Origin of the sequence: Alkalimonas sp. NCh-2 (genome assembly GCF_039631345.1) — a bacterium.
Classification (GTDB): domain Bacteria; phylum Pseudomonadota; class Gammaproteobacteria; order Enterobacterales; family Alteromonadaceae; genus Alkalimonas; species Alkalimonas mucilaginosa.
In genome coordinates this window covers 1-53,675 of the sequence record NZ_JBDIUV010000006.1, presented here as the reverse complement: position 1 = coordinate 53,675, position 53,675 = coordinate 1, and the positions used below count along the sequence as shown (strand labels likewise).

Here is a 53,675-nt window from a genome sequence, read left to right as displayed (position 1 = left end):
AGAAAACGAACTGGACATCAATTTAGAAGATTTGATCACCGAAGAAGACGTGGTGGTTACCTTGTCGCACCTTGGCTACGCCAAGTATCAGCCGCTGACGGATTACGAAGCGCAGCGCCGTGGTGGTAAAGGCAAAGCAGCAACCAAAGTGAAAGACGAAGACTTCGTCGATCAACTGCTGGTGGCCAGCACCCACGATACTATTTTGTGCTTCTCAGACCGGGGTCGTCTGTACTGGTTAAAAGTATACCAGTTGCCACAAGCCAGCCGCATCTCGCGCGGCAAACCAATCGTCAATATACTGCCGTTGGAAGCGGAAGAGCGTATTACAGCCATTCTGCCGGTACGCGAGTACGAAGAAGGCAAGTTTGTCTTTATGGCCACCGCCAAAGGTACGGTGAAGAAAACCCCATTGACCGATTACTCACGGCCTCGCAGCAACGGCATCATTGCGGTGAACCTCAATGAAGGTGATCAGCTGATTGGTGTCGGCCTGACCGATGGCAACAGCGAGATTATGCTGTTCTCAGACGATGGCAAAGTGGTGCGCTTTGATGAAGGCCAGGTCCGTGCCATGGGTCGTACCGCCACCGGTGTTCGCGGTATCAAGCTGCGTGAAAATGGCTCTGTGGTCTCCTTGATCATCCCGCACGGTGAAGGGGCTGTACTGACGGTGACCGAGAACGGCTACGGAAAACGAACCGCGCTGGAAGAATACCCGGCGAAGAGTCGGGCAACCCAGGGCGTGGTCTCGATCAAAGTATCGGAGCGCAACGGTCTGGTGGTTGGTGCCGTACAGGTGAATGAGTCCGATGAGATTATGCTGATCTCCAACAAAGGCACCTTGGTGCGGACCCGGGTGCAGGAAGTGTCGGAGGTCGGTCGTAATACCCAGGGCGTGATTCTGATCCGCACCTCAGACGATGAGTCTGTGGTAGGGGTGCAGCGCATCGATGAAATTGAAGAGCAAGAGTTACCCACTGATGAAGCTGAGGTAGCCGAAGACAGTGCTGATACAGGCACAACGCCGGACCAAGCGGCGGATAACGAACAGGTATAACACTCAAATGAACGAGCGCAGCAGCGCTCGTTTCTGTTTACAGTGCAGAGTGTGGAGTAAGAACACAGCATGACCACCTATAATTTTTGTGCCGGTCCGGCTATGTTGCCGGTCGAGGTAATGCAACAAGCGCAAGCTGAATTAATTAACTGGCAGCAGCATGGCTGCTCTGTGATGGAAGTAAGCCATCGCAGTAAATCCTTTATGGCAATCGCAGCGAAAGCCGAGCAGGATTTACGTGATTTGTTGTCCATTCCGGATAGTTACAAAGTACTTTTCATGCATGGTGGTGGCCGTGGCCAGTTCTCTGCGGTGCCGTTAAATTTACTGAGCAAAGACGGCGAAGCAGACTATGTGGTGTCTGGCTCCTGGTCCAAAGCAGCCGTTGAAGAGGCGCAAAAATTTGGCAAGGTCCGCACGCTGGATATTCGCCGCAAGCAGGATGGGCAGCGCAGCCTGGTTGCTGCGAAGGACTGGGACATTGATCCAACCGCCGATTATGTGCACTTTTGCCCGAATGAAACGGTCGATGGCCTGGAGTTCACCGAACTGCCGCACACAGATGTACCGCTGGTGGCCGATTTGTCCTCCACCATCTTATCCCGGCCGATTGATGTCAGCCGCTTTGGTTTGATCTATGCCGGAGCGCAAAAGAACATAGGCCCGTCTGGCCTGACTCTGGTTATTGTGCGGGAGGACTTACTGGCGCGCGGGCAAGGCAAAGCCATTCCTTCCATTATGGATTATGCGCTGACAGCCGGTAACGACAGCATGTTCAATACCCCTCCCACCTTTGCCTGGTACCTGGCCGGCCTGGTGTTTCAGTGGTTAAAACAGCAGGGGGGTGTGGCAGCAATGGCCCGGCACAACCAGGCCAAAGCCGAGCGCTTGTATCAGTTTCTCGATCAGAGCGCCTTTTACCGCAACGATGTGGCCCCAGCCAATCGCTCCTGGATGAACGTGCCTTTTCTGCTGGCCGATGACAGCCTGAACGATCGCTTTGTGAAAGAAGCTGAAGCGAATGGCTTGTTGGCATTAAAAGGGCATCGCCTGGTCGGTGGTATGCGCGCCAGTATTTACAATGCTATGCCGATGGCAGGTGTGGAAGCCTTGATCGCCTTTATGCAAGCCTTTGAACGGAGCCATGGATGAACACCTTAACATTGCAACCCATTGGCCGGGTCGAAGGCACAGTGCATTTGCCTGGCTCGAAAAGTATTTCCAACCGGGTGTTATTGCTGGCGGCGCTGGCAAAAGGGCAAACCCGGATCACCAATTTGCTGGATAGTGACGACATACGTCATATGCTCAATGCACTGCAAGCCCTGGGGGTAAGCTACCAACTCAGCTCGGATCGCACCGAGTGTGTGGTTAATGGCTTGGGTGGTTTCTTTCAGGCGAGCACACCAGTAGAGCTTTTTTTAGGCAATGCAGGGACTGCCATGCGACCACTGACAGCAGCTCTTGCTGCCTCTAATGTCACAGCACACCTTAAAGGTGAGCCGCGCATGTACGAGCGGCCGATTGGGCATTTGGTAGACGCCTTGCAGCAATGGCAGGCGGATATTGACTACGAAAAAGAGCCAGGATTTCCGCCATTAACTATCCGGGGACAGGCACTACAAGGTGGATTGGCGCGCGTCAATGGCAGCATTTCCAGCCAGTTTTTAACCGCTTTATTGATGGTTGCCCCCATGCTTAGTGGCGACAGCAGCATCGAGATTGTTGGTGAACTGGTATCAAAACCCTACATCGATATTACGCTGGCACTGATGCAGCGTTTTGGTGTGAGCGTTCATAACGACAACTATCAGCGCTTTGTGGTGCGGGGTAATCAGCATTACCAAAGCCCGGGCAGTATTCTGGTGGAAGGCGATGCTTCTTCCGCGTCTTATTTTCTGGCTGCCGCCGCTATTCGTGGTGGTACTATTACCGTAACCGGTATTGGTAAAAATGCGGTACAAGGTGATATTCACTTTGCTGATGCGCTGGCTGAGATGGGCGCTGATGTGCAGTGGGGTGATGACTTTATTTCTGTCACGCGTAACCAGCTGCATGGCATCGATAAAGATTTTAATGCCATACCGGATGCCGCCATGACCATTGCCACCACTGCTTTGTTTGCCAAAGGACCGACCTGTATTCGCAATGTGTACAACTGGCGGGTGAAAGAAACAGACCGGTTGGCTGCTATGGCAACTGAGCTCAGAAAAGTCGGTGCCGAGGTGGAGGAAGGCCAGGATTATTTGAAAATCACGCCACCGGCCAGTCTGACGCATGCCAGCATCGCAACCTACGATGATCATCGTATGGCGATGTGTTTTTCATTGGTAGCACTTAGCGATACACCGGTTACCATTGAAGATCCTGAGTGCACCCGCAAAACCTTTCCAGACTATTTTAGTTTGTTTCAATCGCTTTCAAGCTAGTTATTTCATTATTTCAAACGCTTAGGCCTTGGTTTATGCCAGGGCCCAAGTGCTTTGTTTAAAAACTTCACAGGCTTTTTGCCATGAAAGCTTGTATACTACCGCGCTGAAATTCGAGATAAAACCTTGGAGGCTTGAATGCAACAGGACGCTGCTGTCATTACCATAGATGGTCCAAGCGGTTCCGGTAAAGGGACTCTCAGTCGTTTGCTGGCGCAAAAGCTGGGGTGGCATTTTCTGGATAGTGGGGCGATTTACCGGGTATTGGCGCTTGCTGCAATTCATCATCAAATTGACCCTGAAGATGAAGATGCCGTGCAGCCCTTAGCGGCTCATCTGGATGTGCAATTTAGCACCGACGATGACGGTGAAGTAAAAATTATTCTGGAAGGTGAGAATGTGAGCTCCACCATCCGCACCGAAGAAGTGGGTGCTGTTGCCTCCAAAGTCGCCGCTTTACCCAGAGTGCGTGAAGCTTTATTGCGTCGTCAGCGCGCCTTTCGCGAGGTGCCAGGTCTGGTAGCGGATGGTCGGGATATGGGTACTGTGGTGTTCCCGCAGGCCAAAGTAAAAATATTTTTAACAGCAAGTGCTGAAGTTCGAGCTCAGAGGCGCTTTTTGCAGTTGAAAAATAAGGGGTTCGATGTTAAAATCGGCGACCTTTTGCACGATATCCAGGCAAGGGATGAACGCGATACCAACAGAGCAACCGCTCCTTTGGTAGCTGCTGAAGATGCCTTGATGCTGGACTCGTCGGATAAAGACATTACCCAGGTGTTGGATGAAGTCTATCAGTATGCCAAGAGCAAGCTGCAACTTGTCTGATTCCTGAGTGAAAATCCCGCGCCACGGAACCGGCCGGGACAAACTGGTAACCCCACTGCACAGGATGTAATGTGGAGCAAAGCAAATAGTTGAAAACAAACCTATGACTGAAAATTTTGCACAATTATTTGAGGAAAGCCTCAAAGCCATCGAAACTCGCCCGGGCGCCATTGTTAAAGGCACCGTTGTTGCTGTACTGAAAGACGTCGTTATGGTTGACGCTGGTCTGAAGTCAGAAGCAGCAATCCCAGTCGAGCAATTCAAGAACAACAGTGGTGAGCTGGAAGTTAATGTCGGCGACATCATCGACGTTGCTCTGGACGCTATCGAAGACGGTTTTGGTGAAACTCTGCTGTCTCGTGAAAAAGCGAAGCGTCATGAATCTTGGCTGCGCCTGGAAAAAGCCTGTGAAGACAAAGAAACTGTACACGGTGTAATTACCGGTAAAGTGAAAGGTGGCTTCACGGTTGAAGTTGATGGTATTCGTGCATTCCTGCCTGGTTCTCTGGTTGATGTCCGTCCGGTACGTGACACGCTGCACCTAGAGAACAAAGAGCTAGAATTCAAAGTAATCAAGCTGGATCAGAAACGTAACAACGTGGTGGTTTCACGTCGTGCCGTGATCGAGTCTGAGAACAGCGCAGAGCGCGAGCAACTGCTGGAAAACCTGGAAGAGGGCATGGAAGTCAAAGGTATCGTTAAGAACCTGACTGACTACGGTGCTTTCGTTGATCTGGGCGGCGTTGACGGCCTGCTGCACATCACCGATATGGCCTGGAAGCGCGTGAAGCATCCAAGCGAAATCGTCAATGTCGGTGACGAAATTCCTGTGAAGGTTCTGAAGTTTGACCGTGATAAGCAACGTGTTTCTCTGGGACTGAAGCAAATGGGTGAAGATCCATGGGCTGCTATCGCTTCACGTTACCCAGAAGGTGCGAAAATCACTGGTCGTGTTACCAACCTGACTGATTACGGCTGCTTCGTAGAAATCGAAGAAGGCGTTGAAGGCCTGGTACACGTGTCTGAGATGGACTGGACCAATAAGAACATCCACCCATCCAAGGTTGTTAACCTGGGTGATTCTGTGGAAGTTATGGTACTGGAAATCGACGAAGAGCGTCGTCGTATTTCTCTGGGCCTGAAGCAGTGTAAACCTAACCCATGGGAAGAGTTTGCGAAAGGCTTCAACAAGAACGATCGTGTCAGCGGTAAAATCAAGTCCATCACCGATTTCGGTATCTTTATCGGTCTGGACGGTGGTATCGACGGCCTGGTTCACTTGTCTGACATCTCCTGGAACGCCACTGGCGAAGAAGCCGTTCGTGAGTTCAAAAAGGGTGACGAAGTACACGCCGTTGTACTGCAAGTTGACCCAGAGCGCGAGCGTATCTCTTTAGGTATCAAACAACTGGATGACGATCCATTCAATAACTACCTTGCTGACAACAAGAAAGGTGCTATTGTTAAAGGTGAAGTGACCGCAGTTGATGCCAAAGGCGCAACCGTTGCACTGGAAGGTGGCGTTGAAGGCTACGTCCGTGTCTCTGATATCGCTCGTGAGCGCATCGAAGATGCAACTTCTGCTCTGAAAGTGGGTGAAGAAGTTGAAGCTCGCCTGATGGGTGTTGATCGCAAAAACCGTGTGATCAGCCTTTCAATCCGTGCGAAAGACGAAGCGGAAGAGAAAGAAGCTCTGGATAGCATCAATAAGCAGGAAGAAACTGACTTTGGTGCCAATGCCATGGCTGAAGCCTTTAAAGCTGCTCAAAAAGATCAGTAATCTGGCTTGATGTGTGGGCTGGTGTTATGCCAGCCCACTCTATGACCGCTCAGGAGATAATATGACTAAATCTGAATTGATCGAAAAAATGGCAACGGATTTCCCTCATATCCAGGTTAAAGATATGGAGTCATCGGTCAAAGAAATCCTGGAACTTATGGTGCAATCACTCGCCTCTAACGAGCGCATTGAGATCCGTGGCTTTGGTAGTTTTTCATTGCATTACCGTGCACCACGCATTGGTCGCAATCCAAAAACCGGTGATAGGGTGGATCTGGATGGCAAGTATGTTCCGCACTTTAAGCCAGGTAAAGAGTTGCGTGACAGAGTGAAAGGTAACATCTAGTCTGATATGTGGCACCACATTGTCTGCCACTTTCCCTTGTTCCATGGAGTGAGCTTTGGTAAATCTTGTTTATGCGGTTGTCATTGCACTTGTCTTGCTACTAGGTTTTTTATTTGGTGCCGCCAACCAGCAACTGGTTGAACTTGATCTACTTTATAACCAATTTGAGCTGCGTCTGGTTGATGTTGCTATTCTGTTTTTACTGTTAGGCCTGTTTTCAGGTGTACTACTCAGTTTGTTATTTCGTTTACGCCGCCGGTTGAAGAAACGCCAGCAGCCATCCTCGACTAGCTAATCTATGTTAGAGCTTTTGTTTCTGCTATTACCTGTTGCTGCCGCTTATGGCTGGTTTATGGGGCGAAATAGCGTGAAGCATCAAGAGTTGAAAGACCGCGCCCACATTACCAAAAATTTATCTTCTGGCCTGAACTTTTTGCTGACGGATCAGGAAGATAAAGCCATAGAGCAGCTGCTGCACTTACTGGATATAGAAGCAGCTACCATTGATACTTATTTGGCATTGGCTAATTTATTCCGTCGCCGCGGTGATTGGGACAAAGCAATCCGCATCCATGAAAAGCTGCATCAGTTAAAGCTGCCTAAAGTGCAAGCCCAGCAAATTCAATTTGAGTTAGCGAAAGATTATCAATCGGCTGGTTTGTATGATCGGGCTGAGAAACTGTTGGTGCCGCTAATCCGCCAGGCTACATTGCAGGAGAGGGCACTGAAAAACCTGGTAGCGCTCTACATTAGTACCCATGAATGGGCAAAAGCACAACAGCTTGCTGAAGCGGTGGAACAAACCAATTCCAGTAGTCTACAGTTGGCTTTAGCCAATATTGGTTGCGAGGCTTTGCAGCACAGCTTACCGGCAGAGCGTGCCAAAGCCTATCAGCAGTTGGCTAGTCAGTATCCAAAGGCGATACGACCTCGATATGAATTGGCGACACTGGCGATGAGTCAACAACAATCCGCCGAGGCTTTTGCGTTATTTCGCGGTATTGTCATAGAGAAACCGCAGTGGAGTGCTGATATTCTCCCCTTGGCAAAAAATTGCAGCATGCCTGATGAAGACTGGTACCAACTTCTGTCTCAGCTTAGCCATAAGCACAACAACATCAGCGCACATATTGAGCTGGCGGACTGGCTGCTGCAGCACGGCTCCATCAAGGCCGCAGAGCAATTGCTGCTTGAAAAGTTGCAGCAACAGCCCAATATCCGTTTATTCAAGGCCTTGCTGGAGCAACGAAAGCAAGGCTCGGAAGTTGCCGCGGATATCCTTGAGTCAGTCACCGAACTGGTGGCGAATTATCTGGATAAAAAAGTGTTATACAGCTGCCGGAACTGTGGTTTCAAAACCCGGCAGCACTACTGGTTGTGCCCATCCTGTCAGCAATGGGAGACGGTGGAGCCAATCAGCGGTATCGATGGTCGTTAACAGGAGTTACCATGTCCACTATCAGCCCGGTTGTCGTTGCGCTGGACTTTGATCAGCAGCAAGCCGCTCTGAATTTTGTTCACCAACTGGATCCAACTCAATGCCGCTTAAAAGTCGGCAAGGAAATGTTCACTCACTTTGGACCGGCTTTTGTCAAACAATTGCACAGCCAGGGTTTTGAAGTATTTCTTGATTTAAAATTTCATGATATCCCTAATACAGTCGCTAAAGCAGTAGCTGCTGCGGCAGATCTTGGTGTCTGGATGGTGAATGTGCACGCCAGCGGTGGCCGTCGTATGATGGAAGCTGCAGCACAAAGCTTGCAAATCTTTGGTGCTAACAAGCCATTGCTGATCGGCGTGACGGTGCTTACCAGTATGGAGCAAAGTGATTTGCTTGAAATTGGGATTGAGCAATCACCCGAACAACAAGTGATGCGTTTAGCTACTCTGGCACAAAGCTCGGGTTTGGATGGCGTCGTTTGCTCAGCGCAAGAAGCCAGTTTACTTAAACAACAACTGGGACAGGGCTTTCGTCTTGTTACGCCAGGTATTCGCCCTGCAGGCAGCAGCCAGGACGATCAGCGCCGTATTATGACACCAGCTGAAGCCAAAGCCGTGGGTGTGGATTACATGGTGATTGGCCGGCCAATTACCAAAGCTGCTGATCCGGCTGCCGCCTTGCAGGCTATACTGAACGAATTGGCTTAGCCGCCAACTTGCATTTAGGGGAGGGGACTTTAGCGCGTGGAAGCCATTAATCTAACTATTCTGGTTATAGGGGCATTGTTTTTAATCAGCATTATTGCCACGCTGATTTCAGCCCGCATCGGTGCACCTATCCTGTTGGTGTTTTTGATTATTGGTATGCTGGCCGGTGAACAGGGATTGTTAGGTATCACATTTAATAACCCGCAAGTTGCATTTTTGATTGGCTCCATCGCGCTGGTGATTATTCTGTTTGATGGTGGTATGCGCACTCATCCAGAGCGCTTTCGGGTTGCGTTGGCACCTGCCGCCATGCTTGCCACCCTTGGGGTGGTGATTACCTGCACCGTGACAGGTCTTGCTGCAGCCTGGATCCTGGGTTTGCATTGGCTGCAGGGCTTGTTGCTAGGCGCTATTCTTAGCTCGACCGATGCCGCAGCAGTCTTCTCCATTTTCCAATCCCGCGGTATTCGCATCAAAGACCGGGTCGCATCGACCTTAGAAATTGAGTCTGGCAGTAACGATCCTATGGCGGTAATGCTGACGGTCACCCTGGTTGGGGTGCTGGCGGAATACACCGCGCTGGATTGGTCGGTGCTGATTGTATTTTTAAAACAAGCCATTATCGGTGGTGCTGTCGGTTATGGAGCAGGGCGCCTGTTCGTGTTTTTGTGCCGCAAACTGCCACTTAGTTTTGCATTCTTTCCATTAATGGCGGTGGCTTGCTGTATCTCGGTTTATGCCGTCACCACACAATTTGAAGGCAGTGGCTTTCTGGCCGTGTATTTAATGGGCTATTTTGTTGGTAACGCCCGTTTGCCACAGGTGCTGTATATTTTGCGGGTGCACGATGGGCTGGCCTGGCTGAGTCAAATCGTGATGTTTTTGATGCTCGGTTTATTGGTGGTGCCCAGCCAGTTGCTGGAGCATCTGCTACCGGCATTGGCCATCGCTGGCATACTGATTTTCATCGCCCGGCCTTTAGCGGTGATCCTAAGCTTGATCCCATTTCACTTCCCGGCGAAAGATCAGCTGTTTATCAGTTGGGTCGGTCTTCGCGGTGCGGTGCCGATTATTCTGGCACTCTTTCCCTGGTTGGCTGGTGTACCGGATGAGCACCTGTACTTTAACGTTGCTTTTGTAATTGTGATTGTCTCGCTGGTGTTCCAGGGTTGGAGTATTTCACCGGTCGCACGCTGGTTAAAACTGGAAGTACCAAAAGAGTCCGGGCCGGATCAAACCATGCCGCTGGATGCTATCGACAGCAATGATGTGATTGAAGTGATTTCATTCAATCTTAAAGCCGACTCGCCGATGCTGGATAAGCAATGGCAGGACTTTACCGTGCCACAAAATGCAGAGTTTTTAGGCGTGATCCGTAACGGCGAATGGCTGTTAAGCAGCGAGAAACCAGTATTCAAACTCAAAGACAGCGTGCTGGTCTTGTGCAAAATGGTCGATGTGCCTGCAATAAGTACCGTGTTGGCCAGTGCCGCCAGCAGCCGCAGTATGACAGCCAGTGATTTCTTTGGCGATTTTGTGCTAAATGGACAGATCACGCTGGATGAACTGGATGCCTTTTACAGCATTACCTTGCCAGAGCATGAAAGCCACGTCACTCTGGCTGATTACATCACCGAACGCTTTCACCGTCGGGTTGTGGTCGGCGATCAGGTAAAACTGGATGCTCTGGTGCTCACAGTGCGTCAGTTAGACGATCAGGGGAATGTTAAACAGGTGGGCATCAAGCCCGGTGACAGTTGAGTTTCTATGTGTTTTAAATGGACTGCAGCGCTGAGAACTCAATGTCATAGAGCAAAATGTCAAAGTTACCTGTGGTTTTATCCGCCAGCATAATGCTGACCTGATATACATCGGCAAAGTGAAGTACCGGCATATTCGCGACAGCACGGCCACGAAACTGCCCATTGAAATCTCTGGCCGTAAATTCATAACTGGCTTTGCCGGGTTGGCTATCAAAGTGCGCGACATAAGCAACACCGTCCGGGATAAATGGTGTTTTAAGCCGCAACTGATAGCGACGGCCATCGGCAGCTAACTGCAATCTGATCTGCTGGAAATTCAAAGCAGGCAATGGCTGCTTTAAATTAAATTGCGCTGAGGCAAAACCTCCGTGATTCGCTAATGACAGATGACCACTAAAACGCAGCGCTGTGGTTTCAACTGGCTGTAAAGTCCCATGTGAGCGACCACCCATAACCGTATCATGCACCAATCGCGTATTACTAAAGTCATTCGCGCTGGCAAATTGCAAACGCACAGTACCAGGCTGATTAGGATGTACGGACATCAAAATGTTTTCCGCCTGCAAAGCAAAACAAATCCACAATGCAGTAAGGCCAAACCATCGAAGCAAAAGTGTCATGGCAGTAGTGCTCCGGCATTGTTTAATCCTGTCATTAGGTATTGTCTTAATACGAAGCACATTAAGCTTTGGACCGATTTAGCGGAAAAAGCAGGCTTAATTGGCCTATTAGGTGATATCCCATAATGGCAAATATTGTTAAATTAGAACAATGACTTACAACACTTAAAACGCCTATCTGAACAATAGGCGTTTTTTTGTGTTTGTTCAACAAGCAAGTTTGTACCTAAAATCTGTTTTTTGTTTCAAATTGAAACAAGAGTGGACTATTACTGTAGTCCACCCTGGCGAGATCGGCTTTTTCGGCCAGTACGGGGAAAAAGTTTTCTTTTCGGGCCTTTGGTAGTCGAAAAAATCGCGGGGCGCGGAGACGCGCCAAGAGGGGCCACCTGCAGACAGGCGGCTGTGGCGGAGACGCCACGGGAGAAAACGCTTCGCGAGTCGCGGAGACGCGACGGGGAGAACGCGCCAATGGCGCGAGACGCTAAAGCGATTTAATGCGGCCCTACGGGCGCTTTGTGCGGCTAACGCCGCTGTCTGTTCGGCAAGCGCGGGAGGGGCCGGATTGAAATCGACCATTGTGGGCGCGGAATAAAGGAGTCATTTACCAGAGGGGAGCTGGGTTCCCGTTCGCTATCGCTCACTGCACCGGCTACGCCGGTATTGGATCGAGAACCTCAAAACCATTTGCTGAAGCCCAGGGATTCCAAGCAGCAACTTTTTTATTGTATGAAGAAATGCGGTTTAACTCAGCCTTGCGAACAAGAGCATCGACTTCTTTTTTGTGTTTACGAACCAAATCATCATAGATAAGCAAGTTAACACCTTGGCGAACCAAAGATTCATTCATGGTGTTGGATAAAGAGACATCGAGCTGGCCATCTTTGACAAAGAAAAATAAATTTTTGGGTTTAATGGGCTTATACCTTGGTTTTACAGGGGTTTCGGAAGGTTTAGAAGCCATTTGTATGGGTGGAAGACCGAATTCATTAAGAAGTTTTTCAAGTTCAGATTTTAGAAAAGCGTTTTCGTTACGTAACTTTTCAAGCTCTGATACCTCAGTTTTGCGTTTTTCGCGGTACCGCTTTTGTCTTTCAGCATTAGATAAAGCCATAAATCACCCCGTTACGTAACAATAGAATAGATTCGTTACGTAACATTATAGCTTGTTCGTTACGTAACGCAAGGGTTAATATGGATTATTTTGCGACCAAAGAGCCTCAAACTCTCGCCTTTGACGGGTTCTATCCTCAGCACAGGCAACAAAATCAGCCTGGGAGGGGTTTCTTCGTCTGCATTCATCAGATGCCTGGTAAAAATCCTGCCAGGCTTGAGCCTTTTCGCCGGTATAAACCCGGTTTCGGGCTGAATAATTGGTATTAATGGGTTGGTTGCTCACTGTGGTGCGTGAGCGTGTCACGGTTCTTTGATGTTGCGTATTGCTGCTGGCCTGTCCGGTACCTGGCTGAATAGGGTTGGTGCAATGCCTGGATAACTGCTGGAAAAGGTAATTATCTCGGCGGTTAAGGGAGTCTCTTTCGTGGGCGCGATAGCCGGTTCTAAAACGGGATTTTATGCGTTCGCGTTCTTCGGCTATAGCTTCACATTGGGCAACTGTGTATTGCTGATGAGCAAGAAGTGTAGAGCTGTATAGAGCTGTAATGCTGATCAGAAAAAATCGAAGCATAACAAATCCCTGTTATTGAAATTAACAGGATTCTATAAGCGATGTTCGCGAAAAGCAAACGGGGCCCTTCCCCTAAAGGGGGCCCCTTCCCGTTGCTTATTCGCTTGTACGTAGTGCTAAGCGGTCTGCTGGTGTGGAAACTGACTGAGTTGGGCTATCGCAGAGTATCCAAGTGTCAAATCGTTCACCGTAGCGTAAACGCACCATGCAATCATTCATTACCTGGACGTTGTAACCGGCCAATGCCAAATCAACGTTTGTGATCTCACTTAAAAACTGACCGTTGCGCGATACAGAAAAATAAACAGTTCTATGGCGCTGACCCCTTCGGTTGTAGTCTTCGTAATGGCCGACAATGTGCAACTGGATATTGCTAAAAGGGTGATGTGCCGGTTTTTCTTCTTCGGGTTCTGGTTGTCTGCTGCGCTGGAATCGGGCTTCTGTAGGCGCCTGTGAGGCGTTTTGCTGCTGTACCTGTGGCGGTGCATTGGTTATGGCCTGTGTTTCTTGTGATGGCTTGTTTTGCTGCTTCTTTTTCGATGATGAGCAGTTAGAGAGCAAAAGAAGGGCAGCAATAATAAACATGATGATAGCGCCCTTGAATGTCCAATGGTTGTACATACTGGGGATGTCAGCGGCGACTGCTTCGGTTACTGGGCCGTCAGCTTTGGTATGGCTTTTGTACGCTGGATAAAACTTATCTTCGTACTGGCGTTCATGCGTGACGACAATGTTACGCGATACGCCATCAGCGACTTTTACAATGTATTTTTCATCTTTGCCAAGGAAAGTGAGCTTGGTACAGAAATAGCAGTTTTGCACCATATCACGAACATCGTTGTCTACCTTTCGGAAATTCTGCGTTAAAAGCATGATGTCGTGGCCGTAGTGGCGGTGCATGGATAGGTATTCTTTGAGCTGGTTATCCGTTCCGCCTTTTGGCATGGCTAGGTGACATTCATCAACAAAGAAGTAAACACCCTGGCCTTGGTCGTTGCGCCAGTCCTGATACTGCAAAAAATGCTCTGCCTGGCTAAAGAAACGTTTGCCTCCGTAGTTATGAAAGCCGCCGTCTATCTGAACAATGAGTTCACGACAGGGTAGGCCAATAACGTTTACGAACCATTCCACGTTCAAGGGTATGTTAGTAACGATTTTCCGACCCTGTTTAAGGGCCGGTATGATGTGGCTTGTAACTGCTTCGTATGTTTTGCCGCTGCCTGGGCGACCTGATAAACCGTTAATCATTTAAGAACCCAATCTTGTAAATGGTATCAACTGGAGCATGATGCGAATAGTGATTGCAATTATGATCATGCTAATGGCCTGGCCTAAACCGATTTGCTGTAAAACCCACGCCATATCTGGTGGTATGCCAGCTATGTATTGCGTGATATCTAAAGCGCTGAATAAGTCGCCTAAAGCATCAAGCAGGAAGATGATTAAAAGCATCAGTTGCTCAAAAATGAACATCAAGGCATCTTTAATCATCGTTAGCAGTGTATAGGCAAGGGTTTTAAGCATGTCCAAAATCCAGTTGCCAAAATCGCGTAACCATTGCGGCATAAATTAACCTCCAAATATCAAGCGGCGACAGGTAAAAGCGGCCGTTATCTGTATGCAGATAAAAAGAAAGCCCCATAAAGCAGGGTGCAGTTCTAAGCTATGACAGCCGTAATCCCCTAGAGGGCCAAGGTTAAAGCATACGGACATATCAGGCGCTGAACCGCTGGGGTCGATTTGAAATTGATTAAGGAAGTTAAACATAGCGGTTTGCTCTAATGCTGCGCTATGGTCTTGCCAGATACCTACCAGGCCATCAGGATAAGCTGACTCATACCAAGAGCAGATGCCATCATCAGTACAATTGCCGTCAACGTCTCCTGAGCCTCCGCCATCATCACCGAAAGCATCACCCAATGTATCACCGATGCCTTTTAATTCTTTGCCCATGCCATCAAGCTGTCGACCTATGCCATCAAGCTTGCTGTTGGCTTGGTCTAAGCGGTTATTAGTACCATCAAGGCGGTTATTTTGGTTGCCAAGGGTTATATTGATATTGTCCAGGCGCTGCTCTGTACCGCGCTGGACGTCTTTAAAGTCGCCCTTAATCATGTCCTGTATGGGCTTGTTCGGGTCGCTGATGTTGTCATCAATGGGGTTTTGCTGGGTGTCATCAGGGTCTGGCGTGCCTGGGTCGTCAATATCGTAGCAAACAAAATCATCGTTAAAGTAGCCGCAACCAGGGCGGCATTGCTGCATGCCGTTTATTTCCTGACAATCCATATTTGGGTCACCAAGGCACCACTGTGTACCGTTCGCCAGGGTAAAGCAGGTTTCGCGTTCGCCAGGGCCTGTATCATCATCGCCACAGCTGCCACCTGTAAAAGTGCCGCCGAAGGGTGTCCAACGTAATGTTGATGTTGCGCCTATTGGGGTTGCATGCCACATATTTGAAACAACACCACAGGAGCATTGATTGCCGTTTGCGTCAGATACATTGATACAGGGTGGGGGATTTTCGTGCGAATATTGCCCCTCGGTGTCAACTAGCGAACCGTCAAAACTGCCGGCGTGACGGCCTTGTAGGTTGCTGCAGTCACAATCAGGGCGCTCAGGTCGCATGCCACAAGTTTTGTTATCTGGGTTATAGATAACAAAAAGACCACCTGAAGGAGCGTCATCTGGCGGACAGTAGTATTCAGGGGGAAGTTCTAAAATAGTAATAGGATAAGTATCTACACCGGTTTGAGTTGTGTTATCACAGGTGACATTTGAATTACCCGTAGATGTCCGCGTAGTGAGGCGCTGAAAAGGTAGACTTAGCAAATGTTCAGTGGCAGATCCACCAGTAACAGAAAAAGTAATGCTGGAATTACAATGAAAACCCTGCTCGTCTCTTGGTGGATTTGCATCAATTAATCGAGCAGCGCCTAGAGGTATTAGAGCCTCAGCAGCTTCTATGCGAGTAGACTTAGTAGCTTTGACGAGAAAGCCACCGACTGTGGCCCTTGCCTCGTACTTCGTGCCATATCCGGCAGCAATTTCGCAAAGGCCTGAATCTGGATTGTACGTACTCCCGGGGAGGCAGAACGGATCATCAGATGCTACAGATGGCAGTGAAAAAAAAGCCCCGATAAGGATCAGGGCGCAAAGTAGGTATTTCATCATCAAATCCTAAACATATTTTGGGATACGATAAAACCGCAAAGCGCCCCGATTACCGCTATCAGCGTGTAAATCAGGGCGACTATTAAGCCGCCCATCTTCTTTACGCCTTTTTGACAGCGCGCTTGCCAAGGTCAATGCCCTTGAAAGCCATTACGATGCCAATAATAATCACACCAGTTGCACCCACGAAAGTAGCAACTGAACCCAAATCAACAGCAGCAAAAATATCAGCCATTTTAAATCTTCCTTACGATTGAAGTGCCAATGCGCACTTGGTATGACAAAAAGGCAAGGAACACAACTGTCCCGAAGCCCCATAAAAACGCTGATGTGACATCAGCAACAGTTATTTCTACCGATGATAAGTAAGCTGCGTATTCGGATGCTGGGACAAGCCAGTAGCCGGTACAGTCAGCCGCTGTATCAGCGGTAAAAATTAAGATGCCGTCCTGCTGTGGAATGGTGCACTGGGCAGCAGTTCCAAAGCTCAGGAGTAACAGCAGGGCGGCAAAAAAATTAGTCAAGGCCATACTTTTTGCGCTCTCTAGCCATGTAGGCGTCATAATCTGCATCTCTACCTTCTGGCGTGGACATCGCTATTGCTCTTTTTGCAATGATGATGCCTCGATAAAGAAGGTTGATTGCTATGATTGTTGCGCCGACATTGACAACAAATAGAATTACGATTGTTAGATTTATTGCAGCAAAAATTTCTAACATGGTATGGCCCTTTAGGTTTAACTGGCAGCGCGTACAGGCTGCTCCAGCACGTCTTTAATGTTGTTGGCCAAGAAGCAGGTCATGCCTTTGCCGTTCGACCAAGGTGTATAGAAAACTGGAAATTCAACCTCTTTGCCTTCCAGAGCCTGCAGCTTAGATGGAACGCCTTCAGCGATAAGCCCCTTAGAAATGAGCATTTCCTTTGTGACTTCTTCAGGGCCATAGCGACCCTGCGTGATGTAAGAGACGCCACAATAAAGCGTTTCTTTGATAACGCCGTTCTGGTCTGGTTTAGAGCGGTTTATACGGGTACCGCGATACGTGCCGCGGACTAAGTCGCCTTGTAGTTTCTTCATTTTTAAATCCTTAGATTATGAAACCAGCCGTAAAGCCGGTTGTTGGTTACGTAACGGCATGGGTTCGACCCAATCCGCAGGGAGTTGACGTGCAAAATCAACGTTAATCATTCGGATGAATGGGATCACATTGGTATTGTCGCCGGTGAACTGCATAAGCTGGGCTTTACTGATGCCAGCTTCTTGCAAATCTTTTAAGTAACGGCCAAAAGTAGCACGGTCATGGCTTTGTTTGGTTGCCTGGTAGCCGTTGCTTCTAATGGACATGAAAAAGTTAAAAAGCCGGTCAGCTTTAGCCGTTGAAACATTGCCTTTGGGTGTAATGCGGTGGTGTGCCAGCTTTAAATTGTGATGTACTTCTGAAGTGTTGTAGGCGTCCATAGTGGCCCCCTCGAATGTATTAAATATGTCTTTGAAAGCTGTACGCCATAGCGTAGGAAGCTTGCTGGTATAGTCGTTTGCTGGGTTGGTAAAATGGGCTAGGGTACAAATAATGCCCTGGGCTTTTAGCCAACGGCTTTTTAAGCGGGCTTCAAAACGGATGGCAGTGGAAGCTGCCTTTTTGATGTCCGGTCTGGTAATGGTGTCTAGCTGGAACTTCAAATGGTCGTATTTCAGCTTGGCGTGTTTCATCGTTAGCTGCTGAATTTGCTTTTCAAGCTCGGGGCCTTTTAAGTAGGCTTTTAATTCACGGTGTTCGCTGCCTTTATTCCAATAAGTAGTGCTGGTGTAATCACAGGCGGTTACTTTGGTCTGGCCGTAGTTCAGATTCTTAAGAACGGTATGAAGCTGCTCAGCCTGAGACGGTGTTTCGGTGTGGGCTGAGTAGGTGACATCTATGTAATCAATAGTACTGTGGTAAAAGTCCAGGCACTCAGCAAGTTCAGGGAAGGCAAATACAAAAGCCTCAACAACGGCCATAACACAAAGTTCAACATCGTCTGAGCCGTAGACGTTATGGCCAGTTAAGAGCTTGGCAGGGTTGCCAACGATTTTCACATAAGGATGTTGTTTAAAATCGGTGCCATCAAAAACCTTGTAGGCCAGTGAAGCAAAGGAGCTTGGCAAAGATTCGAAATTGTGGCGTAGGCGCTGTATTTTCTTGTTGCCTTCCTCGTAGCAGACCTCGCCAACCATGACCATGCCAAGTTCGCGGAGAAGCATTTCAGGGTCTTTCAGATAGTGGCCCTGCGAGGTTTCCGCCACAAATTCAGGTTTGAAAAAAACGGCAAGGCCGACCATATCAATCACGATGCACCCCGTACAAGCTCACAAGGTGAAAAAAGGCGCCCTGAGCCCTGGGGAAGCTCGAAAATAATTCTGGACTGAGGAACGCCAAGCGAGCGGAAATAGTCGTATACCTCTGACCGGTCATAGAAAGGCCGGTCAGTGTGGAAATCAAACGGGATTGGCTCTTTTTGGTTCGGTAGCTGCATCAGTATCTGAGCAGTCAGAACACGTTCCCCGGCTTCCATGGTGGCAGTTAGATGGATGAAGCGAAGTAGGCCATGGGCCAGTAGCGGTTTAATGTCGCGGGTGTTCATTGGCTCACCTCGCTATCAATTTTGCGGTATGGACCAAGGTAACTACCAGCTGCCATAGATACTCCTGACTACTATCGAGCGCAGATGGATGCAACTATGCGCCATGGCCAGTACAGACACATCTGACTGTGCTGCAGCGCAGACAGGGCTGTCTATCCGTGCCGGTGGCAGCTGCTGGTAAAGATGTTTTCGTCTACAGTCGACCATTGATAAGTGCTCTATCATGGTTTTTGTTTTACTAACTGGTTTTCCGACTTTGATTGCATACATTGGCTCATATTCAGGGTTCATCGCTGTTGCGCACCAAGTAAAGAAGCCAAACAATACCTCCATGAAATCCAGTGCAAACTCACCAATCACTCCGAATTTTGCTTTAATGCCAGGCGCTTCATCATCAGTCATGTCAATCCAGCAAGGAATACCATGCAAGCTGCCGTGGTGCGTTGCTTTGAATTTGTATTTCATAATTTATCCATAGACCGAATAAGCTTGTTAACCAACTTTCTCATGTCGTTCTTTGTTGTTTTATCTTTAGTCAGGCTTCTTAAAGCTCTTATTCAAATAAAGATCACCACCACCCCGCGCGCTGGTTGCCCCTATTTGAAAATCCCACGTTCCAACCTTTTTAGCCCCTCGCTTAAGTACCAATCCATTTTTTTTAGCGGCTGTTTTTGTCATAACAGGTATTGGAACACAATCAATTTCTGAGTTTCTAACATGGAAAACAACGCCGTTCAGCAGCGCCTGGCAGATTTTAATTTTTAATTCTAAGTAATTTTTTGTTTTCTGATCCATAACCGATCCTCAGTACTCTATCAGGGTGAAATCAGGGTTTTTTGGGTCCCACGGCGTGGCGTACAGTTATTCCCACTAGTCCAAGATTGATACCAAGTTCAGATTCAATATATTTACGAAAGGAAGAGACACCTTCCTGGTAATGCATACATTTGGAAAAATCAGGGTTATGTAAACGCCAATACGCCTTGTAATAGGCTCGATAGATGGCGTCTTTAAGCTCTGAATCGTTACGTAACGGATTAGATGCTTGCTGTTTGAGTTTCTGGCGGTAACGCTTTTGGCGCTCAGCATTAGATAGAGACATATGAACCCCCGTTACGTAACGGAGAAAAGCAGACCCAATCACCGACAGCAGGAGAAAAAACACATGCTTTTTTGCAGACGGTAGACGTATCAAAGTTGGTTTTGCCGCAGATTGAACAGGAGTTATACACCGTTTCTGTGGATAAATCAGGTTGCCCCTCTGGCTGTTCTGGTGTCGGGCTACCACACTCTAAACCGTACTTAGCCAGAAGGGCTGGACTTAGCTTGTAGGCCCACATGCATTCAAATTCTGACAAATCAATATCAGCCAAAGAAGCATGGAATTTTAAATCCTCCAGGGTATCGAAAAGAGTTGCTGAGCCGCCGGTAACGAGAATTGCAAAACCGTAGCCATCTATTACCAGATTCAGGGAGTTAGTGTTCATGGTGGTAGCCCTCGTATATACTGTGATTAACAACAAAACCTTTTGTATCCAACGTTGGATACAAACTAAGTATGATCCTTTTTGCGCTTGTTTGCAAGAATGGAAACAATAAAAGGGTGAAAAAATGTTCAGCTATGAGTTGATTGAGGAATTCAAAAAAGCCAAAGGACTCGATAAGGACATCAGAGCAGCAGAAGAGATACCAGCAATGACAAGAGCTAACCTCAGCCAAATCAAAGCGGGAAAAAGGCACCTGACCGAAGAGCAAGCGCTATTCATTGCAGAGGAAGCTGGGTTGTGCAAAGACTGGGTTTTGGTTCACCTGGCCGAAGAAACAGCAAAGTCAGAAGAAGCTAAGCAGGTATGGCACGATTTCGGAAAAAAGCTGAATAAGTCAGTTACAGCCGCGATTCTGGCTTTATTCGTTGTTTTTGGCGGCTTCGGTTTGAATCAGGGATTAGAGCCTGATTTCACCTAGTTTTCATTTCTCATAATGTATATTATGTTAAATTGCAAGATATTGAATTAAATGCAGTTTATTCGTAGTTCAGCGGTAAAAGCTGCCAAGCAGTAAAAATTGGCATTAATTGCCCTTTTGATTGTTTGGCTGTTTTTGACGCTTGATAGGCACATTTTATGCAGTTACCGGAAAGCGGGACGAACCCGTTTTTAATAACAATATGGAATGTATAAAGCTATGATTATGAATAAACAATCTAAAAGTGATCGGGATTTATTGCATGCTGCAGGCTTCTTTGATACCTATTTGACGGCGACCGGTGATGTAAAACAGCGCGTTGACCATAAACGCCTGGCTGAATTTTGCTGTGTTTCGCTTCGCACGGTGCGAAGCTGGAGCCAGAACGGCCTGCCAAAACGTGTGCGGAAGCAACTGGAAAGCCTGCATAAAGGCAGTTATCTGCCAGATTCTTGGCGCAGGGCTGGCATTCGTGTGGTGCATGATGGTGTTGAGCTGAAAGATGGCGTTCATATCAACCTGGATACGCTGCAGTTTTGGACGTTTATTGTGTGCGGTGTGGACTGGGGCCGCGTTCTGGATATTCAGGAATCCCTGAACCGCTTCCGCGCAACTGGCCGGCTTCCTGTGGTGCTAGACCAAGGACAGCACACGGCCAGGCAGATGATCAGCAGCGTTTCAGAGTGTGCCCGGCTTGAATGATTCTTTCCTTTTCCGGCTCTGGCTCCCGATCTTTTCAGGAGCCAACCGATCCCCAAATCCCCTTTTCACCCGTTTTTTATTTCAGTTTTGTTTTACCCTATCCCACTGTTTTATATTACATTTTTAATGACGTAAAAATGACGCTTTTCTGGCAAACCCTCACGGAATCCACAGCAAAACCTATACATTCAATAACTTACAACTTTTGATTTCTGCTTTTAGCCCATTCAAAACTGTAATTTACTGAAAAAAATCTCGATCTTTTCAGATCCTCGATCCTTGCAAGCCTTTAGAATTGGCGCGGTCTGCAGCTATGAATTGCATGCTTAGAAAACTGAAAAAAAATTAACATACAAAGCGCGCAGGAGGGTGAGGAAGAGTGCGGATTTCGTGACGTGGTTTCTCTGTGGCTCTGGATTCCGTGCTGTGGGTTCGTGGGTGCGGTTGTGTGCTGAGTTCTTCGGCTGGCTAAGGTGGCGGGTTAACTTGCGTTCGTGCTGTTAGTGTCGTCTTTGTGTTGTTTAAGCGGCATACTGCCGCCATACAGGATGGCGACAGCAGTAGATATTAACTACAGACCGAGAAGTTTTGTTTTTTTAGCATTGAACTCTTCATTAGTAATTATTCCCTTATCCTTCAATGCGGCTAGCTTCTCAATCTGCTCGTATACATCTATTCCTTCATTATTGTTCATTTCTTCTGTATCAGATTTTTTGTATTCATCACGCTCCTCTATCAAGCGGCTGGTAGCCTCAACAAACCTTCTTGCATCATCCTTTTGAGCTCGTTCTATTTGGGCATTGTTACCTGATGCGAATATTCTAACCTTTGTCATCATAAGCCCGCTTTCTGTGCTTATTGATGAAACATACTTCAATGGGAACTCCTCTACATTTAGCTTTATCAGCCCTTTATTAATAAACAATATCCTTTTTGTTGTTGCACAAAGCAGGCCGACACCGTTTTTATAAAACCCTTTCGTTACCGCTATTATTTCTTCTTTTGGCGTTAATATGCTTGGCAATGCCTTTATTTCTTTTCCGATAAATAAAGTATCAACTAAATTCATCCCTTTAATTTTTGCTTTTACTGATTCAGTACTGTGCTTCATCTATTTTTCCCAATCGATTCCCCTATCAGTCACTTACGCTAACTCATTTTCTTTTTTTGGTCTAGATCGTAGTCATTTCTAACTGTATATACCGGCTTGTATAGTCGGGTGCAACTATGCTGCAGCTGGCCTGTGGCCAGCGCAGTTATGGTTGGCTATGGTCCATGGGGGTGTAGTTGGATTTATCTTTGCTCGATTCTTACTTGGTGATTGGGTCTAACCGCCCTTTCTGGGCGCTGGCCTCTGATGCCTGGCCGCTAAAGTCGCCGGCTTGGTTTGGTGCTGGGCCTGATCCGTGGTTGTGGGTGGCGCAGGTGGTGGCCAGGGCGTTGACTGTGGCCATGAGCTCGGACAGCAGCTTTAGCACGTTCTCGCTGTCGCTGCCCAGCCATGTTTTGGGGCTTCGGTGGTCTTGCTCTGTGCTGGCGATGACTTTTCTGGTTTGGCACTGCAGCTGGGCTAACTTTCCGATGATGTCGGTTAGGTTCTCTGGCGTTTTAGTTTCAAAGCTGCCGGTTTCGTCGATGTGCTGGTAGACGCCTTCTTTGGTTTGTACCCGGTGTTCTCCGGGCTTGATGGCTGGCAGTTCCCAGCCGAACGGTAACACAGTGCGGATGAATGGCTTGTCTGGCCGACCATAGGCGAATGCTATTTCTACGATGCTGCCAATTGCTGGCGGGTGCATGGTCCCTGCCCTGATGCCAGCGCCTGGCAATGGCAGCGGGATTGCTTGCAGTATTTTTCCGTTGGTGGCGGTGCCGTTTTCGTCCAGCAGTTCAATATCGACGGCCCAGCGTGGGTAGAATGGATCGCTGCCCCGCTCGCCTTCTTGCGCTGGCAGCTCTGGCAGTGCGATCACTTTCCCCCAGCGTGGCAGGTGCAGCTGGGCGCTTAGCTCGGGGAATATTCGTAAGACGATTTTTCGAATGATGCTTTCCATGGTTACCAGCTTATGGTCATGTTGGTTTCGCGGAATTCTACTTTGCTGATCCGCTGGCCGTTGGCGATGACGTTGGGCCGTATTTTGGGCACTGCTGGCAAGGTGGCGGTTTTGCCGGCCTTTTGCTCTGTCATCAGGTTGTTGGGGATGCTGATGGTTTTGCCGTGCCAGAACGAATCGGCATAGCTGCCCAGGTAGATTTTCCCATTGCCTTGTTGTTGCCAGATGTAGTCTGGAATTCTGTAGGCTCGGCCGATGTTGTCGAGCATGGCATAACCGCTGGTGTCGCTGTAAAAGCATGGGATGGCTGTTTCTGCGTAGGCATTTTGTGGTATGTCGAATTCAATGCCTGTTTGCTCGCTGATGTTGTCGCACACCTGGCGCAGTGTTGGATGCCTTAGCATGACGCTGATGTTGTTTGCCAGTGCGGCGGATAGTTCGCGGCAGAACAGGGTAAATTGGCCGTTGGCCGCTGGCATGATGCGTTCTATGTAGCCGATGAATACGCGGTCTATCATGCTGCCCCATCCCAGTTCTAAGGCTACGGCGCTGTAGCGCTCTGCTTTTTCGTCGACGGTGAGCTGGCAGGTTCCGGGGCTGTTTGCCTGGAGTACCAGCCAATGGTCACTGATATGGACCAGTTTTTTGCCAATGTAGGCGCGGGCGGTGAATTTTGCGTTTGGTTCGGCCATGTTATGCCAGCCTGTTGTCGATGGCTTTTAGGAACCCTAGCAGGCCGGTTAGCTGAACTTCGGTTTCTGGTGGTGATTCGGCATCTTCGGCGGCTTCCCCAGTGCCGCCTTGCTGGGCCGCGGTTACCAGAGTTTCCCGCTCTTCTTTTTTCTGCGGGACGCTTCGCACTTCTGCCAGGGTGAATGACACATTCCATTGCCTGGTTGCTTCTTGCTCTACGGCTTCGATTTTGCTGCTGAATTTTACTTGCTTGATGCCGAGTGTTTCCGCTGTTTTGTTAGCGATGCGGTAGGTTTCCCGTGCGCCGCCATCGGTGGCTTCGGCCATTTTGAACAGGTCGGTTAGCATTTGCTGATCAGCAAACGGCAGAAATCCGGTCACGGTCAGCATTTTTGCTTTGATGCCGGTTTCTGCTGTGTCGGTGCTGCTGCTTTGCCCGCTGGCATCTTCGGTGGCCAGATCTTGGCTGGCTGTGATCCGGATGCCTTTTAGGGCTATGGCTATGGCGTTTAGGGTTAGCATATTATAAGTTTGCAGTTATGTTGTTGACATATCCATCAGGACTGTTACCTGTTATAACTACATCTGTAGCTGATGTATCGCTAAACCGCACTACTGCATTATTTCCATGGCTCCCTATCAGCATTCCGTTAGTAATCGATACGCGCCCTTGTCCGTTTTGAAAGTGGTATGGATATAGCGACTTTGAATTCATCGCCCAACTAGCTGTTAGTCCGTTCAACATATAATCGCAGTTTGATAGCCTGATTGACCATTCGTTATCATAATCATGCTGATGCACTCTGTTCATGCTGATAAATTTGTTAACCTTCCGAATGCTGACCGGTAGGCTGAAAGACGTACTGCTGTTTTTGCATTTTACGTTATCTAAGAACAACATATCTATACTGCAACCCGCGGCCGTGTTCCAGTTATTGTCTGAATACATCGGGCGGTTTCCGATTATGTCAATATCCTGAATCGAAATTTTATCTATTACATGAGATTGATCTGTTGAATAAGCATCCAGTATGTATATACCGCGCTGAAATTCTCCTTTCACTCCCGAAACACTTACATATTTTGGTCCTTTCCCTGTCTCAACTAGCATTCTTAATGCTGATATTGATGTTATCCCTTGCTCTGCTTTCCCCGGTGTAACTCCTTCAATAATCAAATTCCCTACATAACCAGCTAACACACCGACATTGCAACTGACTTGATTTAAATTCCTAATAACCACTGTTTCCATTATTTGCTGTAAACTGTGCTGGCCGGCTGCCTTCACAACTTCCAAAAGATTCTTTCCTGTTATATTTGTTATGGATGCAAATGATTGCGGCCACTCTTCTTCATTATTCTCATTAGATATTTGAATGCCATTTGCACTTGTTGACGCTGTTGTATCTTTCATTAAATTTAGATCTTCTGCATGTATCTCTGTGCAGATTGCATTTATTCTAGATCCCTCCCCTCTTTGCATTATATTTACTTTTTTCATATCACAGTAATCTGCATATATAACGTTCAGAGTTGACCAATTTCTAGTGTCTGCATAAAAACCATCTATGTACACATTTTTACATAGATATGTTGTAACACCCTCGACAATGCAGTTTCTAACTTCTATATTATTTAACTCAACATTCTCACATTGGAAAACCCCAATATTTGAATAATTTATGCGCTCTGGATTAGCTGGGCTTTGCCAATTTGTGCTGACATTAATAATTTCAATATTTTCTAAAGTAACGTTTTCAACGTTGTTTATACGAACAACATTCCCATATTCATTTTGATCTGAAGTTGCTTTTCTATTCTGGTTCTCCCAATTACCATTTATTTTCAAATTCCTTAGAACAAACTTTCCTCCGCCGTTCTTAATAAACAATATTTCTGTAAAACCGGTTCCATCCATTAGCTCTTTAAAATCAACTGATATTTCAGTTTCTTCTGTTCCTTCAATTACAATATCTCCTTCCACCTGGATATTTTTTAGCCGCCATTTCCCTTCTTTCAGCTTTATTTTCTTTTCGGCTTGCGTATTTACAAGACTCTGCATTGCAGCAATGAAACTCAAACTGTCATCAGTCTGGCCATCTCTCATTGCACCGAAAATCAACGGATCAACCCCTTGTTCATTCAGCTGATTGACACGCACGAAGCATCCCTGTCCATATCCTGAGTAACTTAATACCGTTGCTATGTTTTCATGGCTTCCATCCCACATATTCAATGCTGCTGCAGCTATAAAATTCCCGCCATCATGCATAGATTCTGAAACTCCTGCAAAATAAACAAAGTTCCCACCGCCAACACCTGTACCATCTATATATGATTCAGCATGTTGCACTATTTGCGGAAACTCCTTCAGGTGTTTAATTCCTGCAACAACTCTTGACGCTATAACCTCTTTTTCGATGTTATCAATTTTGCTCCAGCTTCTTAAATCGACAACTGATTCATCTGATTCAATATTTGCAATTTTACATAGATAGTGCTTTTTTCCGCTTTCATCTGTGTAATCAACTAACTCCTGATCTGTTATCAAAAAATCCTTTTCACCCTTCCATTTGCTGCTGCTATCACCATCAAACCATGCATCAATATATACAAATTTCGGGTAGCTATTTAGCGTTAAAATATGATCTGATTCCAGTTCAATTCGCAGTCCTGAAACATAGCCTGTTCCTGCTGTTACTTTAAAGCTGTTGAGAGTTTCTCGCGGCACAACTTTAAAACCATCGCCTATAAACCAGTCTTTTCCATTCATGTCTGTCGCCAAATTACGGGTTAAATCATCCATCCCGTTTAACCGTGCAGTGAAATCCAACTGCCATGTTTCTGGCGCTACTGTGATACCAGTTAATTCAGCAATACCACTGTACTCAATACCAAAATTACGGTTTAAAGTGTTGCCCGCCTCTCCCTGATCTGTGACTGTTTTTGTGACTGTTGGAACGTGGTTCACCGCGACAAGCTTGTCGTTCACTGATGAATAAAGGCCAACCCAATTGAACTCAAACGGGCCTGTTACACTGTCTAAAACTGTCGAGTAAACAACCACGTTTTCATTGATTCGCCCTGTTTGCTGCACTATTTGCTGATGTACTATGTGTTCCGTTGGGATGCTTTCCGCCCGATCAATCGGTGCCGTTGGGTCTTGCCCTGGCACGTTGGCAAAGATGAATGTATCAATGTCCAGCTGCTCATTAGCCTGTGCTTTTGCTGCAAATAGTTGTTCACCTGCAATTGTAATTACTGAAGCCATGGTATTTCCTTAATCTTTTAACTAATGATGTTTTTCGCTATGACAAAATCTGATTCGTTGCTCATCAGTGCCAGGCCTATGCCTGGCATCATGTTGCCGCTGATTGAAGCGAACCCCGTTAAACTATCCATTGAGAAGTCATTCGGCGGGGCCACTAATGGCAAGCTGGCAATGGTGTCAAATTGGTATCGTCTGGTGGTTCTCCCGTACTGGCGGCAGATGTTATCTATCAATCCGGCCCTGTCAGCTAAATCACTGTCCAGCAATTGCAGGCTGACTACATCCCAATCGGTTTCGCTGATACGCTCATCAATGGTTATCCATGGCGTTCCCAGCTTTTTGAACATGTAATACCAGCCCGACTTACTGCCAGCCCCTTGCGCAAATCTGAGTGCATACTTAACCCGAGTTCTATACAGCTGCTCGGTTTCATTCGGGATCTGCACTATCTCGCGTTCCCACGCCAAAAGGTGCACAAGCTCCAGTTCTGCCGTCATTGGATCCAGCTGCTTTGCCGGGAACTGCAGCAAATCAACAAAACGCTGCCAAAATCGAACAGTTGCTTTACGCAGCTTGTCTAGCTCGCTTCCCTGCCTGGCCAACCAATGTGGCAGTCTGGTTATTGATGACCATTCGATGTTCATGGCTCATTCCCGTTTACGATACTCAGCGTTGTTAAACGGGGCACATTGTTGGCACTGGTGATATCAGCCTGGTGCCAATTCAATGATTCAATGCCTTCAAATTCCCGGTGTAGCTCTTTGCCTAACCGGCTAAAGCTAAACCTGGTGAATGGGGCAGTTTTTGTTGCTGTGTAATTGGTGTTTTCCCGAAATGCACACCGGATAAAGTTTTCTACAGCTGCCAATAGCTCTGTTACTTCTTCTTCCAGCATGTTGCTGTATGGGTACACTGTGACGCCAGCGGCAACATCAACCCCAGGCATTGCCATGACTAGCATGTCATCCCCATGGCCATGGTTTCCTTGCTCCATAAGGTATTGATTCAGATCGGCTAGTAATTCTGCGGAGGGCTCGCCGGTATCCAGCAAAATATACGCATTGGCTGTACCTGGGCCACGGGGCGCGTCATGCTCAAAATAAATATTGTTGGTATTCAGGCCGGCCCGTTGCGTCAAAATGGCGCGGTATACCGCATCAATGTGCCAGGCAGACACAGCGGTAAATGCATTACGGGTGCGCAGCTTCAGGTTGTCGTTGCTTTCCCGATCTGAACCGAGTACATCGAGCCAGTCAGCGCCATTGGTGACACTGCCAATGCCAGTAACTCCCTGTGCCAGCACATGGAAATAACCCGCGCCCAGGTTGTAGTCTGCACCGGCATTTTCTGCGATCACTGGCACATCAACCGTGGTTATGTTGGTTGGCATGATCACATCCGTGGTGCTGATAACTCGGTAAATCGTTCCGTTGATCGCATCCGTCTGTACTACGGTTCCAGCCGGTATTAACAGGCTTGGCCCCATGCTGGCCGCCCGGTGAAACTGTAGTTTGCCTTCTGCTTTGCTGGCTTCTTTTCTGGTTAAATCGTGTTCCCAGGCTTTGGCTTCAATAAACTGATCGTCATTCGCTGTTTGCAAAAATAGGTTTGGCAAAATAATGCCTACCAGTACTTTGTTGACTATCCAGTTGGCCGGCTTGGCTACAATGGCGCTGATTAACCGCCAGAATGGTGAGTAGGCCGAATCGTTGGCAATGATGCTGCCTTCTGCTTCTACATCCTGTTTAAACAGTTCTTTCCAGCCTTCTTCCGTGGTCGGTATGCCGGCATCTTCTACAATGCGTTTAAAGTCGATGGTTGGCACTTTTATTCTGTCAGCCATTACAGCAGCCCTTCTGTTATTCTTTGCGATAGCGGCCCAAAGTCGATCGTGTCGGCAAATACCCACCACTGGCCGTTGTCCTGTGATTCAACTCGGACAGTGCCCGGCAGGATCCGGGTGTCGTCTTCAACCAGCAATTTTATTCTTACCTTGGTGTCGGCGGTGACGCCCGTGCCTCTGTCGCTTACCAACAAATGTGCCAGGCCTGATTCGATGATTGCGTGGGCGATGTCTTGTGCTATCACCGCCCTATCGGTCAGGTACTCAGGATTAAAACCGGCATCCAGCACCAGATCGCCGTTATTGATATGCAGGTCACGGTATAGGCTCATGCATGCATCTCCACATAGTTGGCAAAGTCGGTGTCTACTTTTTGCGGGTAGATTTGAATGCTGCCGATGGTAGTGGATTTGCTGTTGTTGGCATTGGCTATCTGCTGACTAACGCCGCCGCGGGGAACGCTGCTGCGTATTGGGGCAATAGCGCCAATGGATGATGCATTATCAGGATTCCCAGCAAGGTCTGGTGCATCCAACCCATCCGGCAGCACGTTGGTTTTGATGTTGATGCCTGGCAGCTTATTCAGCTTTTCGACTATCCATGACCATGCAGCGCCGAATGCTTCTTTGATGCCATTCCACAGTGATGACATAAATTCGCCAACTGCACTAGCTGCTGATAGCAAATTGTTGAACCACTCGAAATTTCCGAACATATCCACCAGCGCTTGCCATGCTTCTCCCACAAATTCGAATGCAATGGAAAACCCATGATGGATCACAGAGGCCAGCCAGTTAATTGAATGCACAATAGCGCCAATGGTGTAGGCGATGGCCCCAAAAACAAAACCGGCTATGGCCCCGACGACTTTAAATGCAACCACCAGTACATCGAGCAAAAATGAAGCGATTGGCCGCAGTACTGACCAGACTACTTTCAGCACACTGAAGTACGCTGAGAACACACTAACCGCAATTTTTGCCAGCGTTTTTAACAGGTCCACGATGGCATCAATAGCGAACAGGATCGGCTGGCCCCAGGCGGTTTGTGCCATGTAGTTTCGCAGGTCGTCAAAGTAGTGCACCGCCGCCGCGATGATGGCGATCAGGGCCGCTATTGCGCCGATCACCAGCCCTATCGGGTTGGCGTACATGGCGATGTTTACCGCCAGCATGGCAGTACGCAGCACGGCCAGGCCACCATTTAACAGCCACACTACCCCCTGCATGGCCATGGTTGCCCCTGTCCAGGCCACCATTGCCATTTTGCTGGCCCCCATCATCAGGGTAAACAGTCCACCAGCGGCCACCGCCAACACAAAGCCAATGGCCACATAGCCCAGCCAGCGGGTAATGTTGGGGAACAGGCTGGTAAACCAAATGACTTTACGGCCCAGATCGGCTATCCAGCCCACAAAGCCGTTAAATGCTGGCAGTATCGCGTTACCAAATGCAGCACGGATCACAAACCAGCTTTCGGCCAGGCGCTGGCTTTGGTCGACCATGGCTGCTGCCATGATCTCCGCTTGCTCCATGCCTTTTACCTGGCCCAACATATCAATAGAACCTCGCAGGCCATCAATATCATTCATCAAAAACTGAATGGCTCCTAGTGCTTGGCCTCCTCCGAATGCTGTTCGTAATTCCAGCTTGTCCGCTTCGTCGGTAAGATCGCCGTACCTGCCTTGCAGGGTTTCTAAAATGTCCACTATCGGCAGCATTCTTCCTTGGGAGTCTGTGAATTTGAGTCCAAGCGCTTCCTGGGCTTTACCCACACCGTCTAAAAATGCCCGATACTGTGTTGCTGAAGTCCCACCGCTACCCGTTGCGGCTTGTAGTGTTCCCAGTACGGCCATCTGTTCTTCCAGTGGCGTAATACCCGCTGATGCACCAAGCTGATTAAATGCATCCGACATTTTTTTACCATCGGTTTTAAATGCCTGCACGGCGGTGGCCGTCATGCCGGTTAACCGGTCTACCCACTCCCCTTGCCCCATTGCCAGTGCATCGTTTTTAAAGATGCCATACATGGTGCCCATGTAACTGGTGATGGTGGCCGCGTCCGCTTTTGTGGCTTTTGCCAGTATGTTGCTGGACATGGTGAAGCGGGACAAATCGGCGTCATTTAAACCGCCGATGGCTGATTGGATGTCGTAGCTGGACCGCACAAAGGTGCTGGCGGATTCACCGTACTTGATGGCGTATTCATAGGCGTTATCGGTCAGCATTTTCAGGGCGCTGTCCTGCACCCCCAGCGAGCGCACTTCGCCCAAAGAGCGGTTCATTTCAATGGCTGGCATCAGGGCGCGTTGCAACGCATAACCACTGGCCACCACACCACCCACACCGGCCGCCATTTGCATGGTTCCTTGCTGGTAGTTGGCGGATAGTCCATTTAACTGCTGGCTGATTTTGGCAATCGGCTTGGTTATCTGGTCTATCAGGCCAATGGTAAACATCAGTGGCTTTGGTAAGCTCATACATGCCCCGTTGCTGCAGCGTAGTTGCTGCTGTCTTTACTCGATACCGGCACCGGTACCCATCAACCGCCGAAGGCCTTGGCAATGGCGTTGGTTACGATTGCCTGCAGGTCTTCGCGTTGCCTTTTTACCAACCAGGCGGCACGGGCCAGGCTTTGTTCGGTGTCCGGCTCATGCGGCAACAGGTGCCGCCGCATAATGAACAACTGTTCCAGCTGATTCGAATCAATCGACTCGATCAGCTGTTCGATTTTTTTACCGTAATTTCCAGTACCGGCGAGAACTCAGATTTCAGCGCTGCGGCGATTTGCAGTTCTGCACCTGGGCACTCATCCAACAGTTTTTTAAACTCATCTTTTTGGGCCGTGTCGATGGTTCGCATTGTGAAATTGTGCGATGCGGCTGTGATGGATGATCCCCGTGCTGCGGCGTCGATGTAGTCGCTGTGGTCTTGCACCGTGACATTGAATAAAAAGTCAGTTTTACCTACGGTCAGTGTGATTTTCTGTTTCATGCTGCGTCCTTCTCTCTTCTGTTGGTTAGAATTTCTTTCAGGTTGTCAAAGCCGTCCCGCATTTGCCGTTCAATCCGGTACGCGAGCTTTTCCACCTCGATTTTGGTGGAGTAATTTTCGGCAATGTGGGTCTGGTGGCGGCTTAGCTCGGCGGTGGTGTTGTGGACCACGTTGTACAGGTGCGCGATTAGCGGCACCATCACGGCCATTACCAGCCCCATAAAGGTCATGATCACCATCAGCCAGTTGGTTAACTCCACGGTCACTCCTCCGTTTTATGCTGGGTTGATCCCGCCTGCCCGCTGCCAGTCATGGACATTAATTTTTCACGCTGGGTGGCATCCTTGGTGGAGCTGACCCAGTAGTACACAGCTGCAGATACAAACGGCAGGAAGTTGCCCGACAGGTACACCAGCAGATCGCGGTTACCTTCGGGGATCTGGAACACAAACAGCACACCCATTTGCGCGGCCAGCATCACTAGCAAAAAAATGGTGATGGCCGATGGCATCCAGTGATCTGCGTGGGCAATCCTGGCTTGCTGTCTGTCCTGCAGCTCGGCCTGATACTCGGCCAGGGCTATTTTTTGCAGCTCTACATGACTTTGGCGGATTTGCTCGCGTTCCTGTGCTGCCCACTCTTTGAGTTTTAATGCAGCAGCCGGATCAGATTGCAGCGCTGCGGCAACTGCGTCCGGGTTGTTGTCAGTGCCAAGGGCTCCGGCAATCTGGCTGCCAATGCTGACAGCAAGGCCTGCTGGACCACCCAGCAGCGGAGCCAGCGAACCTGCAACATTGCCAACGGTGCCTGCTATCTTTTTCCAGCTCATACATCCCCCATCTGGCAATATTTCTGCAAGTAATTGGCTTCTCGGTTGCGCCGTGTCGGGTAGCGATCACCAAAGTTTTGCAGCTCGTTAATCATGGCGGTGCTGTCCGCGTTAACTGCGGTGCGCCAGAACTTCGGGCAGCGCCTTGCTAAATCGCCATACTGAAAGGCCACTGATGCGATCACGGTTTGCATGGCCGCTGGCAGATCGGTAAACACGTCCATGGATGCCGCGTTGTACCGTTGTTGTAACTGGCCTAAAAACTGGCTTTTGACACTGCTATCAATCACGCCGGCTTCTTCCCGGGTGATCAGCAATGGGCATTTCTGCAACGCGATCACGGCATCCATGCGCTTTAAGCCACAGTAAGGCACCAACTTATCTACCAGTTCGGGATGCTCTGGCAGCAGGTTGATGATGTCGCTTTCACTGCGCTGGCCAATGTCGAAACCGGTTGCGATGGTGACGCCGGAATTTGAATGGGCAGGATCCGGCACATAGCCTTTTAGCTGTGCCCTGCCTTCCAGCTCTGCGATAAAGTCGAAATCTACCTGGTGCATTGCATTCCCTCTTACCTGGTTGTTACCCATTCAGAGGCCTGCGCAGTCACGAATAACTGCACTGGCCATCTTGCTTTTACTGCTTGATATCGGCGATTTCTTCCGGCCGCAGGTACGGCACACCGTCGATGTGCACAAAGTCCGGGCTGGTGACATCAAACGGGATTTTGAACAAGCTGGCCTGGCCGCCTTTTTTGTCGATGTCCAGGATGTCGCTGAGCTTGATGCGGCAGCCGAACGCCTCGACTTTCATTTCATCCCGGGCGGTTTTGCCGTAAAACATGATGTCGAACGTCTGCATGGCTCGCCATGCGCCTGCCGACTTCGCTGCTTGGGAGATCAGGGCAAACTGGCTGGCATTGACATTCAGTTCGCCGCTGGCCGCTACATCGCCATCCACATAACCATCCGGCACACCGCTGGTTTGGCTAACCGCGCTGTTGTCGGTAATGGTCAGGGTGGCTGTGTCAACGTGGATCATGATGTCGCCCATGTTCACGTTAAAATTCATTCCTGATAAACGCATGTTTTGTGCTCCTACGCGCTGCTTAAAGTAAGCGGTTTAATTAGTCACTGCTTAAATCAAGCAGGATGTTGACGGTAATTTCTTTGGGCGAGTTGTAAGGGCGCACCACCATGTAAATAGTCACGGCCTTGTTGGTCGTCCAGACAATTTCAATATCACCATCCCGCGGCGGCTGTACTTCACCAGGGAACTGGGTGCCTAAGATCACGGTGCTTTTGCTCATGGCGCGAAGCGGCCGCATGAAATAGGCTTTGTTCAGCTCGATACTGGCTGGCGTGGAGTTCAGTGCACGGTTGGCAATGCGCCGGATAGCCAGGATTCGCACTTCGCGGCTGGCTTTGTGCACTGGCCGTAAGTGTTCGATGTACTGGAAATCGCCGCCTGCTGCATCCAGGGTGCTGCCATCGCTCCAATACACGCCTTCCAGATCCGGATACCACTGCGGCACACTGAACCGGGCATTGGCCAGCGTTTCCAGCGTGGCCAGTGTCAGCGGCTTGTCGTCACTGTCCAGCGGCTCGACGCCAAGGCCCATCACTGCACCGGTTGCCACCCGCATTGGGCTATCTGCAATGCTGACCGAGCGGTTGCACAAGCGCCCCGCCAGTACACCCGCGTTGTTGCCGTGCAGCTGTGGTACGGCAATGATCAGATGTGCAGCAATGCCTGCCTGCAATGCCACGGTGGCCGCTTCGTACTGGCTCCACGATTGGGTTTCATCGTCGATGCCAGGCACTGCAGCAATACCAAAGACAAACCGGCCATGGCTTGCTTGCAGGCTGGCAAGGTAGTCGTGCTTGGTGCTGAGTGCGGCCCCTGCTGTGCTAAGGTCGCAAAACACCACGGCTTCAAAGCTCTGCACTTCGTTGGCTGCGGTGATGGCTTCGTTTACGTCCTCACCTTCGGCCAGCGGGTACACTGCGGCTGTCCAGTTCTGTCCGGCATTCAGCTGAGCGGCCAGCACCTGATCACGCAGGGTGCTGGCGGCAAAGGTGTCGGTAATGTCGGTTTGAGCGCCAATGCTAAACAGCTGGCTTTCTTCACCTACGGCACCGGCTCGACCGACGAATAAAAAGTGACGCTCAATGGCCGCAATATCACCCTGGCCCTGATTTAAATTGTTAACTTGTACCTTACCTAGTGACATTGTTAGCCCCTTTGTGTTTTGTTGATTTGCTCGATGATGCCGGCCAGTTGCCGCTGCACGTTGGCGGCCTTGTCACCAAGGAACGGCCTTGCAGCAACCGGAATAGACCAGCTTTGTTTTTTCGGTTTTCCGCGCAGCTTGCTCAGGATCAAACCCGCCTTGCCGTGGGTTAGCGTTTCCATTACTTCGCGGATGGTGGTACGGCGCAAACCGCCTTTTGCTTTTCGCACCTGGTATCCATTGGCAACCAGTGCTTTGGCCTGGCTGCGGCTGGCCGGTGCCTTGTAATCGGGCTGGCCGTGAATTCTGTTCATGCGCGAAGCCGTCATTCTTTCAATGCCGCCTTTCTGATGCAGGGCCGCAATTCGTCCGGTCATGGGCGCTTTGTGCTTTAGCTCCAGCCTGTTGGCGTTTTTTACATAGGGCTCCAGTGTTCTGCCCAGGCGCTGCAATAGCCTGGACTTTTTGCCACTTTTGCTTTTGGCAAAGCGCCGGCCGTCAACGGTGGTTTGGCTGCTGATCCGCTTACGGGCTAAGGTGCGCTCGTACCGGCCCAGTGTTTTTAAAATTCGGGTTCGTTTATTGGCTGGCAGCCGCAGCAGGGCCAGCTGTTGGCTGGCACTTAACACCTGGCTTTTGTTGGGTTTGATGATCAGTGTCATTCGTCACCCCCGGCACCGGCCACCAGTTCGGCTTCCTCGGCCACGAACACTTCGGCCAAGGCAACCCGGTAGCGGTTGCCCAGGTACAGCACTGGCCCTTCTTCGTCCGGGATCAGCTCGATGTCGTCCATCAGCTCCAGTTCAATGATCACGGTGGCGTTGTCGTTGCTGATGATATCGAGGTCAATTTGCGGATCGGCCAGACCGTAGGTATCGCGGGGCCAGTCGCTGGCCAGTAAAAACGCTGCCAGCATTGCCAGCAGGTTGTAAGGGGCAACTTTCAGGTGTGGGAACTTTTCAATGGCGATAATGGCCGAGTGCTTCCACTTGGCTATTTGATAACTTCCAGCGCCTTTGTCTTCGCCATTCAACATTAAGGTGCCGTTTTCCTGCCAGGCGTCGATGCTGTTGGCAGTGACATAAGGGGTTAGCCCTGTCAGCAGGTGTTCGGTTACTTGTTGCAGTTGGGTTTTAGGCTGGCTCATAGGTCATGCACTCCGGCACGACCAAGGCCAAGCAGCAACCGGATCCCCCGGTTTGATTGGGCCAGCAAAATAGCTTGCTGGTCAGCATCGTTGGCTTTGTTGTTGCCTGCTTCTTTTTGATCTACAGCAGAAAAATAACCCAGCAAGTCGGCATGGGAACGGGCGTACACTGCACCCCGGTAAATGCTGATTTGCTGCTCGCTGAACTCAGGAGCCAGATTTTCATCCAGGGTTAATGCAACGTCCGTGTTAGCGCTTGCCTGCCTTACAAAACTGATGATCTGCAACTGCACTTCGGCCACGCTTCGGTTCAGCGAATCAGCCAGCGTGGCTTCTTCGAAGTACTCAGGGATGCGGCGTTTTTTACGGAATTCACCGGTCGATAGCTCCGGCCAGCCGCTGCCGGCATCAATGGTGATGCTGTCTTGTGCTGGTGATTGAAATCCAAAACCGCTCATACTGTTACCCTGGCGCTGCCGCCTGCTGTTACATCGTTAATAGGTTCAGGGCTGCTGGTTTCTTAGTGGGTTTAACAGTCGCCTGTTAAGCACTCCACCAGTGCCCTGGAGGGTTGGGAGCCGTTCCCGTGCGGCCGCCCCCGCTCTTATCGAACAATAGGTACCGCGTAGTTGTTGCTGTCTACCCTGCAGCGCCTTCTTCTAAGGCCCTTAGCCGCATGGCTATTTTGTTTCGTACCGTCTTTACCTGGGCATGCTTATGCAGGTTGGCGGCTTTTTCTAAAAGCTGATCGGCCTTTTTAAGTCGCTCAGCATCACCAATGTGGCTGGGTGTAACTTTGCCGTTCTCTGCTCGTAGCAAGGCCAGCCCGGCGAACTTGTAATACTTGGCTGTGACTGGCTCTGGCAGCTTCCACTTTCCTGTGACGCGCTCGAACACAGTGCCAAAATAGGGTTCGATGCTGTTCCCTTGTTCGGCTTGAGTTTCTGCCCAGTCAAAAACAGTGTCGGCGATAAATCCGGGCCACTTACGTTTGATTGCTCCGGCCATGGGCTGACCGATTTCAATGGCTGTAAATCCATAGTCAATGGCTCGACTGAGATCGCCAATGTCGAAAAGCCAGACAATGCAATAAGCGAAAATAGGATGGTCGATAACAGTTGCATCTTTGATTTTTTCATTGCCTTTTCCCTTACGGTTTTTTAGGTACTCTTCAACAATGGGCAGCCACTTTGGTAGCAGCACATCCCGCTTGTGGGCGATTTTGTCGGCCCTGCGGTCAAAGGCTTTTAACCGCTTTAAATCCGCTTCCAGCTCTATCAGCTGCAAGTGCAGGCTGGGCGCATGCTCAGCACTGCCCGTTCGCCTTACTTTTTCGAGCTGCTTTTCGGCGCGGCGGCTTTCTTTCCATGCGAGGATGGACGCGCCGCCGATGGCTTTTTTAGCTCTTCAGTCGCTACTTTCAGATCTTCGGTGGCCTGGCTGATGTCGTCGGCTTTGTCGGCCAGCTGGCTGGCAGTGCCTTCCAGATCAGCGGTGGCTGCGTTCACGTTATCCGCTGCGCTGCTTACCGTGTCGGCGGCATCCACTGCCTGGGCGGCTGCATCGTCGCTGGCTTGTTCGGTGGCCATGGTTTCGTTGGCCTTTTCATCGCCCTGCAATTTATCGTCATACATCACAAAACGTGCTTTGCGCTCGACTTCTTCCCGGGCCAATTCAATGGCTTTGTCTTCGTCGCAGCACAGCAACAGGGCCAGCAGGGTTAAGGCTTCGTTTTCAGGTGCAACGGTTTTCGCGTCTTCACTGTTGCGTTCTTCGCGCTGTGCCCGTTGGGCTTCGCGGCGTTTTTTAAAATTTGCAATGGCACTCATGGCAGTATCCTTGCTTGTGTTTACTTGATGCCGGGCTGATTCAGCCCGGCGCGGATGGTTTTACCAGGCGTTATTCCGGCGCTGGCCCGATGTTCATGGCGGCTTCGTCAATGGCACCGTAGGCGGTGTATTCTTCCACTGCGTAGCCTTCAAAGCGCCAGTACTTGTCTTCCCAGCGTTTGCGGTCTTCCACGTTTTCGGACTTGCGCTGGCGGGTGCCGCGCTGGGTGTACACATGCAGGTTTGAAAGCATGGTCACCACCAGGCGCTTACCCGGGAAGAACGGCGGCGTATAGGCCTTTAACCCACCAATGGATTTATCCATCATTTGGGCTGCTACGCGCTCGCTGGGCTTATCGGCCTGATTCATCAGCTTGGTTTGTGCCGCTGCAGTTAAATCACTGCCTACCAGCACCACCAGGCGCGGGTCGGTGCGAAACTGTTCCGGGATCAGGGTGTTTTTAATTTCGGTGACAATGGCGTCCAGCGTTTTGTATTCGCCTTCGGCCAGTTCGCCGGTCGCGTCCGGATTAAAATAGATAGCATCAGTCACCACCTGATCCGGCGCTTTTTCTTTTACCAACTGGTGCCAGCCTTTGTTGACGTCCTGCCCCAGTGGGTTGGTTGTTGGGTTGGTATTGGCCGCAATCGAAACACCATTAAAACCAACGCGCAGCACATCGAGTGCAAAGCGCTTGGTGGCATTCTGGCTCATCAACTGCATAAACTGCTTTTCGTTGCCGGCATTGGCCCAGGCGGCCATCGTTGCCCAGGTCACAAAAGCACAGCTGTCGGTTTCTACCAGCTCGTAGGTGTTTCCATCAACGTCTTGTTCAGAGGTAAATCGACCACTGGAGCTGCGGCCTGTGGCAATGACGTTGCTGCCAACATCCACCACCTGGCCTTTAATCTGATCCACATCCATGGCGGTGATCAGGCCAAGAAATTCGACCGAATCCAGCATGGCAGCACGCAACCGCGTTTCCATGGGGCTGGTTACCGCAAACTGCTGGCTTGGATCGGTGGTTTCGTAGGCTTTCGCCAGTGATGCGCTGTAGGCCAGCGCACACGATAGTGCTAATTTTGTCAGTTGCATTTTTCTACTCTCGCTGCTGCTAGTGATTGCTGATGTTGTGTTGCATTAAGCTGCTGCTGCAGCGCTACACCACGCTGAACGAATCGCCGGTTCCGGCTGCGTCTGGCTCTTGGCCTGGCACTTCCTTGCTGATGTCCTTGAACTGCTGCTCCAGGCCATCCACTTTTTTAACCAGGGCACCCAGGCTTTCATTCAGCTGGCTAAATTGCTCGGCGGTGATGGTTTCCGATTGCTTGTCGGCTGGCTTGTCGTCGTCTTTGACGGCCGTCTTATCGCTGGCCGGATCCGCTGGCTTATCGCCATCCGGCGATTTGCTGAATTTGGTTTCCAGATCGGCAACCTTGCTCTCAATGCCGCCAATTTTGCCCATCAGGGCATCGAATTGTTCTTTGTTCATGCTGTCGTCCTCGGGGGGTTCTGTTGCCGGTGCTGGCTGTTTGGATGTGAAAAAGTCTTGCAAAATGGCAAGCAGGCCCTTTTCCGTGGCCGTGGTTTGTTGGTCTTTGTCGTTGATGAAATCGGTAAATAGCAGCTGTTCTAACTGGCTTACTTCGTGGTCATGCACCTTCTCGCCAACGGAGAACTTTAGCCGGGTGGTTCCGGTGCTGGCCGGGCTGTCCGTTACGGCAATGCCGGTCAGGTAGGCTTTGCCAGTTCCCTTGTAGTCAATGTTTGGCTCGATGGACATAAACAGCTTTTGGCCGTCTTTGTTGGCCTGCAGCAGGTAATCATTGGCGGTTAACTTCACGTACAAGCGCAATTTGCCACCGGCTTTGGCGGCTTTCACTTCATCTACGGTGCCCCAGTTCTTACCGTCGAACGGTGCCCAGGATGAACGAAAGTGCTCTGGCCACACCATGGCGGTGTACTCTTCGGTTGAGTACTGTTCGGCCATGTCTTTAATCCACTGCTCGGTAATGACGCGCCCGTCAATCGTTGCGCCTGCGGTTGCTGCGATTACCCACCCAGTTTGTTTTGCCATTTGCCTGCTCTGCCAGTAGAAATTACACTTTTAGGCTTTCAGCTTACGGCTTTGTAAACGCCTGATCACTGGGCGTTGTTCTGTGGCATTCCGATTTTTACCATTTAGGAATTGGTAAGAATTTTAGTTAGTTAACGCATCAAGCCCAGGCAATACACTGGTGCCATTCTTTGGTTTTACCTGGCTCTGTTATTGCAAAATGGCTTACTCCCCCGAAATCCGCGAAGCTGCAAAACGCTTGTATTTGAAGCGCTGGACGCCAGACGAGATCCGCGATGATTTAGGGCTGCCGAATAACCGGATTATTTACTACTGGGCAGACAAGCACGGCTGGCGGGACTTGCTGCGCGAAGAGGAAGTAGATGACGCCATTGCCCGGCGTATTGTGTTGCTGACGGATATTGCCGACAAAACCAACGGTCAGATCAAAGAGCTGGATATGTTGATCCAGCAACACGTAAGGCTGAAAAAGCAGCGGATTGAAGCCGAGCGCAAAGCACAGGCGGTGGCCGATGGTACCGACAGCCATGGCGGTACCAAAACTAACAGTTCCGCCCCGGCTGATGCCAACAAGCGTAAAGGCCGGCGCAAAAAGAACGATGTTAGCCACCTGACGGCCGATGATTTTGCCACCTGGCACGATACGCTGTTCGGCTATCAGAAAACGATGCACAGCAACTTGCATCAGCGGATCCGCAACATTTTAAAAAGCCGCCAGATTGGTGCCACTTACTACTTTGCCGGGGAAGCCTTCGAGCAAGCCACGCTGACCGGTGATCCGCAGATTTTCCTTAGCGCCTCGCGCAGCCAGGCCGAAGTATTCCGCAGTTACATCATAGCCATTGCCCATGAATTTTTTGAAATCGAGCTGACCGGCAACCCCATTGTGCTGAATACGGCGCACGGTGCCGCAGAGCTGCGATTTCTAAGCACAAACAGCAAGACCGCCCAGAGTTACCACGGCCACGTTTACATTGATGAATACTTCTGGATCGGCAAATTCGATGTGCTGAACAAGCTGGCCAGTGCCATGGCCACGCACAAAAAGTGGCGAAAAACCTATTTTTCCACGCCATCTACCAAAGCACACCCTGCTTATACGTTCTGGACCGGCGATCACTGGCGTCAGGGCAAAGCCGAACGCGAAGACATCGAATTCCCTGCATTCGATGCGCTGCGCGATGGCGGCCGCCTGTGTCCGGATAGGCAATGGCGCTTTGTGGTGACCATTGAGGATGCGCTGGCTGGCGGCTGTGAGCTGTTCGACATTGAAGAACTGCGCGACGAGTACAACGCCGACGACTTTGCCAACCTGTTTATGTGTGTGTTTGTGGATGACGCGGCCAGCATCTTTAAATTTTCCGATCTGGAACGCTGCATGGTGGACGCGGCCCGCTGGCAGGATCACAAACCAGCAGCGCCCCGCCCCTTTGGCAACCGTGAGGTATGGCTTGGTTATGATCCGTCACGCACCCGCGACAATGCCACTCTTGTGGTAGTAGCTCCGCCAGAAAAAGACGGCGAGAAATTCCGCATACTGGAAAAGCACTACTGGCGCGGCATGAACTTTGCCCACCACGTTGCCGAAATTCAAAAGATTTATGCCAAGTACCGGGTTACCTATATTGGCGTGGATACCACCGGCATCGGTGCCGGTGTGTTCGACAGCATCAGCACCTTGTACCCACGCGAAGCTACGGCCATTCATTACAGCGTCAACAGCAAAACGCGGTTGGTGCTTAAAATGGTAGAGCTGATTGAAGCTGGCAACATCGAATGGGATGCCGGCCACAAAGACATTGCCATGAGCTGCCTTTCTATTCGTCGTACCACTACGGATTCTGGCGGGGCCATTACCTTTAAGGCCAGCCGCGACAATACCACCGGGCATGCTGATGTGTTCTTTGCCATTTCCCACGCAGTTATTAACCAACCCCTTAACCACCAACACCAAAGGAAATCATCATGGTCGATACAACACTAGCTGACAGCAAGGCCAGCGAACAGGCTGAAACCAGCGAAGCTGAAGCACCGAAAACGGTGGTATTTAGCCTACCTGAAACGGTGATGCCCTCCATGTGGCTGACCGACTATGATTCGCTGTTCTACAACGACATGCACGACTACTGGGAACCCCCGGTAGACAGGCAGCTACTGGCGAACCTGCCGCGCCGTAATGCCCAGCATGGCGGCATTTTGCAAAGCCGTGCCAACATGGCCACGGCCCGATTCGAATCCGGTGGCATGAGCGCCCAGCAGGTTGGTGCAGCATTTTTAAATCTGGTGCAGTTTGGTGATCTGGCATTGCTTAAAATCCGCAATGGCTTTGGTAAAGCGATCCGCTTGTTTCCTTTGCCCAGTTATCGCACCAGGGCATCAGCAGATGGCGGCGCTGTGGTACTGCAGCGTGAAGGCGAAGTAAAAAAATACAAAGCGCGGGATGTGATTTGGGTGCGGATTTATGATCCGGTGCAGCAGGTTTATGGCTGTCCCGATTACCTGGGCGGCTTGCAGGCCGCGTTGCTGAACGAGGATTCAACCCTGTTCCGTCGCAAGTATTACATCAACGGTGCCCACATGGGCTTTATTCTCTATGCCACGGATCCGAACCTGGACGCGGATGTAGAAAAAGACATCCGCGAGAAAATCCAAAGCTCCAAAGGCGTGGGAAACTTTAAATCTCTGTTTGTGAATATCCCCGGTGGTAAAGAAAAAGGCATTCAGCTGATCCCGGTTGGCAACTTTGAAAGCAAAGACGAGTTTTTCAATGTGAAAGCCGTCAGTGCCCAGGATGTGTTTAACGCTCACCGGTTCCCCGCTGGCCTGGGTGGCATGATCCCCACCAACACGGCAGGCCTTGGCGACCCGACCAAGTACGATGTGGTTTACTTTAAAAGTGAAACGCGGCCGCTGATTAAGATGCTGGTGGATGCCATCGATCGGGATCCGGAAGTGCCGCCCGGTGTGCGGCTGGTGTTTGATATGAGTACCGATAGCGCCGGGGGCTAAGCATTGCCCCCGGCATAGCGGCGGTTGTTTACTGCGGGTGTGTTGCCAGCCACTCTTTCAGGGCGTTGTTCATGCGGGTTTGCCAGCCTTTGCCGGTGGCTCTGAAGGCGTTGATCACCTCGGCATCAAACCTCACTGTGGTAGACACTTTGGGGTTATCGGACACCGGTCGCCCGCCCCGGTTCAGCTTTGCCATTAAATCAGCTGGCAGCACTTCGGCGGCTGGCTTGAATTGCGCCAAATCGTCTTCGGTCAATTCGCGCACTTCGCCTTCATCATCTATCAGTTGTTTCATACGCTCTTTGCTCCCGTTGGTTTGCCTTTCTGAAACTGATTACCCGGATCCCGTCTGCTGTCTCTGCAAAGCACAATACATGCAGGCGGGCAGCCAGATAGCCGACGGCAATGTACCGTACTTCCGGATACACTTTTCGGGTATCCTGCCATATTCTGGCGGTTGCCCAGTCCAAATGAACCGCATCGTCAAACGACAACTGGCGCTCTTGAATGTTGCGCTGGTTTTTGGCCGGGTCGTAACTAATGCGCACTGTTTGCGTCCTGCTTTTATGTTGTTATGCGGTTATTGTAGTAACAATAACCGCAGATTGCAAGCAAAAGATCAGTGGGCTTTATTGCCCTGGCGGATAAAGTAGCACATCGCCAGCATGGTGGTTTCTTTCAGGGTTTGGCCTACGGCTTCCAGCTGTTCGGGGGTTAAGGGTTCGGCGCGGCCTTGTAGCAGGGTGCCGATCACATCAATGGTTTGCAGGGTGTTTTCCAGTGCGCTACCGGCCAGTTGTGGGTTGGTGTCGGCAGCGTTATCCAGTAAAACGGCTTCGGCCAGGGTGGTATGATTCATAATGGTGTACCTTTCGTGGTTATTTAAGTTAACCGGCACCACACTGTCAAATATGGTGACGGACTAAACAGGGTTGACAGACCAGTGAACCACGAACCTGGCGCACCTTGCGGTGCCCCTGCCTAGCCCGTCTAAAAAACGGGTAGCAGATAACGCGCACAAAAAAACCGCTCTGAGCGGTCTGTGCTCGTGGTTCAACTTCAGGCTGTCAAACCTGGCTGGCAATCTGGCCAGCACCAAGAGCATAGACCGCTTGTTCAGCGTGTGTCAATAATTCTGTGTTGCGGGATCTCCTTACATGACTAAAAAGCCAGCTCCTGCTGCAATGCCCGGCGCTGCTCTGGCGACAGCGAACGGGCCAGCGCGGTGACTACCTCGCTGGCCGTCTTGGCCGAAGGGCTAAGCGTATGGCTAAAGGACACATTGGCAACAAAGGTATGGCCGCACTCTGGATCGGTGCAGGAGCAATACAGGTTCGCATAGCCAATGCTTACCCTGTCGGTTTTGCCGATCACGGCTTTGCTGCCGCACACTGTGCATAATACCCGCATCAGATCCCCCTTTTAGTCAGGCCTCTTAAAGCTCTTAGTCAAATAAAGATCACCACCGCCCCGTGCGCTGGTTGCTCCTATTTGAAAATCCCACGTTCCAACCTTTTTAGCCCCTCGCTTAAGTACCAATCCATTTTTTTTAGCGGCTGTTTTTGTCATAACAGGTACTGGAACACAATCAATTTCTGAGTTTCTAACATGGAAAACAACGCCGTTCAGCAGCGCCTGGCAGATTTTAATTTTTAATTCTAAGTAATTTTTTGTTTTCTGATCCATAACCGATCCTCAGTACTCTATCAGGGTGAAATCAGGGTTTTTTGGGTCCCACGGCGTGGCGTATTTCATCGTTGGGGCGGGCTCAATCTGGCCGTATCGGCCAACCCGCCATTTCTCGATGCCTATCGTTACCGTACAGCCGCGCTCCATTAGCGCCATTGCTTCTGCATCGATACCCAAAGCGTCGAATTTGTGCCCCAAAGACCGGGGCGTACAGTTATTCCCACTAGTCCAAGATAGGTCGGCTTCGCCGACTGAACTGCACGCCTTACGGCGCAACTGCCATTTCTCCGAACGGGTCCAGGCGGTAACATTGCCCACTGTCACCCCCTTCACCCGCTTTGCCGCTTCCCCGTATTGATTCGCCATTGGCTCCACTTCGTAAGCCAGGCCGCAATCGACCTCCTTCATGGCGCGGATAAAATCAATAAACAGCTCGGATTCTGCCCCTTGGCGGATCAGCTCCAGTTTTTCAGCGTCGATGCTTTGGCGCACCCGCCTAAGTTCGCGGTAAACGGTGATTGGGTCGCAGCCCTGAAACTGGAATTGGCGGATCCCCCAGCGGCTTTTCCATGCCTGAACATGGTTGATGATGTCGGCAACCACCTTGCCGGTTTCCTCGCACACCAGACTTTCCACGCCCTTTGCATTGATGTTTTTGGCGATGTACTTTGCGATATAAGCAGCTGCGCCCCCTTGGCGCTTTCCGCTTTCGTCGCGTGGCGTGGTTTCAATGGTTTCCACGGTAAAACGCGGAGCGCTGGGCCAGTAGCTTTTTGCGGGGGCTTTTACTTTCTGGCCTAAGCTTTTGAAGTAGCCATACAGCTGGCGGCGTTTGCGGTATTGCTTGCGCAGGGCCTTCCTGTGTTTGAACCGGGCGATCAGTTCGTGCTTGTCTTCCTGGCAAAAATACCTTTTCACAATGCGGCACAGCTGCTTTGCTTTGGATGGCTCGCACCATATCAGCAGGTGCCAGTGTGGGCAGCCGTCTTTGTGGGGTTCCGCTACCCGTACACCAAAATAGCTGATATTACGCCGTCCAAGCGCAGCCCTTACCAGCCCCCACACATCAACCAGATACGACTGGGCTTGTTTCGGTGTGGCACCATTCCAGTTCTTTGACTTCGGGTGGTATTTGCTCGGGGCCGTCAGGGTAAAGAACAGGCCTTGCAGCTGCATTTCTTCGGCGTAGTCCTCAAGCCCTGATATGCGTTTCATCAGCTCGCAACGCATGTTCTCAGGGTCACCCATCCCTGCAGCCAGCGCTTGTTCCAGGCTGATCACCTGACCGCTCTGGTTTACCAGCTCGCCCGATTCTGCCCACTGCTGGGTTGCCTGCTGATCACGCGCCCACTCGGTAACCGCTTGCTTGCTGGCATAGGGTGACTGCTGGCCCACGTTACCGGCCACAATCTCCAGCGTTTCAAGGTAGCGCTTACGCACCACCAGCAGCTTGCGGCACCACCAGCGATCACACTTGATTTTCAGCAAAGCTACTTCCATGAACTCCGGTTCCGGCAACTCCTGCTCGTTGCTCCAAAACGGCGGCTGCACTTCCGGATGATGATCAAGGCTGTACTGGCATATCCACGAATAGCAATCAGCCAGGCAGTCGTTGTAGTCCTGATACTGGGTTTGGGCATACTCTGCCCGCTCTGCCAGTGCGCGGTAAATATCCGATGCAATGGCAGCGGCGGTTTTGCGGGTGGCCTCTTTGGTGGCAATGGATTTGTAGCCAAAACTGAACCGTTTCAGCGCCATGTACAGCGGCTTTATCTTTCGGCGGATTGGGTCGGCAGCGTGGCGCAGGTTGGTATTACGCTCACGCGCTGGCAGTGTCAGCGCATCGGTGTAAAACACCTTTTGCAGCTTGTTTCGTATACGGGATGGCAGGCCAGCAATACGGCCTTTCATCCAGTTCACATCATAGTGATCGGGGTGATTCACTCGGTTGTAAATCTGAAATAAGTCCTGCTGTTGCCACATCATGCAGCCACCTGCTTTTTGCTGCACAACACTGCTAAATCCACAAGCCACTTTGCAAGCTCTGGTGGTGTTGCTTCCCTATGTGATTTTGGCAGTTCTTTATAATGACCTCTTTTGCATGTTCCTAACATGTACTCAGGTTCGCCCATCACAAAGGGTAGCTCTGGCACTTTCCCCGGGTCGATGCCGCAAATATACAAATTTGTGCGTTTCCGAGCTAAATGCCCAAACCAGTATTGATCAATGGTTAAGGTAAACCCGCCGAACTCGTCCCTTTGCCGGCCGACAGGCAAACCATGTTCACGCCACAACTTACTTGTTACTGGGTGCTCCAAAACTCCACCGCAGCGGCGCACCTGGTCAACAGCAAAAAATGCCAGCTCCCTTTCCCCGGGTCTTGGCTTTGCGAAATGGCTTAGGTTTCCCCAGCTCCTGCAAGGCGGATGCGCTACCACTGGTACCCCCCCCTAAAGCTGGTTGCATCCCTGTCAATGTCGTATACATCGCATCCTGGGATGTTTTTATAGATGCTGTCTCTTCGGGCAAACAGAACTGCGCAAATCATGGCAACCGGCCCCCACGCAAAGCGCGTTCCAGGCGCTGACAACGTGCATGGTTTAAGCGGTGAATAGCCACCGCCTTTGGTATCGAGTTGTCATGAAATGCCAGGCGCTGTGCTTGGGCATACAGCTTTCTGAGGGCTTGAAAGCCGTACAAAGCATCTTCCCTGGCAAAGTCCTGATGACAGCGAATGCTTGCGATGTCCTGAAACACAAACCGCTGCTGCAGCATCAAATCGCAGATTAAGAACTGATAGCCCGAGCTGTAACCGTACATTCTGGCAAAGCAGTGTGATTGAACTTTCCTGTTCATGCTGCCTCCTGCTTATCGGCAAACAGGGCCAGCACTTCTTTTGCTTTTTCGCGCTTTTCCCCGTTGGTGGAAATGCTGCGCTGCACATCAAAGAACTGCATCTCTGCCCCTTTGTACAGCTGACGGGTGAATTGGGTATCGTGGTTTGAAATAACCACCGGCACTTGCCAGTTACTCGCCAAACGAGCAAGGTAGCGCTGGTGTGCAGCGCCAAAGCCATCGGCTGAATAACTGGTAAAGTTGGCGGTTTCACTCAGCGGCACATAGGGCGGATCGCAGTAAATCACGCAGTCGTCTGGCATTTGATAAAACGCCTTCTCAAAGCTGCGGCAATGCAACTCTGCCCGGCTTAACTTATTGGCAAAAAATGCCAGTTCGTCGGCTGGGAAATACGGTGCTTTGTACTTACCAAAGGAAACATTAAACTGGCCGTTTTTGTTGTAGCGGCACAGGCCGTTAAAGCAAAACCGGTTCAGGTAGATAAACAGCAGGGCTTTTTCGTACTGATCACCGGTCGTGTTAAAGATTTCCTTTAACTCCCTGAACCGTGAATCCGTGTTATTTTCCGGCACAAAGAAAGCCGCGGCATCGGCAATAAATGCCTTTGGCTGGTCTTTCAGCTGCTGGTACGTGTTAATTAGATCGCGGTTGATATCGCTTAAAATGTAGTGCTCATAGTCCGTATTCAGGAAGATGGAACCAGCACCCACAAACGGCTCTACCAGGCACCTGGCCTTTGGCAGAACCTGGGCGATACGGTGAGCCAGTTTCGCCTTGCCACCTGCCCATTTTAGGAAAGGGCGATTGATCACTGTGCTCATAATGCACCATCCTTGTCCTGTCGCTTAATCTCAATGTTTACGAGTGCCTGCATGGCAACAGCTACCACCTGGATCAACTCACTTTCAACAGAGTTTCTTCCGGATAAGTTTTTCATCCAACCGTCTTCTGCATCCTGCAGCTTTTTACGCAAAACCAACAAATGGCCTTCAACGGTTTGGTTTCTTACGTGGTCAACTCCCCACTTTGCATTCTGATAGGAAATTTCCTTGTTAACGCTGTTTGCCACTTTCTGCCAAATTAAAGCGTTAGCAAAAATCTTTTTTAATTCTTCACTCTTCATGCTGCACCACCCTGTACTTCCTCAACATCCCTCGACCAAAAACCAACCTCCATCACCTTTGGTTTTTTCTTTCGCTTCTCCAGCTCTGCCAGTGCCTTATCGCGTTTTTTGTCTTGGTCGATAAATCGGTTGTATCTGGTTGCACCGCCGATATAGCAGGCCGTTAATACCCTGCCGTTATAGATTTCGACAAAGTAGCGGCTGCCAACCTGGATCACTGTTCCAGATGTTTGCAAATTGCCACTGCCCCACGTTTCTAAAGTGGCATCGCCACGATTGATCACACGGTCTGATTCACTGACGTTCTGAGCAATAAACTGATCTCGGGGCCAGTGCACGGCAATATCTGGCCATTGAATAATTTCAATGAAATCACCGGCAGAAACTTCCGCTTTCTTCTTGCGGGCAAATTCAATTTTCCCTTTCTCAGTCCATAGCACATTCAATTCTTCATATAGATCGATGGTATCTGTTGGCTTTATCTCGTAGGCCATGCGGGATTTGTCTTTAGCTTTAAATGACTGGAACGTGCCTAAAAATTGATTAACCTGGGCGCAGCTGCTCATGATGCACCCCCATCAACAAAGCAAATTGCTTTGCCAGGGCAGTCAGGACATCCCTTGCATGCAGGCCCTAGCGTTGGGCAGTCTGCTAGCTTACTCAGCAGCAGTATTTCATCATCCCGATTAACCACGCCGTAGTTGCCTTCAGCGCAGTATGCCAAACACGGCTGGTCTTCACTGATCAGCACGGCTTTAATGACGCAAGTTCCAGTGGGTTGGGTATCAGATGGATCAGTGAATACAAATTTACGTTCAAGCAAATCAAAGCCGTTGTACTTCCTGCGTATCTGATCACCGGTTAGCAGTTCTTGTTTCATACCCCACCCCCGATCAAATCCGAGAGATATGCCCATTCCTGGGGAACTCCGGCGATTTCACCGAGCGGCGTCGACATGTAGATTTGTGCCTGGGTGTAAGATTGCACAAACCGGCCATTGTAAAAGGTCACAATGGCCAGGCCACCACGACTAAATAGACCAAGGATGACCCGGCTTTCTTCGGGCAACTCTTCCGCAGTTTGATGCCATGCACCTACTTTCATGCCGCACCCCCACACAGCGCATTGGCTGCTTCGGTGGTTTTTTGGGTGTAGCTGATGCGGTTATCAACAATGCGCGGGTTTAGTTTTTTTCGTAGGTCGTTCAGACGCTCGCAGCGGGACCGGATCACATCATCTGGCAGAGTGGTTCGGTACAGTTGGCGGAGTATTTTAAGATCACGCTCAAAGCCTTCACTGGCGATCAGGTCGTTGATGCAATTGCGTTTCATGCGGCGTATGAACCTGATCTGTTCGATCAGCTTCAGTTTACGTTCATCTGGGGTGTTTACTTTATGTGCTGTGACAATGGACGCAGCAGGCATGGAATTAGTAAAAGCCATTCGATTTGCTCCTGTTTTTTCTCTCTCCGCGCCGTTAGTGGCTCTCTCCTCCGACAGAGAGAGGGTGACCGGCCCGGAACCTTTGGAGAAACAAACCGGCCACCCATCGGAGTACGCTGCCTTCGCTTTCTGTTCTTGGGGGAACCGGCGAAGTTGGCGTGAGAGAAGCATATTCAAGTGCACTTAATGCATCAAGTGCGCTTGAATTGTTGAGTGCACTTGAATAGTCGCCTACACTTCACATGGAAACTTGTTCTTGGGGGAACGAAAAGTGAAAACCGTCGAATACATGGACGCGGTCAAAACCGCGTATTCATTGACCTCTGATTATCAGCTCGCAAAGAAACTTGCTGAAAGTCCATCTAGGATCAGCCTTTACCGCACTAACGGTACGGTGATGAATGATGAAATGGCAATTAAGATTGCTTACCTTCTTGAGTTAAACCCTTTGAAAGTGCTGTCTGACGCGCATATTGAGTATGAAACCAAGCGTGGTAATGATTCACTGGTAATGTTCTGGCAGGAAGTCAGAAAAAGTGGAAAAATGGACACAGAAGTGCTTGGAAAAATGGTTGCTTAGCGTTTACTGAAGGTGATGATAAAAGCGGCAAATACTGCCTTTCACATGCTTTTATTATCACCCTACCCCCCTGTTTTAGTTTAAGTTTTCAAAATACCCCGCTCCTAGTCTGTATATTATGTTAAATCGGGTATTTAAGTATAGATAATACTAACAGCCCAAGCTACCCACCGCTCGTTAATTAAACCTTTCAATCAGAGCCATGTGCAGCTTCAATCAACAGTGACTCTGTGAATACCTGCGCCTGAACCAATTCATCATAATTCATGCGTTGAGAAAGCCACTGTTTAAACCAAACCGCTTTGCGGTAAAAATCGTTATTCTGAGTAGTAAGTAACGCAAAGTCTGCATAGCCAAGCGCTTTCATGTAGTTCTGACCGCCTGTGGCCGGATCCAACTGCTGGTATCCTTTAATCAGCCGCTCTAACGATTGTTCACCACCCACTAAAGCAGCTTTATGTGCCAGCTGATATTTTTTAGCCGTAAACTCTGCTCTAGCGGCAATCATCTCATCCCGGTTTAATTGCTCAAGCCCTTGGCTTTCAAAGTATTCTGCATCAGCAAGAGCCCATAATTCATCAACAGCATCATCATAGCCTTGCTCTGCGGCCTGCAATAAAAGCATGACGTAATCGTGCTCAATTGAGTTTTTGGTAGAACAATGCTCATACCGGGCTAAGACATCATCAATATACTCGCCTGGCTCTCCAACCTGGTTTGCGTTATCCAGCCATAGAGATAATTCAGTGTCACTTTTAGGGATAGTGATCCGTACCAACACTTTTGGACACCGCGCTAAGTGAGTAAAATCACTTAACGAGGTGAACGATGACAACAAAGAAAACACGCAAAGTCCATACCCCAGAGTTTAAAGCTGAAGCTCTGAAGCTGGCCGAGAAAATTGGTGTTACCGCGGCAGCGAAAGAACTCAAGCTCTATGAATCTCAGTTATACAACTGGCGTACGGCAGCCGAGAAAAAGTCCAGCACCAGTGCCCGTGAAGCAGCCCAAGCCGCTGAGATTGCCCGCCTAAAGCGCCAATTGGCAGAACAAGCAGAGGATTTAGCCATCTTAAAAAAGGCGGCCACCTACTTCGCGAAGCATCAAAAGTAGCCAGATTTGGGTTTATCCTTGAGCATCAGCACCGGTTTACGCTGAAGCGAATGGTTCGTGTGCTCAAGGTATCGCGTAGTGGGTATTATGCCTGGCGAAAGAGCGGGCAAACGCTTAGCCCGCGAGCGCTTAAGCGTGCTGAGCGGGATGATAAAATTAAACAGGCTTTTGAAGCATCAAAGGAGCGCAATGGCGCCAGGCGCATTCAGGCTGATTTAGTTGAAACTGGTGACAAGCCGGATATCAAGACCATCCGGAAAAGCATGGCTCAGCAAGGCTTGGTTGCCAAAGCAGCACGCAAATTCAAGGTGACAACCAACAGCAAGCATTCCTTGCCGGTAGCACCGAACTTGCTGAAGCAGGACTTTACAGCCACAGGCCCGAACCAGAAGTGGGTCGGTGACATTACCTACCTGATGACCAGCGAAGGCTGGCTGTATTTGGCAGTCATCATTGACCTGCACTCCCGTACAGTCATTGGTTGGTCGATGAATAGCCGTATGACGGCAGAGCTTGTTTGTGATGCCCTGAAGATGGCCTTGTTCCGCCGCAGCCGCCCAAAATCGGTGATCGTACATAGTGACAGAGGTAGCCAGTATTGTTCACATGATTACCGTGACTTGATTAAAAAGCACAAGCTAGTGCAAAGCATGAACCGCAAAGGAAATTGCTGGGACAACGCCTGTGCGGAAAGCTTCTTCCACTCGTTGAAGGTAGAAGCGATTCAGGATGAACCGATCATGGATCGTGAAACCATGCGTCAGCATGTGTTTGAGTACATAGAAGTTGATTACAACAAAACCAGAAGGCATAGTGCTCTTGGCTATCTTAGCCCTGAAAACTACGAATTGAAAAACAGTGCTTAGCAAAGTGTCCACTGTTGCTGGTACAGATCAGCTCTGCTTATTACTGCAATAAGCAACCTACGAATACCAGCATGTAAACGGTCGAAATCACCTGCTTCATCTAGTGCATTAGCTCGAATCAAACAGCAAACAACAAGGTTCTTGAGCAAGCAGAAATATGCTCAATCTTCTTGACGCGTGGAGTCATACCAACGCCTCAAACACCGGAGCAGCTTTGCTGCGTCCGGGTGATTTGACTTGTTCTGTTATTTAAGCTTTATTTTTGGAACCGTATTTATATTAAGAGCACTTAGATTATTAACGTCAATGAAATCAGAGTGAATTGCATACTTACCATCTTTAGTTATATAAAAAGTAGCAAGATCCGAATTTTTAATGACTTTCGCTAGCTGTTCTTTAGTGTGACTTGCACCTGATTTTGTGATGTCACCGTGACAAACCATTGGACCATTACACATAATTATTCCTCTTTGTTTACTGCTGCTACGTTAAAAGCGATACCTAATCGGTCGCCTTCACCCCGAAATGGGTGAATTCCATGCATATACTCGGCGGGCCATAAAGCAATACATCCTTTGATTGGTGGGATGTAAACCACCCTTTCGCCTGTAACAAGGTGAAGACATCCATCAGGAAAAGTATTAGCTGTTAATGAAACCGGCAATTCAAGATACAGCATGCCAGAATATAAATCTTTTTGTTGAGTTTGCGGGGAAGTGTGATTATGCATTGCACCGTAATCCCCTTCTCTTTGGCATACACCCCAGCAAGAATCCAAACGGGCCTCGGTAATCATCCCAGAAAATAACTGACGTCAAAAGTAGAATTTTCTCGTAACATAAACGCAGGAGATTCTGCATGAAAACATCAAAATTTAGCGACAGCCAGATCCTGGCAATTTTAAAACAAGCCGA

General features: G+C 49.7%; 71 protein-coding genes (1 of these 71 running past the window's edge). 16 read left to right on the top strand and 55 right to left on the bottom strand.

Features of this window, described 5'->3' with window-relative positions; genetic code table 11:
- From gyrA to ABC502_RS14640, 10 genes are all read left to right on the top strand, one after another.
- Positions 1–1,060, top strand: the final stretch of a protein-coding gene (gene gyrA, locus ABC502_RS14685) for a DNA topoisomerase (ATP-hydrolyzing) subunit A (RefSeq protein ID WP_330086978.1). 1,565 nt of this gene lie to the left of the window's left edge; 1,060 of the gene's 2,625 nt are visible here — the last part of the coding sequence; the start codon falls outside the window, past its left edge; its stop codon occupies positions 1,058–1,060.
- Positions 1,061–1,129: 69 nt separating this feature from the next.
- On the top strand, positions 1,130–2,212 hold the full coding sequence (serC, locus tag ABC502_RS14680) for a 3-phosphoserine/phosphohydroxythreonine transaminase (RefSeq protein WP_345916425.1): 1,083 nt from the start codon (positions 1,130–1,132) through the stop codon (positions 2,210–2,212).
- Entirely contained in the window at positions 2,209–3,489 is a 1,281-nt protein-coding gene (gene aroA, locus ABC502_RS14675) for a 3-phosphoshikimate 1-carboxyvinyltransferase (protein WP_345916424.1), read from the top strand. Before serC ends, aroA begins: the two co-directional genes overlap by 4 nt.
- Positions 3,490–3,627: 138 nt before the next feature.
- On the top strand, positions 3,628–4,314 hold the full coding sequence (cmk, locus tag ABC502_RS14670; RefSeq protein WP_330086975.1) for a (d)CMP kinase: 687 nt from the start codon (positions 3,628–3,630) through the stop codon (positions 4,312–4,314).
- 103 nt (positions 4,315–4,417) lie between these two features.
- Positions 4,418–6,094: a 30S ribosomal protein S1 gene (gene rpsA, locus ABC502_RS14665; RefSeq protein WP_345916423.1), complete on the top strand. Its 1,677-nt coding sequence runs from the start codon at positions 4,418–4,420 to the stop codon at positions 6,092–6,094.
- Between the two features lie 61 nt (positions 6,095–6,155).
- Positions 6,156–6,440 carry an integration host factor subunit beta gene (gene ihfB / locus ABC502_RS14660; RefSeq protein ID WP_330086973.1) on the top strand — a complete coding sequence of 95 codons (285 nt, stop codon included), beginning with the start codon at positions 6,156–6,158 and terminating at the stop codon, positions 6,438–6,440.
- 55 nt (positions 6,441–6,495) lie between these two features.
- Positions 6,496–6,735 (top strand): lipopolysaccharide assembly protein LapA domain-containing protein, encoded by a 240-nt coding sequence (locus ABC502_RS14655; RefSeq protein ID WP_330086972.1) that lies wholly within the window; start codon positions 6,496–6,498, stop codon positions 6,733–6,735.
- Positions 6,736–6,738: 3 nt separating this feature from the next.
- Positions 6,739–7,878 (top strand): N-acetylglucosaminyl transferase, encoded by a 1,140-nt coding sequence (locus tag ABC502_RS14650; RefSeq protein WP_345916422.1) that lies wholly within the window; start codon positions 6,739–6,741, stop codon positions 7,876–7,878.
- 11 nt (positions 7,879–7,889) lie between these two features.
- A complete protein-coding gene (gene pyrF / locus ABC502_RS14645) occupies positions 7,890–8,588 on the top strand; it encodes an orotidine-5'-phosphate decarboxylase (RefSeq protein WP_345916421.1) in 699 nt (232 codons plus the stop codon).
- A gap of 36 nt (positions 8,589–8,624) precedes the next feature.
- Complete coding sequence (locus ABC502_RS14640; RefSeq protein ID WP_345916420.1) at positions 8,625–10,349, top strand: potassium/proton antiporter; 1,725 nt, start codon at positions 8,625–8,627, stop codon at positions 10,347–10,349.
- A 13-nt stretch (positions 10,350–10,362) separates the two neighbouring features.
- On the opposite strand, the gene ABC502_RS14635 is transcribed toward ABC502_RS14640, so the two are convergent.
- From ABC502_RS14635 to ABC502_RS14565, 15 genes are all read right to left on the bottom strand, one after another.
- Positions 10,363–10,896 (bottom strand): CIA30 family protein, encoded by a 534-nt coding sequence (locus ABC502_RS14635; protein ID WP_345916419.1) that lies wholly within the window; start codon positions 10,894–10,896, stop codon positions 10,363–10,365.
- A gap of 727 nt (positions 10,897–11,623) precedes the next feature.
- Complete coding sequence (locus ABC502_RS14630) at positions 11,624–12,085, bottom strand: bZIP transcription factor (RefSeq protein WP_345916418.1); 462 nt, start codon at positions 12,083–12,085, stop codon at positions 11,624–11,626.
- A gap of 75 nt (positions 12,086–12,160) precedes the next feature.
- Entirely contained in the window at positions 12,161–12,658 is a 498-nt protein-coding gene (locus ABC502_RS14625) for a hypothetical protein (protein WP_345916417.1), read from the bottom strand.
- A gap of 96 nt (positions 12,659–12,754) precedes the next feature.
- Entirely contained in the window at positions 12,755–13,906 is a 1,152-nt protein-coding gene (locus tag ABC502_RS14620; RefSeq protein ID WP_345916415.1) for a zonular occludens toxin domain-containing protein, read from the bottom strand.
- Positions 13,907–14,224: a DUF2523 family protein gene (locus tag ABC502_RS14615; protein ID WP_345916414.1), complete on the bottom strand. Its 318-nt coding sequence runs from the start codon at positions 14,222–14,224 to the stop codon at positions 13,907–13,909.
- A gap of 3 nt (positions 14,225–14,227) precedes the next feature.
- On the bottom strand, positions 14,228–15,826 hold the full coding sequence (locus ABC502_RS14610; protein WP_345916413.1) for a hypothetical protein: 1,599 nt from the start codon (positions 15,824–15,826) through the stop codon (positions 14,228–14,230).
- 103 nt (positions 15,827–15,929) lie between these two features.
- A complete protein-coding gene (locus tag ABC502_RS14605; RefSeq protein WP_345916412.1) occupies positions 15,930–16,064 on the bottom strand; it encodes a hypothetical protein in 135 nt (44 codons plus the stop codon).
- Position 16,065: 1 nt separating this feature from the next.
- Positions 16,066–16,401, bottom strand: a complete 336-nt coding sequence (locus ABC502_RS14600) for a hypothetical protein (protein ID WP_345916411.1) — start codon at positions 16,399–16,401, stop codon at positions 16,066–16,068.
- Positions 16,346–16,549: a hypothetical protein gene (locus tag ABC502_RS14595; protein WP_345916410.1), complete on the bottom strand. Its 204-nt coding sequence runs from the start codon at positions 16,547–16,549 to the stop codon at positions 16,346–16,348. Before ABC502_RS14595 ends, ABC502_RS14600 begins: the two co-directional genes overlap by 56 nt.
- Positions 16,550–16,566: 17 nt before the next feature.
- Positions 16,567–16,905 (bottom strand): hypothetical protein, encoded by a 339-nt coding sequence (locus ABC502_RS14590; RefSeq protein ID WP_345916409.1) that lies wholly within the window; start codon positions 16,903–16,905, stop codon positions 16,567–16,569.
- Positions 16,906–16,920: 15 nt separating this feature from the next.
- A complete protein-coding gene (locus ABC502_RS14585; protein WP_345916596.1) occupies positions 16,921–18,147 on the bottom strand; it encodes a phage/plasmid replication protein, II/X family in 1,227 nt (408 codons plus the stop codon).
- A gap of 344 nt (positions 18,148–18,491) precedes the next feature.
- Positions 18,492–18,914 (bottom strand): hypothetical protein, encoded by a 423-nt coding sequence (locus ABC502_RS14580; protein WP_345916408.1) that lies wholly within the window; start codon positions 18,912–18,914, stop codon positions 18,492–18,494.
- 66 nt (positions 18,915–18,980) lie between these two features.
- Positions 18,981–19,244, bottom strand: coding sequence for a hypothetical protein (locus ABC502_RS14575; protein ID WP_345916407.1), 264 nt, complete (start codon positions 19,242–19,244; stop codon positions 18,981–18,983).
- A gap of 31 nt (positions 19,245–19,275) precedes the next feature.
- Entirely contained in the window at positions 19,276–19,551 is a 276-nt protein-coding gene (locus ABC502_RS14570; RefSeq protein ID WP_345916406.1) for a hypothetical protein, read from the bottom strand.
- On the bottom strand, positions 19,538–19,936 hold the full coding sequence (locus ABC502_RS14565; protein ID WP_345916405.1) for a hypothetical protein: 399 nt from the start codon (positions 19,934–19,936) through the stop codon (positions 19,538–19,540). Before ABC502_RS14565 ends, ABC502_RS14570 begins: the two co-directional genes overlap by 14 nt.
- A gap of 124 nt (positions 19,937–20,060) precedes the next feature.
- On the opposite strand from ABC502_RS14565, the gene ABC502_RS14560 reads away from it, so the two are divergent.
- Positions 20,061–20,414, top strand: a complete 354-nt coding sequence (locus tag ABC502_RS14560; protein WP_345916404.1) for a DUF3693 domain-containing protein — start codon at positions 20,061–20,063, stop codon at positions 20,412–20,414.
- Between the two features lie 225 nt (positions 20,415–20,639).
- The gene (locus ABC502_RS14555) at positions 20,640–21,116 is read left to right on the top strand and encodes a hypothetical protein (RefSeq protein ID WP_345916403.1); all 477 of its coding nucleotides are present in this window, start codon (positions 20,640–20,642) and stop codon (positions 21,114–21,116) included.
- 571 nt (positions 21,117–21,687) lie between these two features.
- Here ABC502_RS14555 and ABC502_RS14550 read toward each other — a convergent pair.
- The 23 genes from ABC502_RS14550 to ABC502_RS14440 all read right to left on the bottom strand — a co-directional run bounded on the left by ABC502_RS14550 (position 21,688) and on the right by ABC502_RS14440 (position 40,083).
- On the bottom strand, positions 21,688–22,227 hold the full coding sequence (locus ABC502_RS14550; protein ID WP_345916402.1) for a PH domain-containing protein: 540 nt from the start codon (positions 22,225–22,227) through the stop codon (positions 21,688–21,690).
- 199 nt (positions 22,228–22,426) lie between these two features.
- Positions 22,427–23,167, bottom strand: coding sequence for a hypothetical protein (locus ABC502_RS14545; protein WP_345916401.1), 741 nt, complete (start codon positions 23,165–23,167; stop codon positions 22,427–22,429).
- Positions 23,168–23,169: 2 nt separating this feature from the next.
- Positions 23,170–23,859: a hypothetical protein gene (locus ABC502_RS14540; RefSeq protein ID WP_345916400.1), complete on the bottom strand. Its 690-nt coding sequence runs from the start codon at positions 23,857–23,859 to the stop codon at positions 23,170–23,172.
- 1 nt (position 23,860) lies between these two features.
- Entirely contained in the window at positions 23,861–24,382 is a 522-nt protein-coding gene (locus tag ABC502_RS14535; RefSeq protein ID WP_345916399.1) for an adenine glycosylase, read from the bottom strand.
- Position 24,383: 1 nt separating this feature from the next.
- Positions 24,384–27,131: a phage tail protein gene (locus ABC502_RS14530; RefSeq protein WP_345916398.1), complete on the bottom strand. Its 2,748-nt coding sequence runs from the start codon at positions 27,129–27,131 to the stop codon at positions 24,384–24,386.
- 17 nt (positions 27,132–27,148) lie between these two features.
- Complete coding sequence (locus ABC502_RS14525; protein WP_345916397.1) at positions 27,149–27,775, bottom strand: hypothetical protein; 627 nt, start codon at positions 27,773–27,775, stop codon at positions 27,149–27,151.
- Positions 27,772–28,974 carry a baseplate J/gp47 family protein gene (locus tag ABC502_RS14520; protein WP_345916396.1) on the bottom strand — a complete coding sequence of 401 codons (1,203 nt, stop codon included), beginning with the start codon at positions 28,972–28,974 and terminating at the stop codon, positions 27,772–27,774. The genes ABC502_RS14525 and ABC502_RS14520 overlap by 4 nt, the downstream gene beginning before the upstream one ends.
- Positions 28,974–29,306 carry a DUF2590 family protein gene (locus ABC502_RS14515; protein WP_345916395.1) on the bottom strand — a complete coding sequence of 111 codons (333 nt, stop codon included), beginning with the start codon at positions 29,304–29,306 and terminating at the stop codon, positions 28,974–28,976. Before ABC502_RS14515 ends, ABC502_RS14520 begins: the two co-directional genes overlap by 1 nt.
- Complete coding sequence (locus tag ABC502_RS14510) at positions 29,303–31,453, bottom strand: phage tail tape measure protein (protein WP_345916394.1); 2,151 nt, start codon at positions 31,451–31,453, stop codon at positions 29,303–29,305. The genes ABC502_RS14515 and ABC502_RS14510 overlap by 4 nt, the downstream gene beginning before the upstream one ends.
- Positions 31,454–31,515: 62 nt before the next feature.
- Positions 31,516–31,650: a hypothetical protein gene (locus tag ABC502_RS14505; protein ID WP_345916601.1), complete on the bottom strand. Its 135-nt coding sequence runs from the start codon at positions 31,648–31,650 to the stop codon at positions 31,516–31,518.
- 41 nt (positions 31,651–31,691) lie between these two features.
- On the bottom strand, positions 31,692–31,967 hold the full coding sequence (locus ABC502_RS14500; protein WP_345916392.1) for a putative phage tail assembly chaperone: 276 nt from the start codon (positions 31,965–31,967) through the stop codon (positions 31,692–31,694).
- Positions 31,964–32,227 carry a hypothetical protein gene (locus ABC502_RS14495; RefSeq protein ID WP_345916391.1) on the bottom strand — a complete coding sequence of 88 codons (264 nt, stop codon included), beginning with the start codon at positions 32,225–32,227 and terminating at the stop codon, positions 31,964–31,966. The genes ABC502_RS14500 and ABC502_RS14495 overlap by 4 nt, the downstream gene beginning before the upstream one ends.
- A 2-nt stretch (positions 32,228–32,229) precedes the next feature.
- On the bottom strand, positions 32,230–32,796 hold the full coding sequence (locus tag ABC502_RS14490) for a hypothetical protein (protein WP_345916390.1): 567 nt from the start codon (positions 32,794–32,796) through the stop codon (positions 32,230–32,232).
- Positions 32,793–33,356: a pesticin C-terminus-like muramidase gene (locus ABC502_RS14485; protein ID WP_345916389.1), complete on the bottom strand. Its 564-nt coding sequence runs from the start codon at positions 33,354–33,356 to the stop codon at positions 32,793–32,795. Before ABC502_RS14485 ends, ABC502_RS14490 begins: the two co-directional genes overlap by 4 nt.
- Before the next feature lie 76 nt (positions 33,357–33,432).
- The gene (locus ABC502_RS14480) at positions 33,433–33,882 is read right to left on the bottom strand and encodes a phage protein (RefSeq protein WP_345916387.1); all 450 of its coding nucleotides are present in this window, start codon (positions 33,880–33,882) and stop codon (positions 33,433–33,435) included.
- A gap of 40 nt (positions 33,883–33,922) precedes the next feature.
- Positions 33,923–35,029: a DUF2586 domain-containing protein gene (locus ABC502_RS14475; RefSeq protein ID WP_345916385.1), complete on the bottom strand. Its 1,107-nt coding sequence runs from the start codon at positions 35,027–35,029 to the stop codon at positions 33,923–33,925.
- 2 nt (positions 35,030–35,031) lie between these two features.
- Positions 35,032–35,691, bottom strand: a complete 660-nt coding sequence (locus ABC502_RS14470) for a hypothetical protein (protein WP_345916384.1) — start codon at positions 35,689–35,691, stop codon at positions 35,032–35,034.
- On the bottom strand, positions 35,688–36,176 hold the full coding sequence (locus ABC502_RS14465) for a phage tail protein (RefSeq protein ID WP_345916383.1): 489 nt from the start codon (positions 36,174–36,176) through the stop codon (positions 35,688–35,690). Before ABC502_RS14465 ends, ABC502_RS14470 begins: the two co-directional genes overlap by 4 nt.
- Positions 36,173–36,634 (bottom strand): head completion/stabilization protein, encoded by a 462-nt coding sequence (locus tag ABC502_RS14460; RefSeq protein ID WP_345916382.1) that lies wholly within the window; start codon positions 36,632–36,634, stop codon positions 36,173–36,175. The genes ABC502_RS14465 and ABC502_RS14460 overlap by 4 nt, the downstream gene beginning before the upstream one ends.
- A 181-nt stretch (positions 36,635–36,815) precedes the next feature.
- Complete coding sequence (gene gpM / locus ABC502_RS14455; RefSeq protein WP_345916381.1) at positions 36,816–37,463, bottom strand: phage terminase small subunit; 648 nt, start codon at positions 37,461–37,463, stop codon at positions 36,816–36,818.
- A 38-nt stretch (positions 37,464–37,501) separates the two neighbouring features.
- A complete protein-coding gene (locus tag ABC502_RS14450) occupies positions 37,502–38,005 on the bottom strand; it encodes a hypothetical protein (RefSeq protein ID WP_345916380.1) in 504 nt (167 codons plus the stop codon).
- Between the two features lie 70 nt (positions 38,006–38,075).
- Positions 38,076–39,101, bottom strand: coding sequence for a phage major capsid protein, P2 family (locus ABC502_RS14445; protein WP_345916379.1), 1,026 nt, complete (start codon positions 39,099–39,101; stop codon positions 38,076–38,078).
- A gap of 64 nt (positions 39,102–39,165) precedes the next feature.
- Positions 39,166–40,083, bottom strand: a complete 918-nt coding sequence (locus ABC502_RS14440; RefSeq protein ID WP_345916378.1) for a GPO family capsid scaffolding protein — start codon at positions 40,081–40,083, stop codon at positions 39,166–39,168.
- Positions 40,084–40,282: 199 nt separating this feature from the next.
- On the opposite strand from ABC502_RS14440, the gene ABC502_RS14435 reads away from it, so the two are divergent.
- Both ABC502_RS14435 and ABC502_RS14430 read left to right on the top strand, forming a co-directional pair.
- Positions 40,283–42,067: a terminase family protein gene (locus ABC502_RS14435; RefSeq protein ID WP_345916377.1), complete on the top strand. Its 1,785-nt coding sequence runs from the start codon at positions 40,283–40,285 to the stop codon at positions 42,065–42,067.
- A complete protein-coding gene (locus ABC502_RS14430; protein ID WP_345916376.1) occupies positions 42,049–43,092 on the top strand; it encodes a phage portal protein in 1,044 nt (347 codons plus the stop codon). Before ABC502_RS14435 ends, ABC502_RS14430 begins: the two co-directional genes overlap by 19 nt.
- Before the next feature lie 28 nt (positions 43,093–43,120).
- Here the strand turns inward: ABC502_RS14430 and ABC502_RS14425 are convergent, their stop codons facing one another.
- From ABC502_RS14425 to ABC502_RS14360, 14 genes are all read right to left on the bottom strand, one after another.
- Entirely contained in the window at positions 43,121–43,387 is a 267-nt protein-coding gene (locus tag ABC502_RS14425) for a BrnA antitoxin family protein (protein WP_345916375.1), read from the bottom strand.
- On the bottom strand, positions 43,368–43,640 hold the full coding sequence (locus tag ABC502_RS14420) for a BrnT family toxin (RefSeq protein ID WP_330086929.1): 273 nt from the start codon (positions 43,638–43,640) through the stop codon (positions 43,368–43,370). Before ABC502_RS14420 ends, ABC502_RS14425 begins: the two co-directional genes overlap by 20 nt.
- A gap of 71 nt (positions 43,641–43,711) precedes the next feature.
- Positions 43,712–43,951, bottom strand: coding sequence for a hypothetical protein (locus tag ABC502_RS14415; RefSeq protein WP_345916374.1), 240 nt, complete (start codon positions 43,949–43,951; stop codon positions 43,712–43,714).
- 302 nt (positions 43,952–44,253) lie between these two features.
- Positions 44,254–44,502 (bottom strand): ogr/Delta-like zinc finger family protein, encoded by a 249-nt coding sequence (locus tag ABC502_RS14410; RefSeq protein WP_345916373.1) that lies wholly within the window; start codon positions 44,500–44,502, stop codon positions 44,254–44,256.
- 12 nt (positions 44,503–44,514) lie between these two features.
- Positions 44,515–44,778 (bottom strand): hypothetical protein, encoded by a 264-nt coding sequence (locus tag ABC502_RS14405; protein ID WP_345916372.1) that lies wholly within the window; start codon positions 44,776–44,778, stop codon positions 44,515–44,517.
- Between the two features lie 9 nt (positions 44,779–44,787).
- Positions 44,788–46,767, bottom strand: coding sequence for a replication endonuclease (locus ABC502_RS14400; protein ID WP_345916371.1), 1,980 nt, complete (start codon positions 46,765–46,767; stop codon positions 44,788–44,790).
- Positions 46,764–47,099 carry a hypothetical protein gene (locus tag ABC502_RS14395; protein ID WP_345916370.1) on the bottom strand — a complete coding sequence of 112 codons (336 nt, stop codon included), beginning with the start codon at positions 47,097–47,099 and terminating at the stop codon, positions 46,764–46,766. Before ABC502_RS14395 ends, ABC502_RS14400 begins: the two co-directional genes overlap by 4 nt.
- 226 nt (positions 47,100–47,325) lie before the next feature.
- On the bottom strand, positions 47,326–47,637 hold the full coding sequence (locus tag ABC502_RS14390; RefSeq protein WP_345916369.1) for a hypothetical protein: 312 nt from the start codon (positions 47,635–47,637) through the stop codon (positions 47,326–47,328).
- Positions 47,634–48,458, bottom strand: coding sequence for a Dam family site-specific DNA-(adenine-N6)-methyltransferase (locus tag ABC502_RS14385; RefSeq protein ID WP_345916368.1), 825 nt, complete (start codon positions 48,456–48,458; stop codon positions 47,634–47,636). The genes ABC502_RS14390 and ABC502_RS14385 overlap by 4 nt, the downstream gene beginning before the upstream one ends.
- Positions 48,455–48,760 (bottom strand): hypothetical protein, encoded by a 306-nt coding sequence (locus ABC502_RS14380; protein WP_345916367.1) that lies wholly within the window; start codon positions 48,758–48,760, stop codon positions 48,455–48,457. Before ABC502_RS14380 ends, ABC502_RS14385 begins: the two co-directional genes overlap by 4 nt.
- Entirely contained in the window at positions 48,757–49,326 is a 570-nt protein-coding gene (locus ABC502_RS14375; protein WP_345916366.1) for a hypothetical protein, read from the bottom strand. The genes ABC502_RS14380 and ABC502_RS14375 overlap by 4 nt, the downstream gene beginning before the upstream one ends.
- Positions 49,323–49,640 carry a hypothetical protein gene (locus ABC502_RS14370; protein ID WP_345916365.1) on the bottom strand — a complete coding sequence of 106 codons (318 nt, stop codon included), beginning with the start codon at positions 49,638–49,640 and terminating at the stop codon, positions 49,323–49,325. Before ABC502_RS14370 ends, ABC502_RS14375 begins: the two co-directional genes overlap by 4 nt.
- Positions 49,637–49,864, bottom strand: a complete 228-nt coding sequence (locus tag ABC502_RS14365; RefSeq protein WP_345916364.1) for a hypothetical protein — start codon at positions 49,862–49,864, stop codon at positions 49,637–49,639. The genes ABC502_RS14370 and ABC502_RS14365 overlap by 4 nt, the downstream gene beginning before the upstream one ends.
- Positions 49,861–50,202, bottom strand: a complete 342-nt coding sequence (locus ABC502_RS14360) for a hypothetical protein (protein ID WP_345916363.1) — start codon at positions 50,200–50,202, stop codon at positions 49,861–49,863. Before ABC502_RS14360 ends, ABC502_RS14365 begins: the two co-directional genes overlap by 4 nt.
- 271 nt (positions 50,203–50,473) lie before the next feature.
- Here ABC502_RS14360 and ABC502_RS14355 point away from each other — a divergent pair, with 271 nt between their 5' ends.
- Entirely contained in the window at positions 50,474–50,782 is a 309-nt protein-coding gene (locus tag ABC502_RS14355; protein ID WP_345916362.1) for a hypothetical protein, read from the top strand.
- A 190-nt stretch (positions 50,783–50,972) separates the two neighbouring features.
- Here the strand turns inward: ABC502_RS14355 and ABC502_RS14350 are convergent, their stop codons facing one another.
- Complete coding sequence (locus ABC502_RS14350; RefSeq protein WP_345916361.1) at positions 50,973–51,629, bottom strand: hypothetical protein; 657 nt, start codon at positions 51,627–51,629, stop codon at positions 50,973–50,975.
- Between ABC502_RS14350 and ABC502_RS14345 the strand changes: the two genes are divergently transcribed.
- A protein-coding gene (locus ABC502_RS14345; RefSeq protein WP_345916360.1) for an IS3 family transposase occupies positions 51,611–52,761 on the top strand; the annotation gives its coding sequence in 2 pieces (ribosomal slippage) (positions 51,611–51,851 and positions 51,851–52,761; 1,152 coding nt in all). The two genes, ABC502_RS14350 and ABC502_RS14345, sit on opposite strands and share 19 nt — an antisense overlap.
- Positions 52,762–53,006: 245 nt before the next feature.
- On the opposite strand, the gene ABC502_RS14340 is transcribed toward ABC502_RS14345, so the two are convergent.
- Positions 53,007–53,219, bottom strand: a complete 213-nt coding sequence (locus tag ABC502_RS14340) for a hypothetical protein (protein WP_345916359.1) — start codon at positions 53,217–53,219, stop codon at positions 53,007–53,009.
- A gap of 2 nt (positions 53,220–53,221) precedes the next feature.
- A complete protein-coding gene (locus ABC502_RS14335) occupies positions 53,222–53,557 on the bottom strand; it encodes a putative 2OG-Fe(II) oxygenase (protein ID WP_345916358.1) in 336 nt (111 codons plus the stop codon).
- Positions 53,558–53,675: the final 118 nt, after the last annotated feature.

What these genes read in the sequence shown, in the direction of transcription:
- ABC502_RS14335 (WP_345916358.1), bottom strand. Translation starts at nt 53,557, where the DNA reads ATGATTACCGAGGCCCGTTTGGATTCTTGCTGGGGTGTATGCCAAAGA.
- ABC502_RS14505 (WP_345916601.1), bottom strand. Translation starts at nt 31,650, where the DNA reads ATGCGGCGGCACCTGTTGCCGCATGAGCCGGACACCGAACAAAGCCTG.
- ABC502_RS14500 (WP_345916392.1), bottom strand. Translation starts at nt 31,967, where the DNA reads ATGAAACAGAAAATCACACTGACCGTAGGTAAAACTGACTTTTTATTC.
- ABC502_RS14425 (WP_345916375.1), bottom strand. Translation starts at nt 43,387, where the DNA reads ATGAAACAACTGATAGATGATGAAGGCGAAGTGCGCGAATTGACCGAA.
- ABC502_RS14575 (WP_345916407.1), bottom strand. Translation starts at nt 19,244, where the DNA reads ATGGATCAGAAAACAAAAAATTACTTAGAATTAAAAATTAAAATCTGC.
- ABC502_RS14590 (WP_345916409.1), bottom strand. Translation starts at nt 16,905, where the DNA reads ATGAAGAAACTACAAGGCGACTTAGTCCGCGGCACGTATCGCGGTACC.
- ABC502_RS14595 (WP_345916410.1), bottom strand. Translation starts at nt 16,549, where the DNA reads ATGTTAGAAATTTTTGCTGCAATAAATCTAACAATCGTAATTCTATTT.
- ABC502_RS14525 (WP_345916397.1), bottom strand. Translation starts at nt 27,775, where the DNA reads ATGAACATCGAATGGTCATCAATAACCAGACTGCCACATTGGTTGGCC.
- ABC502_RS14635 (WP_345916419.1), bottom strand. Translation starts at nt 10,896, where the DNA reads ATGTCCGTACATCCTAATCAGCCTGGTACTGTGCGTTTGCAATTTGCC.
- ABC502_RS14365 (WP_345916364.1), bottom strand. Translation starts at nt 49,864, where the DNA reads ATGAAAGTAGGTGCATGGCATCAAACTGCGGAAGAGTTGCCCGAAGAA.
- ABC502_RS14580 (WP_345916408.1), bottom strand. Translation starts at nt 18,914, where the DNA reads ATGAAATACAAATTCAAAGCAACGCACCACGGCAGCTTGCATGGTATT.
- ABC502_RS14385 (WP_345916368.1), bottom strand. Translation starts at nt 48,458, where the DNA reads ATGAGCACAGTGATCAATCGCCCTTTCCTAAAATGGGCAGGTGGCAAG.
- ABC502_RS14435 (WP_345916377.1), top strand. Translation starts at nt 40,283, where the DNA reads ATGGCTTACTCCCCCGAAATCCGCGAAGCTGCAAAACGCTTGTATTTG.
- ABC502_RS14570 (WP_345916406.1), bottom strand. Translation starts at nt 19,551, where the DNA reads ATGTCTCTATCTAATGCTGAGCGCCAAAAGCGTTACCGCCAGAAACTC.
- ABC502_RS14545 (WP_345916401.1), bottom strand. Translation starts at nt 23,167, where the DNA reads ATGGAAAGCATCATTCGAAAAATCGTCTTACGAATATTCCCCGAGCTA.
- ABC502_RS14535 (WP_345916399.1), bottom strand. Translation starts at nt 24,382, where the DNA reads ATGCTAACCCTAAACGCCATAGCCATAGCCCTAAAAGGCATCCGGATC.
- ABC502_RS14480 (WP_345916387.1), bottom strand. Translation starts at nt 33,882, where the DNA reads ATGCGTTTATCAGGAATGAATTTTAACGTGAACATGGGCGACATCATG.
- ABC502_RS14605 (WP_345916412.1), bottom strand. Translation starts at nt 16,064, where the DNA reads ATGGCTGATATTTTTGCTGCTGTTGATTTGGGTTCAGTTGCTACTTTC.
- ABC502_RS14370 (WP_345916365.1), bottom strand. Translation starts at nt 49,640, where the DNA reads ATGAAACAAGAACTGCTAACCGGTGATCAGATACGCAGGAAGTACAAC.
- ABC502_RS14630 (WP_345916418.1), bottom strand. Translation starts at nt 12,085, where the DNA reads ATGGCTTTATCTAATGCTGAAAGACAAAAGCGGTACCGCGAAAAACGC.
- ABC502_RS14400 (WP_345916371.1), bottom strand. Translation starts at nt 46,767, where the DNA reads ATGATGTGGCAACAGCAGGACTTATTTCAGATTTACAACCGAGTGAAT.
- ABC502_RS14610 (WP_345916413.1), bottom strand. Translation starts at nt 15,826, where the DNA reads ATGAAATACCTACTTTGCGCCCTGATCCTTATCGGGGCTTTTTTTTCA.
- ABC502_RS14520 (WP_345916396.1), bottom strand. Translation starts at nt 28,974, where the DNA reads ATGGCTGACAGAATAAAAGTGCCAACCATCGACTTTAAACGCATTGTA.
- ABC502_RS14550 (WP_345916402.1), bottom strand. Translation starts at nt 22,227, where the DNA reads ATGAAGCACAGTACTGAATCAGTAAAAGCAAAAATTAAAGGGATGAAT.
- ABC502_RS14650 (WP_345916422.1), top strand. Translation starts at nt 6,739, where the DNA reads ATGTTAGAGCTTTTGTTTCTGCTATTACCTGTTGCTGCCGCTTATGGC.
- ABC502_RS14465 (WP_345916383.1), bottom strand. Translation starts at nt 36,176, where the DNA reads ATGAGCCAGCCTAAAACCCAACTGCAACAAGTAACCGAACACCTGCTG.
- cmk (WP_330086975.1), top strand. Translation starts at nt 3,628, where the DNA reads ATGCAACAGGACGCTGCTGTCATTACCATAGATGGTCCAAGCGGTTCC.
- ABC502_RS14560 (WP_345916404.1), top strand. Translation starts at nt 20,061, where the DNA reads ATGTTCAGCTATGAGTTGATTGAGGAATTCAAAAAAGCCAAAGGACTC.
- ABC502_RS14615 (WP_345916414.1), bottom strand. Translation starts at nt 14,224, where the DNA reads ATGCCGCAATGGTTACGCGATTTTGGCAACTGGATTTTGGACATGCTT.
- ABC502_RS14450 (WP_345916380.1), bottom strand. Translation starts at nt 38,005, where the DNA reads ATGAGTGCCATTGCAAATTTTAAAAAACGCCGCGAAGCCCAACGGGCA.
- ABC502_RS14485 (WP_345916389.1), bottom strand. Translation starts at nt 33,356, where the DNA reads ATGCACCAGGTAGATTTCGACTTTATCGCAGAGCTGGAAGGCAGGGCA.
- ABC502_RS14340 (WP_345916359.1), bottom strand. Translation starts at nt 53,219, where the DNA reads ATGTGTAATGGTCCAATGGTTTGTCACGGTGACATCACAAAATCAGGT.
- ABC502_RS14600 (WP_345916411.1), bottom strand. Translation starts at nt 16,401, where the DNA reads ATGCAGATTATGACGCCTACATGGCTAGAGAGCGCAAAAAGTATGGCC.
- ABC502_RS14375 (WP_345916366.1), bottom strand. Translation starts at nt 49,326, where the DNA reads ATGAGCAGCTGCGCCCAGGTTAATCAATTTTTAGGCACGTTCCAGTCA.
- ABC502_RS14555 (WP_345916403.1), top strand. Translation starts at nt 20,640, where the DNA reads ATGAATAAACAATCTAAAAGTGATCGGGATTTATTGCATGCTGCAGGC.
- ABC502_RS14510 (WP_345916394.1), bottom strand. Translation starts at nt 31,453, where the DNA reads ATGAGCTTACCAAAGCCACTGATGTTTACCATTGGCCTGATAGACCAG.
- ABC502_RS14585 (WP_345916596.1), bottom strand. Translation starts at nt 18,147, where the DNA reads ATGGTCGGCCTTGCCGTTTTTTTCAAACCTGAATTTGTGGCGGAAACC.
- ABC502_RS14540 (WP_345916400.1), bottom strand. Translation starts at nt 23,859, where the DNA reads ATGGCCGAACCAAACGCAAAATTCACCGCCCGCGCCTACATTGGCAAA.
- ABC502_RS14625 (WP_345916417.1), bottom strand. Translation starts at nt 12,658, where the DNA reads ATGCTTCGATTTTTTCTGATCAGCATTACAGCTCTATACAGCTCTACA.
- ABC502_RS14440 (WP_345916378.1), bottom strand. Translation starts at nt 40,083, where the DNA reads ATGGCAAAACAAACTGGGTGGGTAATCGCAGCAACCGCAGGCGCAACG.
- ABC502_RS14490 (WP_345916390.1), bottom strand. Translation starts at nt 32,796, where the DNA reads ATGAGCTGGAAAAAGATAGCAGGCACCGTTGGCAATGTTGCAGGTTCG.
- ABC502_RS14445 (WP_345916379.1), bottom strand. Translation starts at nt 39,101, where the DNA reads ATGCAACTGACAAAATTAGCACTATCGTGTGCGCTGGCCTACAGCGCA.
- ABC502_RS14380 (WP_345916367.1), bottom strand. Translation starts at nt 48,760, where the DNA reads ATGAAGAGTGAAGAATTAAAAAAGATTTTTGCTAACGCTTTAATTTGG.
- ABC502_RS14460 (WP_345916382.1), bottom strand. Translation starts at nt 36,634, where the DNA reads ATGAGCGGTTTTGGATTTCAATCACCAGCACAAGACAGCATCACCATT.
- ABC502_RS14405 (WP_345916372.1), bottom strand. Translation starts at nt 44,778, where the DNA reads ATGGATCAGAAAACAAAAAATTACTTAGAATTAAAAATTAAAATCTGC.
- rpsA (WP_345916423.1), top strand. Translation starts at nt 4,418, where the DNA reads ATGACTGAAAATTTTGCACAATTATTTGAGGAAAGCCTCAAAGCCATC.
- ABC502_RS14360 (WP_345916363.1), bottom strand. Translation starts at nt 50,202, where the DNA reads ATGGCTTTTACTAATTCCATGCCTGCTGCGTCCATTGTCACAGCACAT.
- ABC502_RS14430 (WP_345916376.1), top strand. Translation starts at nt 42,049, where the DNA reads ATGGTCGATACAACACTAGCTGACAGCAAGGCCAGCGAACAGGCTGAA.
- aroA (WP_345916424.1), top strand. Translation starts at nt 2,209, where the DNA reads ATGAACACCTTAACATTGCAACCCATTGGCCGGGTCGAAGGCACAGTG.
- ihfB (WP_330086973.1), top strand. Translation starts at nt 6,156, where the DNA reads ATGACTAAATCTGAATTGATCGAAAAAATGGCAACGGATTTCCCTCAT.
- ABC502_RS14470 (WP_345916384.1), bottom strand. Translation starts at nt 35,691, where the DNA reads ATGACACTGATCATCAAACCCAACAAAAGCCAGGTGTTAAGTGCCAGC.
- ABC502_RS14515 (WP_345916395.1), bottom strand. Translation starts at nt 29,306, where the DNA reads ATGAGCCTATACCGTGACCTGCATATCAATAACGGCGATCTGGTGCTG.
- pyrF (WP_345916421.1), top strand. Translation starts at nt 7,890, where the DNA reads ATGTCCACTATCAGCCCGGTTGTCGTTGCGCTGGACTTTGATCAGCAG.
- ABC502_RS14415 (WP_345916374.1), bottom strand. Translation starts at nt 43,951, where the DNA reads ATGAATCATACCACCCTGGCCGAAGCCGTTTTACTGGATAACGCTGCC.
- ABC502_RS14620 (WP_345916415.1), bottom strand. Translation starts at nt 13,906, where the DNA reads ATGATTAACGGTTTATCAGGTCGCCCAGGCAGCGGCAAAACATACGAA.
- ABC502_RS14410 (WP_345916373.1), bottom strand. Translation starts at nt 44,502, where the DNA reads ATGCGGGTATTATGCACAGTGTGCGGCAGCAAAGCCGTGATCGGCAAA.
- ABC502_RS14565 (WP_345916405.1), bottom strand. Translation starts at nt 19,936, where the DNA reads ATGAACACTAACTCCCTGAATCTGGTAATAGATGGCTACGGTTTTGCA.
- ABC502_RS14530 (WP_345916398.1), bottom strand. Translation starts at nt 27,131, where the DNA reads ATGGCTTCAGTAATTACAATTGCAGGTGAACAACTATTTGCAGCAAAA.
- ABC502_RS14390 (WP_345916369.1), bottom strand. Translation starts at nt 47,637, where the DNA reads ATGAACAGGAAAGTTCAATCACACTGCTTTGCCAGAATGTACGGTTAC.
- serC (WP_345916425.1), top strand. Translation starts at nt 1,130, where the DNA reads ATGACCACCTATAATTTTTGTGCCGGTCCGGCTATGTTGCCGGTCGAG.
- ABC502_RS14475 (WP_345916385.1), bottom strand. Translation starts at nt 35,029, where the DNA reads ATGTCACTAGGTAAGGTACAAGTTAACAATTTAAATCAGGGCCAGGGT.